Genomic DNA, 56,019 nt, shown 5'->3' on the forward strand with positions numbered 1-56,019 from the left:
CGCGAGTCATAACGAAAGCCGTCCGCCCACCACTCTCGTGGGAATGCTCCCAATCGAACCAGCGATGGCCGCGGGACGGTGGCGTGTGGCCGAATCCGGTAGTCCCGGGGACCGACGGAGGTCGGAATTCGACTGTACCCGCCCGTCCAGACGGAACGATTCCCGATGAGCCAGGGGACGGAGTCGGCGGACGACGAGCGAACCGGCGTCTGGCTCGTCGGCGCTCGAGGGAACGTCGCGACGATGTCCATCGTCGGTGCCCGCGCCATCTCCCAGGGGCTGACCGACACGACCGGGATGGTCACGGAACGCGACCCGGTCTCGAGTCTCGATCTCCCGCCGGTCGAGGGACTCGTCTTCGGCGGTCACGACATCGAATCGGAGTCGCTCGTCGCACGGGCCGAGCGCCAGCGCGATCGGAACGGCGTTCCCGACGCCGACACGCTCGAGTCGGTCCAGGACGATCTGGCCGCCATCGACGAGCGGATCGAAGTCGGGACGGCAGTCAACTGCGGTGCGGCCGTCTCCGAGGAGAGCGAACGGTTAGACGAGAGCCTGTCGATCCGGGACGTCGTCGATCAGATCCGGGACGACTACGAGACCTTCCGCGACACGCACGACCTCGATCGCCTCGTGGTCGTCAACGTCGCCTCGACGGAACCCGAACTGGCGGAGCCGGAGCGCTACGACACTCGCGACGCCCTCGAGCGAGCGATCGACGATGACGACCGCGACCTCCCGGCGAGCGTCCTCTACGCCTACGCCGCGATCGTCGATGACCACCCGTTCGTCAACTTCACGCCGAGTACGGGCAACGCACTCGGCGGCGTCCGCGAACTCGCGGCCGAAAACGGCGTCCCCCACATGGGCCGCGACGCGAAGACCGGCGAGACGCTCGTCAAATCCGCGCTCGCGCCCATGTTCGCCGGGCGCAACCTGCACGTAATGAGCTGGGAGGGCCACAACATCCTCGGCAACGAGGACGGCCTCGTCCTCGAGGACGAGGCGAACGCCGCGGGCAAGCTCGCGAGCAAGGGTGACGTGCTCGATTCGATCCTCCCCGACATCGGCCACAACCGCGTTCGAATCGACTACACCCCGTCGCTGGCCGACTGGAAGACCGCCTGGGACTACATCCACTTCGAGGGCTTTCTCGAGACGGAAATGAAGATGCAGTTCACCTGGGAAGGGTCCGATTCCGCGCTGGCCGCGCCGCTCGTCCTCGATCTGGTGCGGCTGGTCGCCCACGCCGACGAACACGACGACGGCGGGCTCCAGCCCCACCTCGCGTCGTTCTTCAAGGCCCCGATCGGCGTGGACGAACACGACTTCTCTCGGCAGCTGGATCGACTATACGACTACGCCGAGCGGCATCGCTGACGACGACCGTCCGCTCTCCCGTTCCCGCATCGAACCCGAACGCCATGACCGTCACCCCCACCCACATCGCCCATACCGCGAACGATGACTGAATCACCGAGTACAGAGACGACCGACACCGCTGGCCGCGCGATCGTCCTCGACGTCGTCGGCCTCCAACCCCACCATATCGACGCCGAGCGAACGCCGACCCTTGAGTCGCACTTCCCGACCGAATCGGTGACCGACCTCCGGCCGCCGTTCCCCGCCGTCACGGTGCCCGCCCAGACGACGCTCGCGACCGGGCGCGGTCCCGGCGAGCACGGCGACGTCTCGAGTGGCGAGTACGACCGCGAGCGCGACGCCGCCGAGTTCTGGGAGCGCGACCGCAACGGTCGCGACCGGATCTGGGAGACCGCCAGCGACGAGGCGGGGCTGACCACCGGCGTCCTGAACTTCCAGCACCTGATCGGGACGAGTGCCGACGTCGCGGTCACCCCCTCGCCGATCGAGGACGAGAACAACGACATCCTCGAGATGAACTGCTGGACCAATCCGGACGGCTTCTACGACGACCTCCGCGAGGAGCTGGGCCACTTCCCGCTGCACAACTACTGGGGCCCCGGCGCGAACGAGGAGGGGAGCCGTTGGATCCTCGCAGCCGCGCGAGAGGCGATCGATCGCTTCGATCCCGATCTGCTGTGGATCTACGTCCCGCATCTGGACTACGTCGGCCAGAGCGACGGACCCGAAAGCGACGCCTTCCAGGAGGAACTCGCCGTCGTCGACGATCTGCTCGCGGCGTTTCTCGACGACCTCGCCGAGACCGACCGCTGGGAGGAGACCGTCCTCACGCTCGTCAGCGAGTACGGCTTTCACGACGTGGATCGGCCGGTGTTCCCGAACCGCGCGCTTCGCGAGGCCGACCTCCTCGAGACCGACGGGGACGGCGACGTCGACGTCGCCGCCTCGGACGCATTCGCCATGGTCGACCATCAGATCGCCCACGTCTACGCCGACGACGGGTCGACCGACGCCGCTCGCGACACGCTCGCAGGACTCGAGGGGGTCGACGCCGTTCTCGATGAATCGAGCAAGGCCGAGCGCGGGATCGACCACCCGAACGCGGGCGAGTTCGTCCTCGTGGCCGATCCCGACAGCTGGTTCCAGTACTACTGGTGGACGGACCGCGCGAACGCACCGCCGTACGCGACCGAGATGGACATCCACGCCAAACCCGGCTTCGATCCCTGCGAACTGTTCTTCGGCGACGAGGGACTCGTCTCGCTCGACGCCTCGAAGGTCAGCGGCTCTCACGGCCGCGTCGACGAGTCCGCATTCGGGACGTTCGGCCTCGGCGGCCCGGCCGCACCTGCGCTCGAGGGCGACGAGCCCGTCGACGCCACTGACGTGACGCCGACGCTCGTCGATCTGTTAGGGCTCGAGGGGGCGCTCTCGACGGACATCGCCGGCTCGTCGATTCGTCCGGACCGAGAGTAAGGGGCGATCGGTCGCCGTTCTCGAAGGAAACACCGGTTGATGTCGGTGAAATAACGGGTCAACGTGCGTGATATCGTGCCACTGCGGGCCCGGAACGGAACGTTTTTCATTAGGCCTCGGCAACAACCAGTTGCGAAGCACGCCCCGACGGTTCGCTGAACGCGGTGACGCGAGCCCGGTGCGAGCACAGATCGCTCCGTTGGTGTAGTCCGGCCAATCATTTCGGCCTTTCGAGCCGATGACCTGGGTTCAAATCCCAGACGGAGCACTACAGCGAACGAACGTTTGTGAGTGAGCGAAGCGCGCACGGATGGGATTTGAAGTAGAGAAACGCGAGCGATAGAGAGCGTTTCGCGTGGTTCAAATCCCAGACGGAGCATTTCTCAGCAACCCATTTCGTGAGCCGGAAATGCAACCCTGGATTTGAAAGAGATCAGTTGCGTGCAGCGTAGCGAACACGTTTGGGAGTAGTTCAAATTCCAAATCGGATTCACAGTCAGACAATGCTCGAGTCTCTCCCGGCCGGAACACACGGAGTCTCTCGAAGCGAGTGTCGATACTTTCGTCACTCCAGTCTACGGTTTCGATCTGTACGTCGTACCTGGATAGCGATTCGATCGAAACGAATACGAGTCCGAGGAGCAGCAGTCGAGCGTCTCACTCGAGTTTCCGAAAGCAGTTCTGACAGAACGACGCGACCGAGTCGTTGTCAGCGGCACACGCGGAACACTGATCGGCGCGAGTCGCCGGTGTCTGCGAATCGGATGGGGGCCCAAAGAGGCGTTTCTGTGGATCGGCGTACGCGTCGATAACGTCGCCCCACGTGACTGCGGGATCAGTGTGACCCGCGCGATCGCTCGTGCGGGCGATCAGTGAACTCCGCTGCATGCGGACGAGCCCGTACCAGAATCCGAGGAAACAGACCGACGGGAGGAGGCAGAGTGACAGGATCGCCCCCACGAATATCAGGGTCATACCGGCCGTTTCTTCGCCCGATCTATGACTGCGCTCATGGAATTGTCCGCGAGTCATAACCGTCTCCCAGCGGTCACTGATATCGCGCGGTTCTCCGGCGATCGAACTTGAGAGACAGCGCCTCGTTACGACTCCGTCTCCGTGAACCCGGTTGCGACGGGTGTAAAGTGGCGTATGACCCGTTCGCTATGAAATAATGTCAGAAATATAATCTTTTTTGGAGAGGTTTTTTCATGAGTTCGAAGACCGAATTCCCCCATCGTCGCTCTCGTTTCGGAGACTTCGTCGAAGTTCGTCTCCGGCAACCGTCGACGAGCGGGTCAGTGTTCTTTCACCAATTCGCACCTCTGCACGACTTGTGCGCACACATTACAACACCGTCTCAAAAGAAGCGGATAGAACTGGATATTCGTAAACCCCTAGTATGAGGAGTGCTTCATACCGAACAATGACCTACGAACACCTGGATTCAGATCTGGTAAACGAACTGCTCGACGACGGCCGCGCGAGTCTGCGAAGTCTCGCCGAGGAACTCGACGTCTCCGTCACCACCGTGTCGAACCACCTCTCCGATCTCGAGGACGAGGGCGTGATCGAGGGCTACACGCCGAAGATCGACTACGACGCGGTCGGCTACGACGTGACCGCCGTCATGCAACTCAAAGCCGAAGGGAACGCGCTCCCCGAGATCACGGAGACGCTGAAGGATCACCGCCAGATGATCTCCGTCTACGAAGTTACGGGAGATTACGACGTGATCGCCATCGGGAAGTTCAAAGATACGGACGACATGAACGACCAGATCAAGACGCTAATCACCGATCCGGATATCAATCAGTCGAATACGAGCATCGTTCTCAACGCCGTCTCCGAGAACGAACAGTTCGAACTCGACACCGAGTGAGCAACGGGATACCGCCGGTATTCAACTCGACCCGAGATCGCGACGGTACCATTAGCCGGCGCGTCTGGCAATGACCACGGCGATCGAACGTTCCGCAAGCTATTAATAGAGCGATGTGGCGGTAGCTACCAATGGGCCAATCCCTCGCAGTCGACACCGACGAGGTGCACGAGCGGATCGTCACCGGCGTCGCGACGCTCGAGGACGCCGATCCACTGTCGTTACCACCGTTGTTCGAGGCGGTCGATCCCGATGCGCTCGCAGCGATCTTTGCGACGACGGAATCCGGCGAGCGTCGATCCGGTCGAATCGGATTTTCGTACGCCGACCACGAGATAACGGTCGAGTTCGATCAGCGCGGCGATCCCGTCGTGACGATCGACTGAGCGCGGCGCGGGAGTCCCCGCGAGTAGTCACTCTCTGGGATCGATCCGGCCGCTGATCGATAGCCGGCAGTGGGAGACCGCCGAGCCGTGAACGCGCGTTGCAATTCGATCCCGTTCGAAAGAAGACTGATAGGGGACCGGCCGGTACGTGGCGGTAATGGCACGACTCAACCGGCTCAGGGTCTATCCGGTGAAGGGGCTCGACGGCATCGATCTCGAGGCGGCCGACGTCCTCGAGGGCGGAACGCTGGCCCACGACAGGGAGTTCGCGCTGTTCGATCCCGACGGCGATGTTTTCAACGGCAAGCGGACGGATCGAGTGCACGCGCTCGATACCGAGTACGATCCCGTGACGGGCACGCTCGCGGTCGAGACGCCCGACGGCGAGGAACGGCAGTTCGATCTCGAGGCCGACCGTGAGACCGCCGAATCCTGGTTCAGCGAGTTCTTCGACGCGGAGCTCTCGCTCGAGCGGGACACGTCGCTGGGGTTCGTCGATCGGCGTGAGATGGGGCCGTCAGTCGTCAGTACGGCGACGCTCGAGACGGTCGCGTCCTGGTTCGACGAAATGAGCGTCGAGAGCGCTCGGCGGCGAATCCGGGCGAACATCGAGGTGTCAGGCGTCGACCCGTTCTGGGAGGATCGGTTTGTCGGCGCGGACGCGCCGGCGTTCGAGATCGGTGACGTTCGGTTCGAGGGGGTGACGCCCTGTGGACGGTGTGTCGTCCCGCAGCGGGATCCCGATACCGGGGAGCCGATCGCGGAGTTTCAGTCGCAGTTCGTTCGAAAGCGGGAGGAAACGTTCCCCGAGTGGGCGGACGCCGACGCGTTCGACCACTACTACTCGCTGATGATCATCACGCGCGTTCTCGAGGCCGATCGCGGCGAGACGCTCCGCGTCGGCGACCCGGTCGAAATCGAGTCGGCGGCTCAGTGATCGATTCCGGGCCGCTGGAACGTCGTCTCTGCGTCCCCTCGGTGCTCGGTCGAACCGTCCAGCGCGTCCTCGAGTTCCGGCGCGGCCAGCACGCCGTTTCGCTCGGGGCCGTCCGGTCGGCGGAAGTAGTAGGTCTCGGCACAGCCGGCGACCAATTCGGAGAGCGGTCGGTCCTCGTCGTGGACGACCGAGACGAGATCACCCGTCACCGCGACCAGCGCCGCGTCGTCGGGTTTGTAGAGCGCGTCTCGGAGTTCGCTGACAGTGCTATCGGCCGGCAGTTCGAGGGTAACGCCGTCGACGGTCGCCCATCGCGTCTCCATACCCGATCGTTCGGGCGTGACGTTCTATACGATTGTGCCCGCAGACACAGGCCGATCGCGGCGTCCCGGTCGATGACAGCGCTCGCTCGTGCCGATCGGTCGGATCGCCGGCATGCGGTCGGAGCCCCCAGCAGGGCCAGTGCGATAAAGTAGACGCAGTTGGAGAACCGAAACGTGATGGGTGATCGAACGGGGGACGAGATCGAGATGCTCGAGTACGTCACACGCTCACCGACCCGAGTACGGATCCTCGAGACGCTGGCAGCGGAGGGTGACGTTTCGAGAGACGCGTTGCGAACGGTTGTCGACGTCGTGCGAACGACGCTCCAACGGAATTTAGACGGGTTGGCGGAGCGGGGGCTGCTCCGCGAACGGGACCGACGATACGAGCTCACGTCGGCCGGTGCCCTCGTGGCGACGGCAGTGACGACGGCCGTCGACCGGGTCGGAGCGGCGATTCGGTTGCGGCCGGTGCTCGAGCGAATTCCGGCGACCGAACTCGGGTTCGATCTCGAGCGGCTGGTCGACGCGACGGTCGTCGAGTCCACTACGGCGAACCCCTACGCTCCGGTCGAGCGTCACGCGGCGAGCCTGGCCGACGCGGCACACGTCAGAGCGATACTGCCCGCGACGGGGGCGAACCCGCTCGAGACGTCACGGGAGGCCATCGAATCGGGGGCCGTGTTCGAGTTGCTGGTCACGGAGTCGGTTGCCGAGACGCTGCGGACGGACCCAGCGATCGCGGACACCTTCGCGGCGATGGTCGATGCGGAGTCGCTTTCCGTCTCGATCGTCGAGGACGAGATCCCGTTCTATCTGGGGGTCGTCGACGACGCCGTCCAGATCGGTGTCCACGACGAGAGCGGACTGCCGACGGCGCTCTTGGAGTCGACCGACGCGCGAGTCAGAGAGTGGGCGATCGGTCGGTTCGAGACCCTCGCGGAGCGAGCGACCGAGATGGATATCGACGAGTAGCCGCCGGCGGCGAGTATCGGCGACGGATAGCAGTCGGTGGCGGACCGATCGCGGCGCGTGCACGCCGTGCACGCGGTGTACGGAATACACTGATACCGTTTCGTCCCGACGACTACGATGCGGTAGGTGGAGATCCTCGAACGCCGCAGACGGCCACCGGATGGGGGAGGCAGGCCGACGGATACGGCTGGCCGGTGCGACGCCGATCTCCGGTTCCGACCCGCCCCGGAACCGCCTTTCGTTCTCAGCAGTCGTCGGTGAATCGGTCGTTCGTTCCGAGCCGAACCGAGAGCGCATCAGCCGCGAGTCCGCCTCGAGGCGGCGATCGGATCAGGAAACGCTTAGGGCATCGCGTCCGGTATCCCGAGTGTGAGCGAAAATCGCGTCGTTCAGGGGAGAATGGTGACGGCCGAAAAACTCGCGGAGCTCGTCGAGGGCGACTCCGTGATGGAAGTCGATTCGATCGAGGAGGCCGACGAGGAGTGCCCGGAGTGCGGCGGGAACGTACTGAAGGTCGTCTACATGCCGTCGGTCACCGAACTCGTCACCGGCTGGAAGTGCCAAGACTGCGACTGGAGCGAATCTGATCGCGATTGAGCCGACCACGCCGAGTATCGACGGCCGAACGATAGCGACCGCTGTCCTCGCGAGAACACGCCTCGCCCGAACTGACTGCGACGCCGTCCCCTTCCCGATCCGCGACCGACGCCGACATCGACGGTCGCGCGTCGAGCTAAATCTATCCGACGAGTGACCCGTCACCCGAGTTCACCGACGATTCTCATCACGGGGAAGGGCACCGGGATCGTCCGCTCGAGGCGGCGAAGCCGCTCCTATAGCAGCGGCCAGAGAGCCGGGATCGTCAGGGTTTCAACGGGAGTTCGGCTCGCCCGTCGGTGCGCATGACCGCTCTGTTGCGATCGGGCCACGCCAGCAATCGGTTTCGCAGGAGAGCGCCGTCGTCCGTCTCCGGATCGTAGCCGCCGAACGTCGCCGTAAGCGTCAGGACGATCCAGCCGCCGTACCCCAGAAACACGGTTACGGGCACCAACACGACGATCGAGACGACCGCCTTCACCACCCGCTCGACGAACGGATCATCCGCCGTCTCCGATTCGCCAGTGGTTGCCATACGCTTCGTTCGCCGTCCTCGAGTAACAATCCGGGTGCGTCCCGTCGCGGCGCTCCGTTCCGAGGGCTGACCTATCGCGTCCGCAGTCGACTGACCGCGGGCGTCACCAGACCAGCCACTCGAGCGCGAGGACGACGGCGGCGAGAAAGACGTGTTCGCCGTCGACGACGAACCCGTAGTACAGCGGGCCGCGGTCGGTGGTCGCGAAGGGGACGTACGCACAGACGTAGGCGTTCATCGCGAGCACGACGAGGAACTCGCGCGGAACCGCGCCGCCGACGACGAGGGCGACCACCGCCGCTGCGACGGCGACGGTCGCCAGCAGCGACAGGATGCGGGTCCGGTGCGGACCGAACAGGTTGGGGACCGTCGGGATCCCCTCCGCGCGGTCGCCCTCGATGTCCTTCACATCGAAGATCACCGCGGCGATGGTGATCATGGTCGTGATATAGGCGAAGAGAAACAGGATCTCCGGCGAGCGCAACTGACCGTAGTAGTAGCCGACGCCGAGCGGGATCGCGCCCCAGGCGAATCCGACCACGAGGTTTTTCACGAGAAAGATCTGCTTGACCCCGCCGACGGAGTACAGGAACACGACCGCGAGCGGGAGGAGCATGTACACCGCACCGGGGAGCGCGAGCGCGACGGCGATTCCGACCGCGGCGACGTAGAGCGCGATTCCCGCGGACAGCCAGAGCGTCCCGTACCGCTTGGTAAAGGCCGCGCGCTGTGGCACGTTCTGTTCGTCCTCCTCGAGGTCGGTGAACCGGTTGACGGTGTAGACGAACATCGTCGCCGCGAAGACGATGAACAGCGGCAGGGGCTCGAGGGGCAGGTCCGCGAGGAGGACGGTCGTGACGGCGACGCTGACCGTCGCCAGCGAGATGAAGAGGTTACTGTGGACCAGAAACCGAAGGGCGGTCGTTATCGATGACACCCAACCCGACGTTCGATGCGTTGCGGTAGGGTTCCTCACGACGGTGCGCCTCGTCTCGAGGTAGCGGCCGGCAGACGTTTGAATGCTGTGTCGATCCCGTCGATCCGTCGTTCGGTCGACTTCCCGAACCATAAAATACGATGAGATCGTGCGAGCTTCACCCACGACGGACCGATCGATCGGAATTTACTCGGATTCGTACTACTGGAAAAACGACTACTCGTAGTGGGAATTCGGGACCGAGTTCGGACGTGCGGGAAGGTCACACCCACCTTCAGTTGAAAACCCACACAAAGAGGGGCGATGAGAAAACGGTACGGCGGTAACGCACCCGGTGTAGTCGATACACGTCGATCGATCTCCGGTGGCGAGTGGAAACTGGCAGGATTTAAGCAAGGTCGGCACGCCCGTTCGAATGGCATGAAATTACACGAGTATCAGGCGAAGAACGTCTTCGCCGATGCCGGGATTCCGACGCCGGACTCACAGCTCGCGTCCGACGTCGACGGCGTCGTATCCGCGGCTGAGGAGATCGGGTATCCAGTCGCAGTGAAAGCGCAGGTACAGGTCGGCGGCCGAGGCAAGGCCGGCGGAATTAAACTCGTTGAGGACGCAGACGAGGCTCGGGACGCGGCCTCCCAGATCCTCGGCATGGATCTGAAGGGGTATCACGTCGATCGCGTCCTCGTCGAGGAAGCGGTCGACTTCGTGAACGAACTCTACGTTGGGATCACGATGGACCGCGGCGAGGGCAAACCCGTCGCGATGGTCTCGACCAAGGGCGGCGTCAACATCGAGGAGGTCGCCGAGGAAGATCCCGAGGCGATCGCCCGCGAACACATCGATCCCTCCTTCGGGATGCATCCCTACCAGGCCCGCAAGGCCGTCTACGACGCCGGCGTCGATCAGTCGATCGCGCGCGACGTCTCGAGCGTTCTCACGACGCTCTACCAGCTCTGGGACGACAAGGACGGCGCCGACGCCGAGATCAACCCGCTGATGGTCACCAGCAATAACGAGGTCATCGCGGCCGACGCCGTGATGAACATCGACGAGGACGCGCTGTTCCGCCAGCCCGAACTCGCCGAGATGGAGGAGGAAGCGGCCGGCGGCGACGAACTCGAGCAGAAGGCCGACGAGTACGGCTTCGACTACGTCCGCCTCGACGGCAACGTCGGCATCATCGGCAACGGTGCGGGCCTCGTGATGACGACGCTCGACCTGGTCGATCACTACGGCGGCAAACCCGCCAACTTCCTGGACGTCGGTGGCGGCGCGAAGGCCGCCCGCATCGCGAACGCGCTCGACATGGTGTTCTCCGACGACAACGTCGATTCGGTCGTCTTCAACATCTTCGGCGGCATCACGCGCGGCGACGAGGTCGCCCGCGGGATCAACGAGGCGCTCGAGCAGTTCGACGAGATCCCCAAGCCGGTCGTCGTCCGACTGGCCGGGACCAACTGGGAGGAAGGCATGGAAATTCTCAACGAGGACCTCGTGACGGTCGAACAGACCCTCGAGGACGCGGTCCAGCGTGCCGTCGAGTACGCTGGGGAGGTGAACGACCAATGAGCGTACTAGTCGACGACGACACGCGCGTCGTGGTACAGGGCATCACCGGCGGGGAAGGCAAGTTCCACGCCGAACAGATGATGGAGTACGGCACCAACGTCGTCGCCGGTGCGGTCCCCGGCAAGGGCGGCCAGGAGGTCAGCGGCGTGCCGGTCTACGACACGGTCCACGAGGCCGTCGACGAGGAGAACGCGGACACGTCCGTGATCTTCGTCCCGCCGGCGTTCGCCGGCGACGCGGTGTTCGAATCGCTCGACTCGGATCTCGACCTCGCGGTCGCGATCACGGAGGGCATTCCGACCCAGGACATGGCGCGAGTCAACAAGCGCCTCTCCGAGACCGATACCCGACTCATCGGTCCGAACTGTCCCGGTCTCATCACGCCCGGCGAGGCCAAACTGGGCATTCTCCCCGGCAACATCTTCGCCGAGGGGAACGTCGGTCTCGTCTCCCGCTCGGGGACGCTGACGTATCAGGTCGTGGACAGCCTGACCAACCGTGGTATCGGCCAGACGACCGCCATCGGTATCGGCGGCGACCCGATCATCGGCACCGACTTCGTCGACGCCCTCGAGCTGTTCGAGGACGATCCCGACACCGACGCCATCGTCATGTGCGGTGAGATCGGTGGCGAGGACGAGGAGGAAGCGGCCGCGTTCATCGACGACTACGTCGACACGCCGGTCGCCGGCTTCATCGCCGGCCGTACCGCACCGCCGGGCAAGCGGATGGGCCACGCCGGTGCGATCGTCTCCGGCTCCGGAACGGGCACTGCAGAGAGTAAGATCAGCGCCCTCAACGACGCCGGCGTCCCCGTCGGCGACACTCCCGAGGAAGTCGCCGACCAGATCGAAGAGTTCCTCGCGTAACGCTGCCGTCTCGCGCTCGCGTCCGCCGCGCGGTCGCGAGCAGTCGCGCGGTATCTCGTCTTTTTCGACGCGACTCGACTCGAGCCACGTAGTTCCCGAGTCGCCGGTACCGAGACTGCCGAGGGCTCCCCGTCACTCTCTCGCAGTACGATCATAGTCGCCCGGCGCGTCACCGTCGGTATGCCAGTCTGGCTCGAGTGTGATCGCTGTGGCTCCGAGCAGACGATCCCGGAGCGACCGGACGATCCGGAAAGGGGCGGGACGCAGTGTCCCGAGTGCGGTGGGAAGTCGTACACGGTCCGGCGGGCCGGACTCGCGTGGCATCCCGAGGGGTGACGCGCTCGAGAGCGACGAGTCGAGGCGGTCGAGACGCATCGGTACGGACCGCCGCGGACGGAAGCGCCGCGACGTCGGCATCGAAAACAGTCCGTTCGGTGGGAGAGCGACCGAGGGTGAATTCAGAACAACCCGCCGAGCAGCGATCGCAGCCGGCCGAGTAGTCCCGACGGTTCGTCGTCGGCTGCGGTCGCGTCCTCTGTCTCGTCGACCGCAGTCTCGGTTTCACTTTCAGTTTCAGTCTCGGTCTCGGCGTCTGCAGCCTCGGTCTCCTCAGTGACGGTATCGCTCTCCGCGTCGTCACCATCGCAGTCGGTCGGCCCTGGGTCGACTGCTGGCGCGTCCGACTCGGGGTCGAGACTCGAGCCCGCGTCGTCGCTCCGGGCCGCCGTGTCGGCGCTCGGGTTCGACGGCGTCTCAGGAGCGGCGTCGGCATCGACCGCAGTTGCGGTGTCGCTCCCCGAGTCTGTGTCAGTCACAGTAGCGACATCGGACTCGATGGCATCGGCGGACCCGTTTCCAATGGCGGACTCGCTATCAGCGGACCCGTTCTCGACGCCGGACTCGCCGTCGGATGACTCGTCGACGGTTCCGGGAGCAGTCGCTGTCGGTGCGTCCGAGTCGTCGTCACCGTCGACGGACGGCGTTTCCGCGTCGGCTCGCTCGAGTTCTTCGTCCGTCCCGGTGAGATCAGTGGACTCGTTGTCCCGTGGATCGTCGGACTCGTCGGCGTCGACCCAGAGGAACTCCTGATCTTTCGTGCGGTCGGTGAGCAGCAACTCTGTCAACTCTCCGTCATCGACCACGAACTCGTCGTCGACTGACGTCGCCGGGTTGGACTCCGGTTCGTCCGCGCTCGCGATGATGTCGTCCGGACTCTCGTCCGCGAGTACATCGTCGGCACCGCCTTCATCAGCCCCTTCAGTCCGGAGCTGATCGAAGACGGCGGCGGCCGTCCTGTCCTCGATACCACCCGTTTCCGGCCGGTCGGTTTCGTCCTCCACCGCCGACTCCGTCCGGTCCTGGTCACCCATGTCGGTCTCCTCGAACTCTCCGAACAGTTCGTCGGCGCTCGAGCCCACGTCGAACCCGCCGTCGCCCGGACTGTCTGTTGTACTGTCTGTCATGGACCCGTTCTCTCCTAGTAGATTATCACACGACTTTAATTTTCGGAATTTTCTCAGTCAGGATAGATGAGAGAAGTGACGTATTAGTGTACCGGCCGTCAGCGGCTCTCGACGGTAGCGGAAGTTGACAAATAAACAGTATTCGGGATTCAGAGACGACGATTAGAAAAATCACGGTTCGAGACAGGACGCAGCAGCGACGTTCCGATCGACGGCCGTTCGCGGGCCGGCACAAGCACTATTACTGGATACGGTGTACGTGGGATGGTACCATGACTGGGATCGAGTACGACGACTTCCTGGACCTCGGATACGAGCCCGCGGCGACGGAGTTGGTCTGTGAGTTCGCGATCGAGCCGGCCGACGGGATGTCGATGGAGGCGGCGGCCAGCCGCGTCGCCTCGGAGTCCTCGAACGGCACGTGGGCCGCTTTGCACGTCGACGAGGACGAACTGACGGATCTCGGTGCAGTCGCCTGCGGTATCGACGGACGGACGGTCACCGTCGCCTACCCAGTCGAACTGTTTGAGGCCGGCAGCATGCCACAGATCCTCTCGTGTATCGCCGGCAACATCCTGGGGATGAAGGCCGTCGACTCGATCCGACTCGAGGACTGCGACTGGCCGGAATCGATCACGAGCGGGTTTCCGGGACCCCAGTTCGGGACGAGCGTCGCCCGCGAGAAACTCGACGCCGGCGAGCGGCCGGTGTTGGCGACGGTGCCGAAACCAAAGGTGGGTCTCTCGACCGACGCCCACGCCCGAATCGGCGAGGAAGCCTGGCGCGGCGGTATCGACCTGCTGAAAGACGACGAGAACCTCACCGATCAGGACTTCAATCCCTTCCGGGATCGACTCGCCGAGAGCCTCGCCGCCCGCGACCGCGTCCAGGAGGAGACGGGCGAGCGCAAGGACTACCTCGTGAACGTCACCGCAGAGACCACCGAGATGCTCGAGCGCGTCGACCTCGTCGCCGAACACGGCGGCGGCTTCGTCATGGTCGACGTGATCACCTGCGGCTGGGCGGCCGTCCAGAGCGTCCGCGAGCGCTGCGAAGATCACGGGCTGGCGATCCACGCCCATCGAGCGATGCACGCCGCCTTCGACCGGCTCGACCATCACGGCGTCTCGATGCGCGTCATCGCCCAGATCGCCCGCCTCTGTGGCGTCGATCACATCCACACCGGGACCGCGGGACTGGGCAAACTCGCAAACGAGGACACCCCGGGGATCAACGCGTGGCTCACCGGCGACTGTCACGGACTGCAGCCCGTCCTTCCGGTCGCCTCCGGCGGGCTCCATCCCGGCGTGGTCGACCAGTTGCTCGACGCGCTCGGGACGGACATCATCGTCCAGGCCGGTGGCGGGGTCCACGGCCACCCCGACGGCACGCACGCGGGCGCGAAAGCGCTCCGACAGTCCGTCGAGGCCTCGATGGCGGGCGAGGACCTCGAGACCTACGCCGACGACCATCCGGAACTGGCGACGGCCCTCGAGAAGTGGGGTGCCGAAACGCCGCGATAGCGAGTCGGCTCGGTTCGACCGTCTCGCTCGATTCAGGTTCGATCGACGAAGTCGACGATACGTTCGGCGATTTCCTCGCCGGCGTCTTCCTGCAGGAAGTGTGCGGCCTCGTCGATCCAGATGTCGGGTTGCTCGGTCGCGGTCGGAATGTGGTGTCGGAGCGGATCGCGGTCGTGAGACGTGATCGGATCCTCTCTCCCGAACAGCACGAACGCCGGTTTCTCCCACTCGCCGAGGCGCTCCTGCGTTTCGGCCATCAGCTCCGCCCCGGGATCGTCGGGCGACGTGGGAACGAGGCCGGGAAACGTCCGCGCGGCGGCCATATGCCGTTCGTCGGGGAACGGCGCCCGGTAGGCGTCGACTACCTCTTCGGAGAGGTCGCGGTAGCAGCCGTTGCGAACGAGTCTACCGATGTCGAGGTCGTCGGCGGTCGCGACCATTTCGGCGAACTCGTGCCACCTGTCGCTCATCTCCTGTGTGCCGTCCGGCACGCCGGTGTTCATCGGGACGAGGCGCGCGAACCGCTCGGGCTGGTGGGTCGCGAGCGGGAGCCCGAGGACGCCACCCCAGTCCTGGCAGACGAGCGTGATATTCGTCAGATCGAGTTCCTCGACGAACGTCTGTAACGCGTCGTAGTGCATCTCGACGGAGTACGCGTCCCGGTCCTCGTATCGGTCGGACCGCCCGCAGCCGATCAGGTCGGGGACGACGACGCGGCCGCGTTCGGCCAAGGTGGGCATCATCTTCCGATAGAGGAACGACCACGTCGGTTCGCCGTGGAGGCAGAGAAACGTTTCGTCGGACTCCTCGCTCTCTCCATCACCGCCGGTTTCCACGTACGCCATCCGTAGATCGCCGACGTCGACGTACTGCGGTTCGTAGTCGAAATCCGGAACGTCCTCGAATCGATCCTCGGAGATACTGATTGCCATACTTCACGATACCATACAACACTATTCAAACGTTAGGGAACCGACGTGAACGTCCCGATAGTTTGCCGAGGACGGGCTGATTCCGCGACGTCAGTGTCGATCACGCGCTCCGAAGTCGGCCAGCCAGAACGACTCTCGAGGACCGTCCGATCAGAACGACCATCCAAAAACATTATATTTCCGTTAACCGCGTCTAGAGATGTGGTTTACGAGACTGGCAACGAGACGGTCGACGACGCGCTCGAGCGGGTGATGGCCGGCGAGCGACTCGATCGGACCGACGGACTGGCGCTGATGGCCCAACCGGTCGACGCACTCGCGGAGGCCGGCGCGGCCGTGCGCGATCGCTTCGGAGACGGCACGGTCGACGCCTGCTCGATCGTCAACGCGAAGGCGGGCGACTGCGCCGAGGACTGCGGCTTCTGTGCGCAGTCGGTCCACTTCGATACCGGCATCGACACCTACGGCTTCCTCGGCCCCGAGAAGATCCTCGAGGCCGCCAAACGCGCCGAACGCGACGGTGCCCAGCGCTTCGGCATCGTCGTGGCCGAAAAGGGCGTCTCGAAGGAACATCGCCCCGGAGAGTGGGCGGAGGTCCTCGAGTCGATCCGCCGCGTGCGCGATGAGTGCGACCTCGAGGTTGACGCCTCCCTCGGTATCCTGACCGAGGAGGAGGCCGCGATCCTCGCCGAGGAGGGGATCAATCACTACAATCACAACATCGAGACCTCGCCGAACTACTTCCCCGAGATCATCGGGAGCCACAGCTTCGAGGATCGAGTGAAGACGCTCGAGGTCGCCAAGGAGGCCGGTATGGACCTCTGTGCCGGCGTCATCCTCGGCATGGGCGAGACCCCAACCGATCGCGTCGAGGCGGCCATCGCCCTACAGGACATCGGCGTCTCCTCGCTGCCGGTCAACGTCCTCAACCCAGTCGCGGGGACGCCGCTGGCCGAGGAGGGCGTCGATATCACGACCGAGGAGATCGTCAAGACGGTCGCGGTGTACAAACTGCTCCACCCCGACGCACGGGTGCGCCTGACCGGCGGCCGCGAGGTTAATCTCGAACCCGACGAGCAACACCTGCCGCTCGAGGCCGGCGCGGACGGCATCCTCACCGGCGACTACCTCACGACCGAGGGCCAGTCGCCCGGCGACGACTTGGAGATCGTCGAGCGCGCGGGGCTGGAACCCAATATGGACGCGAACGAGTTCGACCCCGAAGCGGTCAAGGACCGTCACAGCGACGCTCCGGAGTCGTCGACCGAGACGGCGAGCGCGGGCGTGGAACCGAGCGACGACTGACGACTCCCGATCACGAATTCACCGACATCGATACACATGGACGAAATCACGTATGCGGTACTCGGAACCGGAGGCATCGGCCGACGAGCACTCGAAGTGAGCCAGCACAAGGACGCGCTGACGCCCGTCGCGGCGTGTGACCGCCACGGCGTCGCCGTCGACTTCGACGGCCTCGACGTCGACGAACTGCTGGCCGCGACGGAAGGGAATATCGACAGCGAAGTGGCGACGGACGGAGGAACGGGGACGGCGTCCACGGAAGGCGGCGTCAAACGACACGGCGAACAGCGGGGCGTCGTCGCCTCGAGCCAGGCCCGCTCCAGCGAGGATCCGATTCAGGATATCATCGACCGCGGCGACCGGATCGACGCGGTCCTGCTCGCTCTCCCGAACTACGAACACGACTTCATTCCGCGGACGGCCGACCGATTCGCCGAGGGCGGCTACTCCGGGGTCATGATCGACGTCCTCAAGCGCTCACGCGTGATCGACATGCTCGACGACCGGAGCGAGGAGTTCGAGGACGCCGGTATCACCTTCATCTGCGGCGCGGGCGCGACGCCCGGCCTGCTGACCGGTGCCGCCGCGCTGGCCGCCCAGTCGTTCGTCGAGGTCACCGACGTCGACATCTGGTGGGGCGTCGGCCTGAAATCGGGCTACGAGGACAACCGCGGCACCGTCCGCGAGGACATCGCGCACCTCCCCGAGTACGACATCGAGACCGCCCGCGACCTCTCCGAATCCGAGATCGAGGAGATCATCGACGACCACGACGGCGTCATCGAGTTCGAGGACATGGAACACGCCGACGACGTCCTGCTCGAGCGCGCCGGCGTCTGCGACGCCGAGGACGTCACCGTCGGCGGGATCCTCGACGTGCGCAACGACGAGAAGCCGACGACGACGACGGTCCGCGTGACCGGACGCACGTTCGACGGCGAGACGGCAACCAACACCTTCCAACTGGGCGACGAGACGAGCATGGAAGCCAACGTCAACGGGCCCGCGCTGGGCTACCTGAAAGCCGGCGTCCGACGGAATCGCGCGGGCGAGTACGGCGTCTTCGGCCCGGCCGACCTGATGCCCGGCTTCTGATCCCGTCCAACTCTCGTTTCGATGCAAGACCATCCACGATACCCGAGCCCGCCGCGTATCGACTGGCTCGAGCCGCAGATACGCCGAATCGGCCGAGCGATCCGAACCGTGAGAGTCAAACCGTGGCGCTGAGACCGTTTAGCCGAATGGCCGACCGCGGGTTCGACCTCGAGGGCCGACTCGAGACCCTCGAGGAAAACGACTTGAAACGCGCCCTCTCGCCCGTCGATCGGGTCGCCGAGCGCGGCTACTTCGCCGAGCCCTCGGGCGGCGAGTTACCCGTCCTCGACGCGGCGGAGGCGCTGGTCTTCGCTTCGAACAACTACCTAGGACTGACCGACGACCAGCGGATACAGGACGCGGCCAGACAAGCCGCCGCGACCGTCGGCACGGGTGCCGGCGCGAGCCGACTCGTCACGGGCGACACGATGGTCCACCGCGATCTCGAGCGCCAACTCGCCGAGGTCAAGGACACCGAGCGCGCGCTGGCATTCTCGTCGGGGTACGCCGCGAACGTCGGCACGATCACGGCGCTCGAGCCGGACGTCGTCTTCTCCGACGAGTTGAACCACGCGAGCATCATCGACGGCTGCCGACTCACGGACGCCGAGACGGTCGTCTACGACCACTGTGATGCGGCGAGCTTGCGATCGAAACTGGAGGACCGAGCCGAGCGGGCGGCTCGAAACGGCCGCGAGCCGGCCGACGAGTCCTGGCTGATCGTCACCGATTCGGTGTTCAGTATGGACGGCACCGTCGCGCCTCTCGAGGCGATCTGTGACGCCGCCGAGGAGCACGGCGCGTGGGTGATGGCCGACGAGGCCCACGCGACGGGCCTCTACGCGGACGGCGGCGGCGTCGTCCAGGCGGAGGGGCTCGAGGACCGGATCCACGTTCAGATGGGGACCCTTTCGAAAGCGTTGGCGAGCCAGGGCGGCTACGTCGCCGGCAGCGCGGACCTGATCGAGTGCATTCTCAACGACGCGCGCTCGTTCGTCTTCTCGACCGGGCTCGCGCCGCCGGCGGCCGCGGCGGCGAGCGAGGCGCTCCACGTCGCCCGCCACGGCGGTGTGCGAGAGGAGCTCTGGGAGAACGTCGCCCACCTCCGCGACGGGCTCGAGTCGATGGGGTTCGAGGTATGGGGCGACTCACAGATCCTCCCCGTGATCGCGGGCGATCGGCGGGACGCGATCGCTCTCGCCGACGGGGTCCGCGAACGCGACGTCGTCGCGCCCGCGATTCGACCGCCAACGGTTCCGGAGGGAAGTAGCCGCCTCCGCGTAGTCCCGATGGCCACCCACGACCGGAGCGACATCATCACCTGCCTCGAGGCGTTTCGCGCCGCGGGCGAGGAGGTGGGTCTGCTGTGAGCGCCGAGCGGCCGATCGCCGTCGTCGGCACCGGAACGGGCGTCGGAAAGACGGTCATCACGGCCGGAATCACCCGTCTCCTCCGAGAGGAAGGCTACGACGCGCGGGCGATCAAACCGGCCCAGACCGGGCACCCGCCCGACGATGACGCGGGATTCGTCGCCGCGGCCTGTGACGATCCCGCGGCCGCGACCTGTCCTCGCTATCTCGAGCCGGCGCTCGCGCCGCGCGTCGCGGCCGAGGTCGCCGAGGAAGACCTCGAGTACGAGGCGATTCGTGCGGCCTGCGAGCGCGAGATCGAGTCGACCTCGGTCCCGATCGTCGAGGGGATCGGCGGCCTGCGGGTCCCGCTGGCCGGCGATCGGGAGGTGATCGACCTCGTCGCCGACCTCGAGGCCGCGGCGGTCGTCGTCACGCGGTCGGGGCTGGGCACGCTCAACCACACCGCGCTCTCGGTTGACGCGCTTGAGGACCGCGGAATCGACGTCTGCGGGATCGTCGTCAACGAGTACGCCGGCGAAACCATCGCGGAACGCACCAACCCCGACGAACTCGAGCGGATGACCGGCTCACCCGTCGAGACGGTCCCGCCGCTGGACGGGACTGAAATCGGTGGAGATACCGAACCGCGTGCCCTCGCTGCGGGCGTCAGCGATGCGCTGTCGTCGTCGTTTCTCGATCGACTCCCGGTAGAAGATCGCTGATCCGTTTTCGCACTCGATCAGGCGGACGGTGCCTGTGGCTCTTCGTCGACGGTCGTCGACTCGTGATCGGACGAGATATCGGTCACCGCCGCGTCGAGTTCGACCAGATAGGAGACGACTTCCGATTTCCGGTGTTTCACCTCGAGGTGGACGCGAAGGTCGTTGCGGTCGTCGTACGTCTCCGAACAGAGCGGGCAGCTATGTGGGTCAGTCATTCGGCGGGTCACCAAGAGTCACTCTCACCGTTCATCGACGTAATAGTGTCGATCATTCAATATATAGACATATTTTGGGGATAGAAACCGAACGCAGGTCTCTCGATCCCCTGAGCCGCCGAGCCCTCGAGTCGGCGCTCCGACGCTCGGCGGGGCGTCACATGAAGTCGCTCAGGCCGGACTGATCGTCGTCGGGTTCGTCGGTCGATGCCGTCCCGTCCGCCGCGGCTTCGGCGTCGTCGCCGTCGTCCGACGTCGTCGCCGTGAGCGCCTGCTGCTCGCTCGAGTCGTCGGCGTCGTCGCCGCTCTCGTCGGTCGCAGCGGTGACTGTCTCACCGTCGCCGCTCGACCGATCGGCCTCGAAGAAGGCGTCGCCGGAGTGCTCGACCGCTTTCTCGGCTTTCAGTTCGTCGGCGTCTTCGACGATCGACTGGACCTTGTTGGTATCTTTCCCGCTACCGGTGACGAACGAGACCTCCGATTCGTCGAGGTCGTAGGCCGCGGCCATACGGACGGTCAGATCGCGGTTCTTGCAGTGGTGTGTCATCGCCGAGAGGAACGGCAAGATCTCTCGGCGGGCCGTGGCGACGCTCGCACCCTCTCGCTCGGCGATGCGTTCGGCGATCGAATCGCGGGTATTCCGCGTCCCCTTGGTGCGACCGAGTTTCGACCAGTAGCTCGGCGGGCCGTACCGGGTCCAGCCGCCCTTGTCGCCCCGGCGCGAGGCGGCGACGCCGGCGGTCATGTTGTCCGTCGCGTACCGCCAGTAGGAGTAGTTCTGTGTGGCCCGAACGCGACCGAGCCAGCGGTCGGCGTTCGAGAGGAACTCGTAGGCGTCGGCCAGTTCCGCGCCCTCGTAGTCCTTCGGGACGTTGTCCTCGATCCAGTTGAGCAGATCGTCGGGCGTCTCGTCGACGTCGTAGGAGGCCCGCAGTGCGCCCTCGGCGTCCTTCTCCTTGATAAGTTCGTCGAGGAAGTCGAAGATCCCCTCGGTGGTGTCGCGCTCGCTGGTCACTACGTCGTCGACGGTCAGTCGCTCGGCCTCCTCGGCGACCGCCTGCAAGTCGTTGACCGCCGACCGCAGGTCGCCGCTGGTCGACTCGGCGATCTTCTCTAAGGCTTCCTCCTCGAAGTCGATCCCCTCGCGGCGACAGATGTCCCGCAGGACGGGGACGATCGAGCGCTTCGACACGTCGCGGAACTCGATCGTCTCACAGGAGTTCCGCAGCGACTGACTCATGTCGTAGAACTCGTTCGCGACGAGAACGATCGGCTGATTCGCGTCCTTGACGACGCGGGTAACCTCCCGCGAGCCACCGTAGTCGGCGTTGCCGTGGAAGTTGTCCGCCTCATCGAGGATGACCAGCCGACGGCCCGCTTCGCCGGCGGTGAGCGTCCCACTCTTCGCGGCCTCGCCGGCGACCTTCTCGATGACATCTGCCCCCCGGCTGTCGCTGGCGTTGAGCTCCATCACTGGCCACCCCATGTCGGCGGCCAGCGCGTGGGCAGCCGACGTCTTCCCGACGCCGGGGCTGCCGTAGACGATCACCGACTTCCGGTGGTCGTCCCAGCTCTCGGCCCACTCCTCGAGCTCGTCGCGGGCCTTGTTGTTGCCGCGTACCTCCGACAGCGTCGTCGGGCGGTACTTCTCGGTCCAATCCATATATTTCTACTCGGTGCGTGCCGCGTTTAGTGGTTGCGGAGCCAAAAACGCTCCCGACGGAAGTCAGAGTGAAGGCGTATGTTATTAGTTGGACTATGGACTAGCAGAAAAAGCTAGTTCGGCACCCTTTCCGCATCAACGAAAATAGTTCCATCGGCGCGGATCACGAGATGGGAGTTATAATAGTCGAATTCAACAGCACCTTCGCTCAATTGAGAAGAGAGTGTGTTGAGGGCTTCTGGGTTGACTCCTTCGTTGTACAGCGAAGGAAGAGCCATAATGGATTCATCATGGAGAGCGGCAACGATCCGAAGAACGGCCATCGTTGTGGTCTCCGATTCATCAACCGTATACACGTACTTGTTGACTTCGTCCATCGTGAACCAACTAATCTAGTAGGACGGGTAACGAACAAGATTCCATGTGGAATGGGACTATAAGTGCTCACGCTGGCAATCAAACGAAGCCTCTCTTATTTCTCAGGTGGAAGTAATGATTCCCTGATAAGGTTTCGGGTTCCGCGTCGGAGACGCGCAGAGACTGCACGATGTGAGATATCGAACTCCTCACCGAGTTCTTCCTGTGTGGTTTGCCTCGGTTTCTCGTAGTAACCTTCTTGGTAGGCTGCTATCAACGTTTCTCGCTGTTCCGATGTTAATGACTGCAAATTACTTTCCACTAGTTCTGTAAGATCATAGATTCGCTTCAACTCAATGGGAATTCCTTGCTCTTCGAAAATTTCCTGAAAATCATTAAACGTATCCTGTTCTTGCGTTCGAACTTCGAAACGCCAGTGTTCAGACGTGCCGGTGGCTTCGATGATGGTCGCATCCAGACGTTTGATTCCTCTGATTAGTTTTGCATTCGGAGCCCATTGAGCCTGAAACAGGGCTCCGTTTTCAACGCGGGCTAGTAATTGGACATGCGAGATATCTTGTTCTGTTTCAGCATCCTCTATAAATACCTCTGGATCACACCCCAAAATCCAAAAGAACGGTAACGCTGACTCCTGCGTCGGGACGATTCGCTCAACTTCAATTTCCGCGTCTGGTGTTGCTACGAGTGTATCTCCGAATGGCAATGCCTCCGCCGGAATTGTGAACTCAGCGACGACACTCATGGTTCGGTCTTCAACGCGTTCTTATAAGGCATCTGGGGGGTGAGCGTTGGCTTGGTCATCCTTCCTATTGACATCTGTCTGGATATCAGGAGTTACAAAGTTGCTATCAGACCAGAGCGTTCGTACTCATATAGACCCCTTCCACATGGAATTTCCAACGTCATCCGTCTGAAGAACCCATCATACTGTTGACGGTGCATTTACCACTACAGAACGAAATCCGGCATAATCCATCTACTGAACTATCATCAATGGTGTCTCTCCTATGAGCGGCCAAAGCCGCAATGAACCCTTTGACATCCTGCTCGTCGAGGACAATCCTGGAGACGTTCGTCTCACACAGGAGGCGTTCAAGGAAGCAGAACCCACTATCTCGCTTCACGTGACCATGGATGGTAACGAAGCACTTGAATTCCTGTTTCAGCGAGGGAAATATGAGGGAGTCACCTATCCGGATCTCGTGCTGTTAGATTTGAACCTACCGAAGAAAGACGGCCATGAAGTTCTCAAGGAGATCAGAGATGAGGAAGAATTAACGCCAGTTCCTATACTCGTATTAACTAGTTCTGAGACTGAAGAAGACGTACGAGAAAGTTACGAGTTAACCGCAAACGCGTATCTTACTAAATCGGCCGATCCTGACGAGTTCGCCTCGTTGATGCAGTCAGTTGCGGACTTTTGGCTCAGATCTGCCCAGCTTCCACCAGTTCCAGCGTAATTTGAAACGGTTTGATTATAGCTCCGAGCAGATTCGGCGGTACATCAATTTGGGGTCACAATTCAGAGACTTCTCTGTCCAGTCGGTCATTGGGAACTGATTGGTGCGAGTCGCGTTTAGTGGTTGCGGACTCGTCGGCTATCGCGACGTTTCCCCTCTCCCGGCAGCACCGACGTTCGTCGGCGGGTCGTGTGACCTCGAACGACAGGACCGACCCTACCTCTAAGCGACTGGACCGCCTTATTCCGATGATGGCGGCGTTCATCGACCTCGTCGCGCGGTCGCTCAGCGACGAGGCACGCAGCGAGTTCGATCGTCGCGTCGACGAGCAGGCTGCCCGTCTCACCGATGCCCTCCGAGCGGGCCGACTCGACAGCCCCGGCTTCGGTCTCGGAATCGAACTCGAGGCCTACGCGATCGACGAGGACGGCCGACTGGCTCGAGTGCCCGACGCCGTCTTCGAGAGCCGTTGCGAGAAGGAACTCGGCGTGCACAACGTCGAGCTGCACACTGATCCGAGCCCGTTCGACGGCGAGGGAATCGCGGCGCAGGCGGCGGCGCTCCGCCGCGATTACCGGACCGTGCAACGGGCCGCCGAGCGAGCGGGACTCGAGATCGTTCTGGACGCGATGTGGACGACACCGCCGCCGGAGGGCAGTGACGACTACCTCACGGACGGCGACGAGAGCGAGGGAATGACGGTCGCGGAGAACATGACGCCCTCACCGCGATACTGTGCGATCGACAACGACGTTCTGCAGCGAACCGGAGGATCGATCACCCTCTCAGTGCCGGGCCTCGAGCGGGCGTTTCCGTCGATCCTGTTCGAGTCGCTGGCGAGTTCGATCCAGCCACACGTTCAGGTTCCCGATGTCGACGCGTTTCCTCGCTACTACAATACCGCCCTGCGGACGCTCGGTCCGGTACTCGCGTTAGCGACGAACTCGCCCCTGCTACCGCCGGACCTGTACGATATCGACGATCCGCATCGCTTGCTCGAGGACACGTATCACGAACTCCGAGTTCCCGTATTCGAGCAGTCGATCAACCGGGCGTGGGAGAAGGTTCGCTTCCCGGACGGGATCGAGAGCGCGACAGATACCGTCGACAGGCTCGTCGACGATCCGACGTGTGCGCCGTTTCTCCGCGAGTGGCTCGCGGACGGCGATCGCGAGACGTTCGAGGACCGGTTCTGGGAACTCGACCACAAGCGCGGGACGTACTGGCGGTGGCTCCGCGCCGTCATCGGCGGCCAGCCGGTCGATCGGGGCGACCGCTGGTCGATTCGTCTCGAGTACCGTCCGTTACCCACCCAGCCGACGATCGCCGAGAACGTGGGGTTCCAGCTGTTGGTCGCGGGGCTCGTCCGCGGTCTGTGTGTAGCCAATCATCCGCTCCCGGCCCTCGAGCAAGATGCAGCGGAACGGAGTTTCTACGGTGCGGTCGAGGACGGGATCGACGCCGACCTCGCGTGGGTCACCGCCGACGGTGATCGAACGACCGACTCGGCCGAGATCTACGAGGAACTCTTCGAGTTCGCCCGTCGGGGCCTCCGCGAGCAGGGCGTTTCGTCGGACGCCATCGAGGGATATCTCACACCGCTCGAGGCGCGCTGGAGCGAACGGACGACACCGAGTCGGTGGAAACTCGACCGCGTGGCCGACCACCTCGAGGCGGGCGAGCGATTCGACGACGCGGTCTCCGAGATGCAAACCGAGTACATCCGTCGGGCCGGGACCGACGACCCGATCGTCGAGTGGTCCTGAATCGGTAAAGATCGGCCACCGACCGATCGGTCGCGCGTTTCAGGCTGTAATCGGCGAGCGGCGCGGTTCGGGCTGTAAATCGGAGATCGGCGCGGTTCGGTGGTCTCAGTTCGTTCCGTAGACGAGCACGGATCGTTCGGCCGCGTCGTCGTCCGACTCGATGCGGACGGGAAACTCCTGATCGGTATTGACGGGCGGCGTTTCGTATCCCGTCGTGAGCGTCGTCCGCTCGCCGGCCTCGAGGCTCACTGCCTGCCGTTCGACCCGTTCCGAACTGTGACCGACGATCAGCACGAGGTCCTGTGTGCCGTCGGCCCCGCCGGTGTTCTCGATCGTCGCGCTCACCTCGAGGAATTCGCCGGCGTCGATCGGCGTGTTCGTCTCGAGACTCGATATCTCGAACGTCGCGCTCGCTTCGTCGGCAGTGTCGTCGCCACCGTCGTCGGGTTCGATCTCGCGCAGGCACTCGCGACCGTTCGGGTTCCCGTGCGTGGAACCGCCCGTGAGATAATCCTCTCGCTCGGTCGTGAGCGACGAAATGACGGTCCCGTCGCTGCCGTACTCGGGAATCTCGACGGTTATCTCGTCGGCCCCTTCCTGAACGGCCGAGGTATCACTGATCTCGAACACGACCGTCCCCGAAAACGGTGCGGCCACGTCTTCGCCGAACACGACCCCGTCCTCTATCATGGTGTTTCCGTACAGCCCGTCCTCGTAGAAGTCCGTGCTCGCGAAGGCGACGTCGTCCGCTTCGAACGTCCCCGTAACCTCTGCTCGAGTACAGGAGGGGAACGTCACGGTTCGCTCCGAACCAGTGCTCTCGTCGACGGATTCGTCGCCGGTCTCCTCGGAATCCGTCTCAGTCTCGGAATCCGTCGACGAATCGGTCTCGTTGCCCGTCTTCTCGGCGGATTCATCTGTCTCGTTCTCGGTAGCTAAGTCGGTTTCGCTGCGTGACTCGTTCGTATCGTCTGATTCAGTAGAATTCATGTTGAGACATCCCGCGAGACCGAGTCCGATACCGGAGACACCGATGAATGCCCGACGTTCCATACCCGGTCGAAGTATATCTCACGACATAAAGATGTCGAATATATGTTATGTCTGATTACAGTCATCGATTCGTGAGTGAACGTCTGCAACATCGAACCGTCGTCTCGAGACCCGAGACTCCGCGTGGTACCGGCCGACTGGGTCCCTACTGATCGCGGCATCTCTACGGATGAGACTCGAAAATGTCTCCGGGACGAAATGAGGGAAAATTCGATTCGGGCGATCCGGCAGCCGAGGCCTCAGCGAAAAGAGGAGCGGTGAATGGGCTCGGCGACGGTCAATCGGACGACCCTTCGGCCTCCGGAACGGCCTCGCTGACGGTCACCCGCGAGATGCGAGTTCCCTCCACGTCCTCGACGGTCAACTCGTAGCCGCCGGCTTCGATCGAGTCGCCGACTTCGGGCGCGCGACCGAGACGGCTCAACACCAGACCGCCGATAGTGTCGAACGCATCGCCTTCGAATTCGGTTCCGAGCGTCTCGTTGACGTCTTCGAGCGGGACGCCGCCGTCCATGGCGTAGCGGCCGTCCGGGAGTTCGTCGACCGAGGGTTCCATCGACGCGACGTCGAACTCGTCCTGGATCTCGCCGACGACCTCCTCGATGACGTCCTCGATGGTCAGGATGCCCTCGAAGGCACCCCACTCGTCGATGACGACGGCCATCTGGACGTTCTGTTTGCGGAACTCCGCGAGGATACTGTCGATTCGACGGGTCTCAGGGACGATGAGGACCTCTCGAGCGAGGTCGCGAGCGGTCGGTTCACCGGCCGGTTCGTCGCCCGCGTCGTCCCCGTCTGCGGCCTCGATGGCCTGAAGGACGTCCTTCGCGTGGACGAACCCGATGACCGGTTCGTCGGCATCCTCGTCGACGACGGGGAACCGCGTGTAGTTCCCGCTGGCGGCGACGCCGCGGAGTTCCGAGAGGGGCATGCCGGCGCGGACGGTGACGACGTCCGGACGCGGCACCATGATCTCGCGGGCGACCGTCTCGCCGAGGTCGAAGACGGATTCGACCATCTCGACTTCGTCCATGTCGACGGCTCCCTGTTCGCCGGACTGGGCGACGATCCGGAGGATCTCCTCCTCGCTGTGGCTCTCGTCGCGTTCGGAAGCCGGCGCGACGCCGATGAGCCGCGTGAAGAAGTTCGCCGTCCCGTTGAACACGATGATCCCGGGGATGAAGATGTAATAGAAGAACTTCATCGGCGCGGCGACCAATAGCGCGATCCGTTCGGCGTCCGCGATAGCGAGGGTCTTCGGCGCGAGCTCCCCGAAGACGACGTGCAGGAACGTGATGATGCTGAACCCGATCACGATAGAGACCAGGTGAAGCGTCCCAGCGGGAAGCACCGGTCCCAGTACGGGCTCGAGAAGCGAGGCGATGGCCGGTTCGCCGACCCACCCCAGCCCCAGCGAGGCGATCGTGATACCCAACTGGGTCGTCGCGAGGTAGTCGTCCAAGTTCTCCTCGGCCTCCTGGACGAGCTTCGCCGACGACCGCCCCTCCGCGACGAGCTCTTCGATCTGCGTCGGTCGGATACGGACGTACGCGAACTCCGCGGCGACGAAAAAGCCGTTCAGGAAGACCAGGAAGAGGGCGAAGAGGAGTCGCCCGAACGAGAAGGCGAGGTCGACAGCTACCATCGACCCCACCCCGGTCGCCGCGAGGGATCTCGCGTCATCGGTATCGCGTCCGATCCGTCTCGCGTTCGATCACCGATTCGCTCTCCCACCGCGGCAGCGCCAGTGGGTCGACGGATATCGCTTGGCGACGGGGACACAGCGGGCCGCTCGTCGCCGGTGAAGACTTCCATACGGCCACTTGGCACAGGACTTACAAAATCGTGGCGCTGGCGACCGACGACGGGCGGCGGTTCGGACGGCCTCGAGCGCGTTTCGAGTCGGATTTGCGGTTCCCGGTGACCACTCACGCGGTACCGTTCCCTCTCGACTGACGACCGGAACCCGAGCCGATAACTGGCCGGGCGTCGAACCCCGGCTATGAACGTCGCGATCGTCACCGTCGGCGACGAAATTCTCGCGGGATCGACGACCAACACCAACGCGTCGTGGCTGGCCGAGCGGATCACCGACCGAGGCAGCACCGTCCGGCGAATCCTGACGATTCCCGACGACCGCGACCTCATCGCGGACTACGTCGACCGCTGGAGCGACGCGTTCGACGCCGTGATCGTCACTGGCGGCATCGGCGGCACCCCCGACGACGTGACCGTCGAAGCCGTCGCCGACGGCTTAGAGCGCGAGTTCGTCGTTCACGGAGAAATCCGAGAGCGACTGGTCGAGAAGGCGGCCGCGTTCCGGGACGAGAACCCGGACATGGTCGAGGAGTACGACCTGCAACTCGACATCGATGCGGCGGCCTCGATCCCCGAGGGCGCGACGCCGATCGTCACCGACGAGGGGTGGGCCCCGGGCTGTATCGTCGAGAACGTCTACGTCTTCGCCGGCATTCCCGACGAGATGAAAGCGATGTTCGACGCGGTCGCCGACGAATTTCAGGGAGCGTCGACCGCGGAAACGCTGTACACGCCGGCACCCGAGGGATCGCTCCACGAGGCGCTCGAGGGCGTCACCGAGCGCTTCGACGTTTCGGTCGGCAGCTATCCCCGGAGCGAGAACCGCCCCGGTCGGATCCGCGTCTCGAGTACCGATCCGGAAACGGTCGAGGCGGCGATCGCGTGGCTCCGCGAGCGGGTCGAGACGACTGCACCGCCGGCCGCGAGCGAGTAGCCGTCCGTCCCGCTGGCCCCCACAGCGACACGGCCGAACCGCCGACCGCGGCCGATTCGCCGATCGCATTGGCCCGCTACTCTCAGTCGGTTCGCCGGTCTTCGACGATTCGAACGAGCACCGTTCCGAACCCGGCGACGACGAGCACGAACCGTTCACCGGTCGCCGCGATGGGGAAGATCCGCTCGACGGCGGTCGCCGGCTCGTCCCGCGCGGGATCGAACCCGGTTCTGTAGTGGGTGTTCTCGGTGGTTCCGCGGACCGTCGACTCGGCCAGGGTTCCGGCGTCGAGTTCGACGAACGTCTGGACGAGGCCGCGCTGATCGGTCACGAGCAGCGATCCCGACAGGTCGTAGAACCGGTCGTGGAGCGGCCAGAAGAGGTTGACGCCGTTGAAGAAGGCGTCGAACAGAACGTGTGCGAAGAGCACCCCGGCCAGACTGGCCCACGCGACGCGGTGACCGTAGGTCCCCCACCGCGCTCGGAGGACCGATTCCTCGCGGATCGCACCGTCCCACAGCAACGCGGCGGCGGGGACGACGACGATCCAGACGTTGTGTAACGCCGCGCGATGCGTGCCGGGGACGACGATGCCGATCAGCGTATCGAGATCCATGAGGGCGGCACAGCCCATCACGAGCAGGATCGCGCGGGTATCGAACTCGTCGCCGAGCAGCGCGACCCCGAGCAAGCCCGCGAACGCGACGTGGACGACGGTCGATGGCACATTCCGCGGACTCGAACCGGGAGGGCTTGATTGTTTGGACCGTCGAACCGCGAGCGCTCGCCGCTCGAGTCAGGATCGATTACCGCCTCGCCTGACCGGGCGGTCGGTCTCCGGTAGCTACTTGGCCCGACCGGGCGACCGTCGGGTATGAGCGGACGCGGACCGAAACGGGAACTCGCGGAGAAGATCGCCGGGGAGATCACGCTGAGCGAAGACCCCGGTGCCACGCTGCGCAAGTGGCGAACCGACTTCGACGTGTCACAGACGGATCTCGCGGCCGAACTCGAGGTCTCGTCGTCGGTCATCTCCGACTACGAGAGCGGTCGCCGCGAGAGCCCCGGCATCGGCGTCGTCGGACGACTCGTCGACGGGCTGCTCGCGATCGACGAGCGCCGCGGCGGCGAGCGCATCCGGCAGTACGGCCGGGTCCTCTCGGCGGGCTTTGAGAGCGACGTCGTCTACGACCTCCGAGAGTACGCCACGTCGCTCCCGCTGCGCCGGCTGTACGACGACCTCGAGGCGACCGAAGTGGCCTCGAGCGGCACCGAGCAGGTCAGCGGCCACACGGTCATCGACAGCATCGAGGCGATCACGCGCCTCTCGAGCGAGGAGTTCTTTCGCCTCTACGGCCAGAGCACGAACCGCGTCCTCGTGTTCACGAACGTCACGCAGGGCGAGGGCGTCGGCATCGCGCTGCGAGTGATCAATCCGACGCCGAACGCCGTGATCCTCCACGGGCTCGAGGAGGAGGACCTCTGGGATCACGCGAAGGAACTCGCGCGCATCGACGGCTACTCGCTGGCCGTCACCTCGGCCCCGCTCGACGACGTGCTCGAGCATCTTATGACGCTTGAGTAGGATCCCCCGGTTCTTTGCTGCGGTGTTCGGGTCGCCTCCTGTCGAGAATATTTCCGTCTCACGCGTCTCGCGTGTCTCGCTCGCGTTCGGCCCCCTCTCGAGCGGGCGAGCGCCTCGGGAGCGGGGAAGGCGAGAGAGTGAGAGTCGGCGGGGAGCGAACGACGGAACGGCGCGATCGCTACGGAACTGAGAGGGAATCAGAATCGAAGACGGAACCGCAGGTCAGGCGATCTGGTCTTCGTACTCGTCAGCGGTCAGCAGGTCCTCGAGTTCGTCGAGGTCGTCGGCCTCGATCTCGAGCATCCAGCCCTCGCCGAAGGGGTCCTCGTTGACGAGTTCGGGGGCGTCGAAGAGGGCCTCGTTGATGGCCGTGACCTCGCCGCCGACGGGCGCGTAGAGATCGGAGACGGCCTTGATCGATTCCACGACGCCGAACTCCGCTTCTTGGTCGAGTTCGTCGCCCTCGTCGGGGAGTTCGACGAAGACCACGTCGCCGAGTTCGTCCTGTGCGAAGTCGGAGATGCCCACGCGGACGAGGCCGTCGGTCTCGAGTGCCCACTCGTGCGATTCCAGGTACCGTCTATCGTCGGGAACGTCGAAGCTCATTATACTGTGTCGATGAAAGGTGTGGTTTCGACTCTCGCTTTCTTCGATTGACCGCGGACGACGACCTGCAGGGTGGTCCCCGGCTCCGCGTACTCGACCGGCACGTACCCGAGGCCGATCGGCTGCTCGAGGGTCGGGCTCATCGTCCCGCTGGTGACGGTGCCGATCACCCGGCTCTCGGTCGTCGTGATGTCGTAGCCGTGTCTAGGGACGCCGCGGTCGATCAACTGGAAGCCGACGAGTCGCTCGTCGACGCCGGCCTCCTCGATCGCCGCCAGTGCGTCCCGGCCCACGAACTCGGTCTCGAGCGCGACGGTAAAGCCGATGCCGGCCTCGTATGGCGTCCGCGGGTTCGAGTCGGGGTGGAAGTCCTGTCCGGCGAGCAGCAACCCGGCCTCGATGCGGAGCGTATCGCGTGCACCCAACCCGCAGGGTTGACAGTCGAACGCCGTCCAGATGTCCGTCGCCGCCGCCCAGGGAACGATCAGTTCGAAGCCGTCCTCGCCCGTGTAGCCCGTCCGGGCCGTCCAGCAATCGACGCCATCGATCGCCGCGTACCGGGCCTCGAACCGGTCGAGGTCGGCGACGGATTCCGCAGTGACGCCCTCGACGATGCCGACCGCGTTCGGCCCCTGCACGGCGAACATGGCGTACTCGTCGGTCCGGTTGTCGACGGTCGCCTCGAGACCCCACTCGTTGCGGTAACTGATCCACCGTTCGTGGGTCGCCTCGTCGGTGCCGGCGTTGGGGACGAACAGGTACGTCGCGGTGGCGTCGCCGTCGCCGCGGGATTCCGGCGTCTCGCCCTCGTCGGGCAACCGATAGACGACGGTGTCGTCGATGATGATCCCGTCCTCGTCGGTGATCGCCGCGTACTGCGAGTCGCCGACTGCGAGCCGGGAGACGTCGTTCGAGGTGAGCCGCTGCATCAACTCGGTCGCGTCGGGGCCGGTGACGTGAATCTGGCCCATATGCGAGACGTCGAAGATCCCGACGTCCTCCCGCACGGCCGCGTGCTCCGTCTGAATCGAATCGAACTCCACCGGCATGTCCCAGCCGCCAAACTCCGTAAACTTCGCTCCGCGCTCGTCGTGAATCCCACGTAACGGCGGCGTCTGAAGCGGCATAGTCGGCATATCTCCCGCGGTGTAGTAATGTCTTTTCGTCGGCTGACCGCAACGATGCGCCCCCTCACGGGTCGACGGTTCCACGGCGAACCGATCCCCACAGCCGCTCTGATAACCGATTTCGGTTACAACGGCGGTTCCTATCGTCTCCGGTTGCCGAAAACATAAGCCCGAAAATAACGTATCGAGCGTCGTATGAGTACGCCAGCACTCGAGCCACAGGCCGACTGGAGCGAGCTATACATCGACGGCGAATGGCGCGACGCCGCGAGCGGTGAGACGATTCCCGTCGAGAACCCCGCGAAACAGGAAGCGTTTACGGCGGTGCCGGCGGCGACGGTCGATGACGTCGACGCCGCCTACGAGGCGGCCGAGGCGGCCCAGCCCGAGTGGGCGGCGACGCCGCGCGAGGAGCGCGACGAGATCGTCGAGAACCTGTTGGACGAACTGAACGCCCGCTTCGAGGAGATCGCCGGGCTGCTCGCGACGGAGGCCGGCACGCCGGGCTACCGCGCCATGGGCGAGTTCGCCACCGCGACCGGCGACGTGGAGATGGCCCTGGACCTCAAGCCCCCCGAGGAGGAGGTCCGCCCGTCCCCGTCGGTCGACGACAAGGACAACCACATCGTTCACGAACCGGTCGGCGTCGTCGGCATCATCTCGCCGTGGAACTTCCCGCTGCACCTCTCCCTGCGGGCGCTCGCGCCCGCGATCGCGCTGGGGAACACCGTCGTCCTGAAGCCGGCGACGAACACCCCGATCACGGGCGGGCTGCTCATCGCGAAGCTCTGTGAGGCGGCCGGCGTCCCGGACGGCGTCGTCAACGTCGTCACCGGTCGGGGCTCGGACATCGGCGACCGGATGACGAGCCATCCGATCCCGCGGGTGATCTCCTTTACCGGGTCGACGGCCGTCGGTAAGGGCGTCGCGGAGAACGCCGGCCAGAGCCTCGCCCTGCCCGCCCTCGAGCTCGGGGGCAACGCGCCCTTCATCGTCACCGACGAGGTCGACCTCGAGCGGGCCGCTCGCGCCGGTGCCTTCGGCTCGTTCTTCCATCAGGGGCAGGTCTGCATCTCGATCAACCGCCATCTCGTCCACGAGGAGCTGTACGACGAGTACGTCGATCTGCTGGTTGACCACGCCGAGTCGCTCGTGATCGGCGATCCCTCCGAGAACGAGGACGTCACGTTCGGTCCCGTCCAGAACGAGACCCAGCGCGACGACATCGTCGGATTCGTCGAGGACTCGCTCGAGGCGGGTGCCACCCTCGAGACGGGCGGCGAGGCCGACGGCCTGTTCGTCGAGCCGACGGTCCTCTCGGACTGTACTAACGACATGCCGACGGCCTGCAACGAACACTTCGGCCCGGTCGCACCCGTAATCCCCTTCTCGGACGACGAGGAGGCCATCGAACTGGCAAACGACACCGAGTACGGCCTCTCGGCGTCCGTCTTCTGCGAGGACGAGGAGCGGGCCCGCGCGCTCGCCGACCGGGTCGAGGCCGGGATGGTCCACATCAACGACCAGCCGATCAACGAGGACCACAACGCGCCCTTCGGCGGCGTCAAGCAGTCCGGTCTCGGCCGCTACCACGGCGAGTGGATCGTCCGCGAACTCACCGAGCCTAAGTGGATCTCGGTACAGGGCGAGGAGCGCGATTACTTCGTCTTCAAATAACGCACCGCGGCCGACTGCAGGACTCAGCGCCGCGACCGGTCCGCGGTTCGAGTCCGATTTCGCGGAGTCGGCCCGCCGGCGGGATCCGGCTTCGCTTCGCTATCGCCCGCGTTCCTCGAGCCGCAGCGTGTACTCGCCGCTCCCGCTGTTAGCGTGGACCTGGAACCGGAACGACTCGTCGCCGTCGAGCGAGAGCGTGACCGACGCCGTCGTTCCCGATCCGGACGCCGCCTCGTCGTGGCTCCATCTGGTGGGTTTGCTGCCGTCGGTGGTCAGGTAGAGATCGAAGTCACCGCTGTGCGGCCCCTCGAGCGAGACCGTAATCGAACAGGGGTCGTCGGTGTGCAGCGAGTAACTGTACCGATCGCTGTCGCCCCACCAGCCGCTGCCGTCGAGTTCGTCGCTCGCGCTCGCGGTGATCGTCTCGTCGCCGCACTCGCCGGTCGACTCCTCTTCCTCTTCGCCCGCGCCGCCGCTGCCGTCGGAGAACGGATCGGTCTCGATCGCTGCACCCGCGTCGACGCGTCCGTACCCCTGCTCGTCGTCGGTGAGGCCGACATCGACGGCGGTCGATCGGAGGTGCTCGCGGAGTTCCGTCCGCGAGAGGTCGGGGTAGGCCGAGAGCGCGAGGCCGGCCACGCCGGAGACCACCGGCGCTGCCATCGACGTGCCCGACATTCGCGAGTAGTCGTCACCGGTCGCGCTCGAGACGAGTCGGCTCCCCGGTGCGGCGAGTTCGATCGCCGGACCGGTGTTCGAGAAGGAGGCGATCGAATCGTCGCTCTCGACGGCCGAGACGGCGACGACGGTGTCCTCGGCGGCCGGCGAGTAGACGCGGTCGTTCCCGTCGTTGCCGGCCGCCCCGACCAGCAAGACGCCGCGATCGGCCGCGTACTCACAGGCCGACGTCATCGTGTCGTAGGAGCCGTCGACGCCCAGCGAGAGGTTGATTATATCGGCCCCCGCGTCGGCGGACCACTGAATGGCGTCGGCGATATCGGAGAGCGATCCCACGCCGTTCTCGTCGAGCGCGCGGACCGAGAGGAGCGAGCAGTCGCTGACGCCGGCGTGGCCGGTCCCGTCGTCCGTCCCGCCGGCAGCGATCCCGCCGACGTGAGTGCCGTGGTCCGCGCCGCGGGCGGGATACGGATCGCCGTCATTGTCGATGAAGTCCTCGCCGATCCGGTCGTCTATCGAGCCCTCGAGCGCGGGGTGGTCGTACTGAATCCCCTGGTCGACGACGGAGATGACGACGTCTTCGCTGCCCTGAGTCGTCTCCCAGGCCGTCTCACAGCCGATCTGCTGGGGGGCGTGCTGAGAGTCGTAGTAGGGATCGTCCGGCTCGAGCAGCGACTCGATCGTCGCGTTGGATTCCGCGTACTCGACGGCGGGCGAGCTAGTGATGGCGTCGATGAATTCGTCTCGGGCGCGATCGGGCGCGTCCGAGGGGAAGGAAACGACGGCGTAGCGGATCGATTCGTTCGTGTGAACCACGTCGGCATCGCCGGGGACGGCGGCGCGCGCCTCAGCGGCCACGTCCGCGGCCGACGATGAGATACCGACTAGGATCTCGTCTTTCTTTGGCCCCGGTTCGCGGCTCGGGGTCGCGGTCGCGACGCCGCTCGAGCCGATCAGCCCGCCGACGGCGATCGAACTGGCACCGGTCAGGATCGATCGACGGTCGTACGTATGATCGGCGGCGTCGTCCGGAGGGCCGTTCTGTGTCATGGGACGACAGTCACGAATACCTGAAATTAGTAAACTCTTATCGAACTCGAGATTGTTTATATCCGAAAATATCGACAGCTACTGGTAGGAACTGAACAGTAGAGGCACTTATACCGAGAATATGTGCAGGCCGGTGCTGAAAGAGCGGTATCGACCCCGAGAAACGGGTCTCCCGTTTCCGGGACAGAGACCGGAATCAGTGCGTTCGGGTCACCGCGGGACGGCACCGTCGCGTTTCGTCACATCTATCTCGCGGCCCCGGGAATCCCGGAGTATGTTCGACCGCGTTCGCGCCCGTCTCGCCCAGTTCGGCGACGCCGAGTCCGATGCAGAGCCGGCGGTGGGCCTGTTCGTCGACGGGCCGAACGTCTTCCGCGACGAGTTCGACGTCGACCTCGACGATCTCCGCGATACGGCTCGCAGGCTCGGTCGCGTCGGCGTCATCCGACTTTACCTCGACGAACACGCCACGCCCGGCCTCATCCAGGCCGCCGAAGCGCGCGGCTTCGAGGTAATCATCACCAGCGGCGACGTCGACGTGAAACTCGCCGTCGACGCGACCGCGCTCGCAGGCGACGGTACCATCGACCAACTCGCAATCGTCTCCAGGGACACCGATTTCAAACCCGTCCTCGAGTACGCGGGCACCGTCGGGGTGGAAACGATCGCGATCGCACCGGGCTCGCACGGCCGCTCGGACGCCCTCCAGAACGCGGCCGACGACGCGGTCACGCTCGACCGCTGAGCGCCGCCCAAACCGACGTATCGGCGCGTCGGCTGTTCGCCGAAGGGTTCAAGCTGTCTCCTCTTTTGCGGGGGTGTGTGCCGTTAGCCACGACGGGCGATCCGGGCCGAGCGGACAGACCGCCGACGGAGTGAGGGACTCGAATCGGAGAGCGGACTCGAGGCGCTACGCTCGAGCGTGGAGGTTCGTAGCCCCGTCAGGGGGCGACGTTTTCAGTGGCGCTGTCGTCGCGTCGCGCCGACTGAGTCCCGCGAAAAACGAGCGTCGGTTCCGATCCGGAGCGGAGCGCTATTCGGCGTAGGAACTCTCGCCGACGACCGCGACCAACTCGCCGCGACCGCTCGCGGTGGTCTCGTCGAACTCGGTCACGCGAACCCGGACCTGCTTTTCGACGGTCTCCGGCCCGGCGCCCTCGACGACCAGTTCGGTGTCACCGATGTACGCGCGACCCGACGTGCCGTTCGATTCCGCGACGAAGACGTCGATCTCGCGTCCCACCTCGAGCGCCGGGCGAGACGTCCGGAACCGCCAGCCGGTGAGGTACTTGTCGAAGAGGCTCATACGCGAGCCACCTCCTCGGTCTCGCGGTCGGTAACGTACTCGCGACCGAAGCCGGTCAGCGCGGCGACGACGAAGACGGCGACCAACAGCCAGCCCTGGAAGACGAACGGAACGACGTCGATCGGCGTGACGACCATCGACTGCTCGAACCAGTCGTAGTCGCCGGGCAGTTGCTGCATCGCCCCGTAGGCGGCGAGGACGCCGCCGGACCACGGGAAGATGTAGCCCATGGCGGCGGTCTGGCCGTCCAAGATATTCGCCCGACGGTAGCCGTTCAGGTTGAACCGCTCGCCGATCTTCGAGATGTAGGGCCCGATCGCGACCTCGGCGGCGGTGTTGATCGTGATGATCGCGTTAATCAGCGCCGCGGTCCCGACCATCGTGAGTTCGGCGTTGCGGACGTTCGTCGCGAGGTTTTCGATGGACCACTCGAGCAGCACCTCGAAGGCGCCGCCGCGGATCATGATCTGGGCCGCGCCGATGATTAGGAGGACGAGGATCGAGAGTTCGAGGAACCCCGATACGCCGCTCATCAGGCTCCCGGTGACGCCGACTGCGTCGGGGTCCTCGACGACCGTGAGGATCGGCAGGGGCTCGAGCGGCGGGGCCAGCGGCGCGTCCTCGGGCGCGTTGAACATGACGATATCGCCGAGGCCAGCCAGACCGAAGACGAGGTTGAAGGCAATCGCGATGACGATCCCCCACGAGATCGCCTCGACGATGTGGCGGCCAGCGACGGCCGCGCCGATTACGGCCAGCATCGAGATCACGTGGACGAGACCGAGGGCCTCGCTGCTCTCGAGGAAGATCTCCTGGGCTTCCGCGCCGATCTCGAGGCCGTCCATCGCGCCGCCGGCGACGACGTAGCCGACGAAGGCGATGACGGCGGCGATGATGACGTACTTGAACCGCGAGGCGACGACGCCGCCGATGTCGGCGTCCTGCGTGACGGCGCTGACGATCGTCGTGTCGCTGACGGGTGCGAGGTTGTCGCCGAAGATCGCACCGGAGAGGATCGCGCCGAACAGCAAGACGGGGTTCGCACCGAGTAACACGCCCGCTGGGAAGAACAGGCCGACGAAGGCGACGCTCGCGCCGTAGCCCGTTCCGATCCCCGTCGTGAAGACGGCGGCGAGGACGAACGTGATCGCCGGGAACAGCGCCGCACCGACGCCGGCGGCGTCGGCCAGCCAGACGAGACCGCCGACGAAGCCGCCGTCCTGTAACAGCTGGGCGAACATCCCGGCCCAGATCCACGCCACGATGGCGGTCACCGCGACGGGCTGGGTCATCCCCTCGAAGATCGTGTTGGCGTAGGACTGCCAGTTCCCCCGGACGAAGAACATCCCGAGGATCAGCCCGACCAGGATGCCGACGATGAGGCCGCCCGTATCGCCGATCCGCCAGAGGGCGGTCTGGACGATAGCCCACACGATGAAAAACGCGATCGGGAACGCGCTCATCCCGCGGCCGCCGTAGAACTCGACGCGGGGGCCGTCCTCGGTCTCCCCGCCGATGAACTGGTCGGACGGGTCCTCGCCGGCCGGCGCTCCTCCGTTCTCGCTCATGGTCGATCACTCATACTGAAACACACTCGTGCTAATCGGATGAATCATAATAACTATTGTTGACAGAACTGGTTCAGTGAGGAAATAATTCGATATCGATCCCTTCGCCAGTAGGGCTGACGACCGTCATTTACCTATCGAATCGATCCCTCGGTATCGGTCGGACGGTCGGGGTCGTCGCTCGCCGGGATCGGAGAACTTTCCAGCGACACCCGCCCACTGTCGAGTATGATCGACGATCGGCCGGTGCTGGACGACCACCTCCATCTCGACCCGGACAGTCATCGGGGCATCGACGCCGTCAGAGATTTCGCCCGCGTCGGCGGCACCCACCTGCTCGTGGTGAACAAACCCTCCTGGCACCTCGGCGTCGAGGCCGAGACCGGCGAGGACTTCCGCGAGGTGTTCGAGCGGACCATCGAGATCGTCGACGAGGCCTCGAGCGAACTCGAGGGCCGCGCGTGGCCCGTCCTCGGCGTTCACCCGGGACTGATCTCGCGGCTGGTCGACGAGCGGGGCTTTTCGCCCGACGAGGCCCGCGATCTCATGCAGGCGGGAATCGACATCGCCGCGGAGTACGTCGAGTCGGGCGAGGCGCTGGCACTGAAATCGGGCCGACCTCACTACGACGTCGACGACGACGTCTGGACGGCCTCGAACGCGGTCATGTGCCGCGCGTTCGAGCGCGGGGCCGACCTCGAGTGTGCCGTCCAACTGCACGCCGAAGCCAGCGAGGACATGACCGAGGTGGCCGACTGGGCCGAGGACGCGGGGCTGCCGTCCCACCGAGTCGTCAAACACTACGCTGGCGGCCGTCTCGAGGGGCCCACGCCGAGCGTCATGAGCGACAAGGATCGCCTCGAGACGGCCGCCGAGCGCGGCGAGCCGTTCCTGATGGAGACCGACTACATCGACGACCCCGATCGACCGGGGGCCGTGCTCGGCCCCAAGACGGTCCCGCGGCGGGTCCGGTGGCTCCTCGAGAACGAGTACGACGAGGCGGTTCGGATCGCCCACGTCGAGACGCCGATGCGAGTCTACGGCATCGACACCGAGGCGACCCTCGGGCGGGACGGGTAATCCCTGATTACGATCGCTCGAGCGACGGCGATATCGACGGAGATGCGCCGATCCGGGCCGCGAGCGGAGTCGTACGCGGATCGTAGAGATTCGTTCGCCGCGGCTAAACTTTCGTTCGAGGCGGCTAGTGTAGAGAAAGGCATTTCAAGCGGCCGGTGTAGGTGTCTGTATGAGCAATCCCCCGACCGAGTTCTACTCGGAGGAACGCTGGCAGAACTGGATCGATCGCATCAAAGACGAAGACATCGATCCGGAAGACGAAGACTCGGCCCGACTACTGTTGAACCTCCAGGACGACACGGCGATCGCGATCGCCAAGATCGTCGCCGCCTACGACGACGGGGATCTCGAGCAAGAGGAGGCCCTCGAGGAGATCAACGACGTCCGCGAGATCGTCCTCGACGAAGTCGACATCGAGGACGAGGAGAAGCTGATCCTCGTCGACGGCGTCCAGACCAGTCTCGTCTGCGTCTTCTTCGCGGCCGAGGAGTACGTCGCGAACGGGCCGGCCGACGAGGGCACCGTCGGCGACTACCTCAGCGCCGCGGCCGACGCCGAGGCCGAGGAGGATCTCGACGCCGCACTCGGCTACGCGGCACAGGCGGGGACGCTGATCATCGACGAGCAGGAACTCGATATGAGCGTCGCCGAGGACCTCGAGTACGGACTCGTTACGGAGTGGATCAACGGACTCGACAGCCTCCAGAGCGCGATGAGCGATCCGGAAGTCGTCGAAGAAGACGAGTAGGTCGGTCGGCGGATCGGACACGTTTTCGGCGCTCGGTAGCCACCAGACGTTTACTCTCGGGTGACTATCCTCGCGTATGATACGGTGGCCGGACGAGCGTGCAGTGACCGTCCAGATCGGGGCGGTCCTCCTGCTCGCGATCGTCTTCGCCGCGCTCGCGCTCTATCAGGTCAACGCCGTTCCCGCGGAGAATCAGGCCATCGAAAGCGAGCACAACCAGCAGGTTCAGGGTGAACTGCAGGACCTGCGGAACGCGGGGACGGACGGCGGATCGGAATCGGTCTCGGTCACGCTGGGCACCCGATACCCCACTCGAACGTTTCTGACGAATCCGCCGAATCCGACGGGCTCCCTCGAGACGGGAGAGACCGGAACCGTCCGTATCGACAACGCCGATGTCACCGGAACATACACAGGCGATCCGGGAACGGTTCTGGAGACGGACCACGAGACGCGGACGCTCCGCTACGAGCCGTCGTACAACGAGTACCGCGACGCACCGACGACCCGGATCGAACACGGGTTCGCGTTCAACGCGTTCGACGACGCGTCGATCGCGCTCACCGACCAGCCGCTGATCGACGGCGAGCGGATCACCGTCGTCCTCGTCGAGGGCGACCTGTCGACGACCGTCGATACCGGGACGGTGAGCGGCCCGACGGATCCGATCGCCCTCGAATCCACCGGTGACAACATCGAAATCGAGGTCCCGACGGCGTCGCCGACAGCGTGGAACGAGGCGATTGGAACCGATTTCGGGACCGATCAGGAGAAAGCGAGAGTGACTGACTACGCGGCCGGGCAGTTAACGACCGAACTCGAAGACGATCCGAACGCGAAGTACGAACTCCAGATGACGCGGATCAGCGTCGGTGACGGGAGCGTCTCCGCGGATGGACAGTTCGACGTTCGAGAGGGAACCGACGACTCGATTCGGAGTCCGGCCTACCACGTCGACTGGGAGGACCCCTCTTCGGAGCCGGGGGCCGACGGTGATAACTGCGATTCGGAGTCCTGTGTCGTCACGGACGATATCACGTTGACGATGGGGACGACGGGAGTCGCTGCTGGGGCCCGCGTCGATTACGCGGTGAGCGATCCGACCGTCGGCGCGCTCACGGACGGTACCGGAACGACCGCGGACGACGGGACGGACACGACGACGTTCGAGATCGCAGACGGTGACGACGGCGAGACGGTCACCGTGTACACCTCGAGCGGAAGCGATAGCGACGAAATCGAACTCGAAATATCCCGCGACGAAGCCGTCGACACGTACGCACTTCGCTCGGTGTCGCTCTCTTCGGGAGGTGGCAACGATATCGATGTCGCGATCGATGTAGACGCGACGGATTCAGGAGGAGAGATGGTCATCATCAGTCGGAATGGCAATGGCGTCCGTGACCGGACGACCGTCGGTGCAGTCAGTGGAACGCATCCCGTCGGTGGCGGTAATCAGGCCACCGAAGTCGAAGTCCGACTTCGCGATTCCAGCGGAACGGTTCGAGACTCGCGCACGGTACCGTGGGACGGCTGACGCCCCCAATTATATCGACGACTGTCGAAAGAACGAACGACAATACCTTGTATCATCGCCTGTATTGACGATGTATGACTGCAGTCGGTATCGACGCCGTCGAAATTTGGACCGGGAACCTCAAGCTCGACCTTCCCGGCACGTTCGCCCCGGAGAAGGGCGAAGACCCGGAAAAGTATACGAAAGGGCTCGGCCTCAACGCTAGTTCCTTCCCCGACAGCTACGAGGACATCGTCACGATGGGGGCCAACGCCGCCCACCGGCTGATGGAGCGCAAAGGCCTCGAGCCCGAGGATATCGGCCGTATCGACGTCGCGACCGAGAGCGCGTTCGATAACTCCAAGCCGGTTTCGACGTACGTCGCCGGCTGCCTCGAGCAGGTCTACGAGGGCGATTTCCACCACGCGAACAAGGGCGAGCGGAAGTTCGCCTGTATTGCGGGGACCCAGAGCCTCGACGACGCGTACAACTGGATCCGCGCGGGCCGCAACCGCGGCCGCTCGGCGCTGGTCATCGCGACCGACACGGCGCTGTACGCCCGCGGTGACGACGGCGAGGCGACGCAGGGCGCCGGTGCCGTCGCGATGCTCATCAGCGAGGACCCGAACCTGGTCGAACTCTCCGCCGAGCAGGGCTACGGCTCGGCCGACGAAACCGACTTCCTCAAGCCCAACCAGCAGTTCCCCTCGGTCGACGGCAAGCGCTCCGTGCAGGTCTACCTCGCGCGGATGCGCGAAGCCCTCGAGGACTTCGAGAGCGTCGCGGGCGAGGTCCACGAGGAGGACTTCGTCTACGCACCCTTCCACACGCCGTTCCCGGGAATGGTCCGGAAGGCCGCCCTGCTCGCGTTCCGCCACGTCACGCGGAACACGGAGGTCGAGGACGAACTGGCCGACGAGATCGGCCGCCAGCCCCGCCCCGAGGCGTTCGACTCCGACGACGAGTACCGCGACGCCCTCCGGGAGTACATGGACCTCCTCAAGGATACCGACCGCTACGCCGAGTGGTACGACACGACGATCGATCCGACGCTGACGATCGCTCGCGAGGTCGGCAACTGGTACACCGGCTCCGTCCACGTCGCCCGCGCGAGCGCGCTCAAACACGCCCTCGAGAACGACCGCGAGATGACCGGGAAGAAACTGCTCATCGGCTCCTACGGCAGCGGGGCACAGGCGGAGATCCACTCCGAGACGGTTCAGGAGGGGTGGAAAGACGAGGTCGGGGCCCTGAATATCGACGAGCAACTCGCCGACCGCTACGAGATGGAGTGGGCCGACTACGAGGAGATCCACGACTCCCACAACCACGAGATGGACGTCGATATCGAGGAGTTCACGACGCCCGAATCGGAGTTCGTCTTCGACGGCTGGGGACGCATGGGCGAGCGGAAGTACCGCTACGTCGAGTAGCGATACCGACCGGTCCGAGCCCCGCGGCGGTCCCTCGAGCAGCCCGGAATTTTCACTGTCGGAGTTCGGGTCAGTGGACTAAACTATCGGGACGTTGCAGCCGGGAGTATGGCAGATCGTCCCGAGCCGCCGGCATGGGTCGTCGAACAGCCCGTCCTGACCGCGCTCGCGCTGGTCGGGGTCGTCCTCGGGCTCCGAATCATCCTGCCGTACCTGCAGTACGTCCTCTTCGGGATCGTTCTCGCGTACATCCTGTTGCCGCTCCAGCAGCGCCTCGAGGCCTACGTCCGGCCGATGATCGCGGCCTCGATCACGATCGTCGTCGCGGTACTGGTCATCCTGATCCCGATCGTCTACATCCTCAGCGTCGCGCTCCGGCAGACGAGCCAGCTCGTGACCGCGGTCCGGAACGGGGAGGTCGACCTCGAGACGATCGAGTCGACGCTCGCCGAGACCGGGTACAGCGTCGATCTCACGACCCTCTACGAGTCGTATCAGGACGCGATCACCGGTGGGGTACAGGGACTGGCGACCGGCGCGCTGGAGATCGTCGGCGGGCTGCCGGGGATCGCGATCGGGTTGACGATCACGCTGTTCGTCTGTTTCGCGCTGTTGCGCGACGGGAATCGGCTGATCGAGTGGCTCTACCGGGTCGTCCCGATCGAGGATCGGATCCAGCGGGAACTGTTCGAGGAACTGGACCAGCTCATGCAGGCGTCGGTCATCAGCAACGTCCTCGTCGCCGTGATCCAGGCCGTGATGCTGGGCGTCGGGCTCGCGATACTAGGAATCCCCGCGGTCGTGTTACTCACCGTCCTCACGTTCCTGCTCACGCTGTTGCCGCTCGTCGGCGCGTTCGGCGTCTGGCTCCCCGTCTCGATCTATCTCCTCGCGATGGGGCGCACCCTTGCGGCCGGCGCGCTCGCGGTCTACGGCCTCTTTGTCACCCTCTCGGACACCTATCTTCGGCCCGCGCTCATCGGTCGGTCGGGTGCAATCAACTCCGCGATCATCGTCGTTGGCATCTTCGGCGGGCTCATCACGTTCGGCGCGGTCGGCCTGTTCATCGGCCCCGTCGTCCTCGGCGGTGCGAAGGTCGCCCTCGACATCTTCGCTCGAGAGCGGATCGGCGGTCCGGCGGTCGAGACGGGGTCGGAGCCCCCCACCGAGGCGTCCGAGGACGCAGCCGGGTCCAGAGCGACGGCCGACGCCGACGGGGACGGCTGATCGCCCGTTCGCCGATCGATCACTCGTTTTTCCAGTCACCCGGCTCGACCCCGTGGATTTCTCCTTTCGCTTCCCGTCCGCCCGGCCACAGTCCGATCGCGATCACACCGGCGAAGAAGAGTCCGAGGAGCACCGCCACGAGCGCGCCGTGGAGTCCCGGCAGTTCGGCGGCTTCGGTCCACCGCTGTTCCGGGGTAAACATCGTGACCTTGAACGTCCAGCCGATTCCGGCCACCGCAAAGAGGAGCCCGTAAACCCGACGGATTCGCCGTGAGAGCGCTTCTCGAACCGAGACTTTGAACGTCGGATGTCGGAGGTCGTCGCTCAGTTCCTCGCGCCAGGCGGGGTGTTCGACGCCGGTCGGTTCGAGCGCGTTCGCGAACACGTTCTCCTGTACGAAGCGGACGCGGGCGCGCCAGTGGTCGTAGAACCGGTAGCGGCGCACCTCGTAAAACAGGAAGATCGACAGGACGAACATCCCGATCAGGAGCAGGAAGGCGGGCATGCTCCGGCTCGAGAAGACGAGCGATAGCAGCGCTGCGAGCAGCGTGATCGACCAGTCGGTCGTCCGGTCGATCCGATCCTGCGCGCTGTTGGCCTGGCTGACCTCGCCGCGGTAGAAGTGCGGGAGCACGCCGAGCAGGGAGTCCGTGTCGTTAGCGACCGTCGCACCGATCTCCTGATCCTCGCGGTCGAGCGGTCCGTCCCTGTGCTCCCGTTCGCCCCGACCGCCCTCCTCGAGCGGCCGGTCGCTGCCAGTGCCGTCGATCGGCCGGTTCTCGCCGGGTTCGTCGCTGTCGTCCATGCCGCCCCCCGACACCGCGGCCGCGTATAGTGGCCCGTGTGGCGATTGCAGGGCCTGTGGCGGTCGGGTCCACCGGTATATCACCTGTCGTCCAGTCCGAAACGAGTGCGTTCATTACCCCGTACCCGCTAGAGGCCAGTATCGTGTCTCGGATCGAACGCCGTCACCGGCGCCGGTGGGGAGCGGACCGATCGCTCGATCGAGACCACTGCTAAGCATGCACGGATCACACGCAACGGGGAGTCCGTACGCTCCCCACACAGAGGAGGACCGCACGGCAATGCTCGAGGCGGTCGGTACGGAGTCCGTCGAGGAACTCTTCGACATTCCGGCCGACGTCCGGTTCGACGGGGACTTCGACATCGACGCGCGAACGGAACGGGAGACCAGACGGCTGGTTCGCTCGATGCTGGGCCGTAACGACGACCTGACCGAACTACTGGGTCGGGGTCACTACGGCTACTACGTGCCGTCGCTGGTCGACCACCTCGCGGACCGCTCGGAGTTTCTCACGTCCTACACGCAGTACCAACCCGAGATCTCCCAGGGATTTCTGCAGGCCCTCTTCGAGTACCAGTCGCTCCTGGTCGAGCTGACCGGCCTCGAGGTCGCGAACTGTTCGATGTACGACGCTGCGACGGCGCTCGGCGAGGCCGCAACGCTGGCGGACCGGGTTCGCGACACCACGGGCCACCGCGTGCTCGTCCCCAACCGCCTGCGCGAGGAACGGCGGAGTACCCTCGAGAACTACGTCGCTGGCACCGACTTGGACGTCGAGACCTACCCCGGTGACGACGGCAACGTCGACCTCGCGGGACTCGAGGACACCGTCGACGAGGAGGTCGTCATGATCTACGCCGAGAACCCGACGGTTCGCGGAACGATCGAGGAGCGCCTCGACGCGATCGGCGACCTCGCCGAGGACAACGACGCGCTCTTTGCGCTCGGTTCCGACCCGATCGCGCTGTCCCTGCTCGAGCGACCCGTCGACGTCGGTGCCGACGTGGTCGTGGGCGACGCGAGCGTGCTGGGCCTCCCGACGAGCTACGGGATGGGGCTGGGCCTCTTCGCGACGCGGGAGGACTACCTCCGGCAGGTCCCCGGCCGGCTGGTCGGGGCCAGCGAGGACGCGACCGACCGCCGGGCGTTCACGCTCACCCTGCAGACTCGCGAACAGCACATCCGCCGGGAACGCGCGACGAGTAACATCTGTACGAACCAGGCCTGGGTCGCGCTCCGGACCGCGATGCACGCGGCCGTCCTCGGACCGAGCGGTATGGTCGACCTCGCGGAGCGGGACGTCCGGCGAGCGCGAGACCTCGCGGACCGACTCGACGATATCGTCGGCGTGAGAGCGCCGGTCCACGACCGCCACCACCTCCGGGAGTTCGTCGCCCGCACTGACCAGCCCGCGCGGGCCGTCGTCGACGACCTCGAGAAGCGAGGATTCGCGGTCCACGTCGTCGGCGACCACGAGATCCAGATCTGTATCGCCGGCGTCTCCGACGATCGGATCGATCGCTTCGCCGCGGCGGTCGAGGAGGTGACGCGATGAGCGACGAGCGGTCCGACGGCCTCGGAGATGCGGACGCCGCGCAGTCGCGCTACGATCAGGCCCGGTACGTCGAGAACGGCGAGTACGAGCCCCTGCTCTCGGAGAAGGATCGGACGCGCGTCGAGATCGGCGGCAGTGGGGACGACGGCAACGGTGCCGATAGCGAGGACGGCGGCTCACCGCTCCCCGACGACCTGACGCGGGACTCCCTCGAGCTCCCCGAACTCTCCGAACCCGAACTGGCTCGCCACTACACGCGGCTCTCCCAGATGATCTACGGGATCGACAGCGGTCCCTACCCGCTCGGGTCGTGTACGATGAAGTACAACCCCAAGTTCACGGAAGACGTTGCCGCGCTGCCGTCCGCCGCGGTCCACCCCGATCGGTCCGAGGGGTCCGTCCAGGGGACCCTCGAGCTCCTGTATCGGCTTCAGGACTACCTCGGCCGAATCGGCGGGATGGACGCGGTGACGCTCCAGCCGCCCGCGGGCGCGGCCGGCGAGTTCGTCGGCATCCGTGTCGCCGCGGCCTACCACGAGCACAACGGCGAGGGCCACCGCGACGAGGTCATCGTCCCCGAGAGCGCCCACGGAACCAACTTCGCGAGCGCTGCCCTCGGGGGCTACGACGTCGTGTCCCTGCCCAGCGACGACGAGGGCCGGGTCGACCTCGAGGCGCTCGAGGCCGCCCTGAGCGAGAATACGGCGGCGCTGATGCTTACGAACCCGAATACGCTCGGACTCTTCGAGCGCGACATCACCGAGATCGCCGAGATGGTCCACGACGTCGGCGGCTTGCTGTACTACGACGGGGCGAATCTGAACGCCCTGCTCGGCCGCGCGCGGCCGGGCGACATGGGCTTCGACGTGATGCACTACAACGTCCACAAGACGTTCGCGACGCCCCACGGCGGCGGCGGGCCGGGCGCGGGTCCGGTCGGCGTCGTCGACGAACTCGCGCCGTTCCTGCCCGCGCCTCGAGTCAGGGAGCGCGGCGAGGAGTCGAAATCCGGTGATTCGATCTACGAACGCTTCGAGCCCGAGCACACCATCGGCAAGGTCCACGGGTTCGACGGCAACTGGCTGGTGCTCGTCAAGGCCTTCGCCTATATCGCGCGTCTCGGCGACGAGGGCCTCGCGGACGCGAGCGCGTCGGCAGTGCTCAATGCGAACTACCTTGCCGAGCGGATCGACTACGACGTCCCCTACGGGCCGTTCCACCACGAGTTCGTCGCCAGCGCCGGCGAGCAGGACGCGGCCGACGTGGCCAAACGGATGCTCGATTACGGCGTCCACCCGCCGACGACCAAGTGGCCCGAGATCGTCCCCGAGGCCCTGATGACCGAGCCGACCGAGGTCGAGAGCAAGGACACCTTGGATCGGCTCGCCGCCGCATTCAACGCCGTCGCCGGCGAGGACGACGCGACGCTCGAGGCCGCGCCGGAACGGACCACCGCGCGCCGGATCGACCAGACGAGCGCGGCGCGGAGCCCGCGGCTCTCGTGGCAGGCGCTGGATACCGAGGACGAATCCTAACAGCCACACAGCGGGCCGCGGACGGTTCCATTTCTCTCCCTCGTGAGATAGAGAACGACTATACTATCGTTGCTCGAGGCACTCGCTGGCGACTTCGAACGCTCGAGCGACACCCGTTCGACGGTGGCGATCGGGAAGTCGACGCAGCTACCGAACCGATGCTCCGTGAGAAGATGAGACCGAGACGACGCGACGATCTTATGCGCTGCTCGAGTCGACGGCGGTCCCGTTATCGCCGATGCGGACGAAACCGTAGTCGCAGTCGGGACAGTGCCATTTGACCTTCTCGCCGAGGTGGAGCGTCGTGCTGGCGGCGCGGTAGAACGTCTTTTCGCCCCCGCAGTTGGGACACTCGTGGTCGAGTTCCAGAGCCATACGCGTGGGTAGTGAGCGGAGCGAGTTTAACGTACTGGATTCCCTCGGGAACCGGGATCGCCGCCGTCTGGTGGAGTGCGACCCGAAACGAGTCGAGCGACAGGAAAGTTAAGTGGAATCCCGCCGTCGGTCCAGCCATGTCGATTTACACCGGCCGCGGCGACGACGGGGAGACGGATCTCCGGGACATGACCCGCGTTTCGAAGTCGAGCGCCCGCATCGAGGCCTACGGGACCGTCGACGAACTCAACGCCCTGATCGGCACGGTTCGACCGACCGAGCACGACGACGTCAACGACCGCTTGTCCGAGATCCAGAACCACCTCCACGTGGTACAGGCGGACTTCGCAAATCCCGACCCCGACGAGGACGACCCCGAGATCCGTCCCGACCACGTCGAGACCGTCGAGGACTGGATCGACGAGTACGACGAGGAACTCGAGCCGCTGACCTCGTTTATCCTGCCGACCGGCAGCGAACACGGCGCTGCGTTACACCACGCCCGGACGGTCTGTCGGCGCGCCGAACGGCGGGCGGTGGCGCTGGCGTCCGAAGAGCAGATCAACGAAGACGCGGTCCAGTATCTCAATCGGCTCTCGGACGGGCTGTTCACGTTCGCCCGCGTCGTCAACGCTCGCGACGGCGAACCGGAGGAAGCGCCCGACTACTAAATCGAACGAGCACGATCCCGTTTCGACTTCGACGTTCGTCTCGCAGTACCGGCGGTCTCGGCCCTCGAGTGAGAGACGGGGGAGCTACGCGTCCCCGACCGACGGCGGGAGTTCGATAGCGACGAGGTCGTGACCCGTTTCCCGACGGTGGTCGCTCCCGATTCGCGTCGCTTCCTCGCGGCCGTCGGCCGGTCGTTCGTACGAACAGCCGTCGCAGGCAACGAGGAACTGCTTCGTCTCTCCGCGAGCGGGGGCCGTCTCGTTCGGTGTCATGCTCGACTAATCGGCGAGCGACCGCTTGAACTGTCCTCCAAAAGAAATTGGACTGCCAAGAATTCGCCGGGTAAGACGGCGACGTGACAGCAAACGAACTAGATCGTACTACCGATTATCGTTAGAGGCCGATATTCAGCGCGTATCCCCAGGTCTCACCGGCGAGGACTAACACGAGCAGGGTGACGCCCAGCAGTTGCACGTTCTTCATGAAGTGGGTCCGCTCGTTTTGCTGCTGGTCCTCGGGCACTGCCCAGAAGTCGTGCATGAACGGCGTGACGAGGAGGAAGAATACCGCGATTATCCCCGCGGCGATGACTGGATAGATGCCGAGCGCGATGCCGAGCCCTCCGAGGACGAGCATCACGCCCGACGTGACGACGCCGAACTTGGCTGCGGGAACGCCCTTCGATTCCGCATAGCCAGCCATCGAGTCCGTCGCGATGAAGTGGCTGATTCCCTGATAGACGAGGAGGCCACCGAAGAGCAGTCGGCCCGCGAGCAGCAGTATCGCACCGATGCCGCTCTCGAACGCCATCAGTCGCTCACCCCCGGTCGCGAGGCCGTTGCCTGTCGTGCGGTAGTCCGCTGAAACCGATCCTGATCCGCGAGTCGCGCTTGTGGTTGCATTACGTTATCCGGTATGTGTCTGAATCAGTTATACTCTCGCTAACGGGAGTGTTACCGGGTGAAATGCCGGTTATCGGCCGAATTGGGATGTCGAACGAGAGCACTCAACACGATGCTGTTCGGGTAATTGCTTCCATCACATCGGCCGGAACGATCCGGGTTACTGTCGCAAAACGTGATAATCCACGAGTTCGAAACGGAATCGGAGTTACGCTCGAGCCGAGTCGATCGGCCGAACACGCCCGCGTCTCTCGGCGAGGTGACCGCTCTCGCGGAGGCCCGTCTCGAGAGCTGCGAACGCGCGGGGGCTCGCGATGGTTCGAGCGGGAATCCGGTTTATATTCGACCACCAGATGGACAGTCGCCCCGATCGAGGGCGATCGGTCATCGCTCGTTCAGCGTGGTACTTCTTGGACATCCCCTCATCGGGCGCGGAAGCAGTTGCGAAGCGATCTCTGGACCGTCACATCTATTTGCCACGGTATTCTGTTGCTTGCGGAAGAACTATATCTACGCCCGACCTCTCTCTGTGTGAGAATCACATGAACAAACACTTCCGTGACAGCCGATACTACCTCGCTCGCGCCGCCGAACACGCCCGTCTGGGCGTTACCGAATCCCTCGAGACACCCCTGGCCCGGGCTCGAGCGCTCCTCGGACGAGAACCCGACCCGGAGCCCGAACCCAGCCGTCTCGAGGAGGCAGTGGCGGACGCGACCGCACTCGAGCACCGAGCGGCGACGCGAGTTCGGGGCGGGATCGGCTCGGTGCGAGCCCGGGTGACGGTGGGGCGCTCGAGCGAGGCCGACGACGATCGGTGAAAGGAAGTCTTAAGTCGAACGCACGGGAATCACCTCGTGCGGGTTGGTGATCTAGTCCGGTTATGATACCTCCTTCACACGGAGGAAGTCGGCAGTTCAAATCTGCCCCAACCCATATTCGCGGAGCTATGGTTCAGAAGGAGTGATTCGCAAGACGCCTCGGCGTCTCTTGCTCACTGACCTTTGATTTCCACATCTATCGCCCGTTTTTGTCGAAATCGCAGGACAGCAGACTCTTCCGAATAAGGAATGTCTCGCAACTAAGATTTTTATCATTCCGGAACGTATTCGTGCATAATGACCACTGAACCGGAATCAGAGAATTTCCATTTTTTAGAGGATCACCCTGATGAAGATGGCGATAAGTTCCTGAAGAGGCGATTATCATATATGTTAGACCAATTTTCATACCAACGTCTATCTGGATGTTCAGTCGAGGAATTGAACAACCAAATCGAATACTATAACCTTGTTTTGAAAGACACGTACAAGAACTTTACAAACTCAGATTTTGACTTTGCGGAAGATCCAGAAATGTATGAATTTATTGCCGGTGAAGAATTGGACCTCCATGAACCGCTAACATCGGCGCAGAGGATGCAAATTGCAAGTGTGGCTAGCAAGATTAATGCGAATTTCGACAAAGCCCGGGAAGACGCACGAGATAAGAAATATGAACGCCTGAGCCTGATTATGGATTCGATTCCCGTACTGAATCGGCTAAAACGCCAATCTTGATGTGGTGTACTGAGAGGTTTTCATATCCATATCTCAGCTAATAATTTTCATCACCCATATTAAACATCTCTCGTCGAAGTGTCCGTTTTTCTGACTTAGTCCGACCGTCATAATGTTTATTTAGAGTTTTCGGACTCACATTCATACGATCACCGATTAGTTCTTTCTGATGCCCATCATTGAGCCATTTTGTAATCGCTGAACGGCGTATCGCGTGGGGTGAAACAGACGATGGACATCGTTGAGAGTACTGATACTCTGTTGCTTCGCAATCGCTGATCTCCCGTCCATGAGGGCAATCACCAGTGTATTCGCATGGCCGCGTCAATGAGTTGATCTGCATACGAAGCGTCGTCTTGGCAGCTCGTCCGTGTTTCGTTGTCAACAACGGTGCCCGCCCATTGACATCGGTCACTTCTTCACGATGAACCTTGATGTAGTCACTCAACAGTTCACAAACCCATTGATGGAGATTGATTTCGCGCTCTGCTTCATCTCCGTTTTTTAGTGGTGTTCCAGTCTCCGGCCGATGAGCGACCTCAATGTAGTGTTCATCCGGGTGGTAGTCACCAAGATCAAGCGCACGGACTGTACCGATTCGAAAGCCAGTATCCCAGAGAAGGACAAAGAGTGCATGGCGAGCTGTCGCGTATTCGAATTTCTCGAGATAGTCCAGAATCCGGTTCGCTATTTCCTCTGAGATCATCTCATCTCGAGCATCGTCATCCGGGTTTGGGAGAACGATACCCTCAGCAAGACCAGATTCGGCTAACCCCATTGATTCCAGCCAGCGAATGAATACACGCAGTGTACTCAGATTGTTGTAAAGCGTGACCTCGTTTATACCTTGATCTCGGCGATAGAGCTTGAAATCGTGGACGTGGAATCCATCGATCTGGGAAATATCGTCTATATCCTCCTCAATGCACCAAGACACGAACTGGTCAAGTGCAGATTTGTGATTATAGTACGTCGATTCAGCAACCTCGGGGCGGCGTTCTTTCAAATACCGTTCTACAGCGCGTTCGGGTTTCATTCGGCGTGTCATAGCTATCTGACGGGAACACCGAATGCGGGCACACAGATCTACTCTAAGCGGTGGGTGATATTCACCGGATACACGCTCTTGCGGTTAGCCGCGAACGGCCAAAAACGGCGGCTTTGGCCCCTGTGAGCGGCGAATCGGCAGTTCAAATCTGCCCCAACCCATGAATCTTATTATAATTCTCGAAGGAGGGCATAGCGTAGCCGCCTTGTGGTTTTCTGCTAAGAGCAGCTGATTTCATGTGGCCGGCACCTCTTTTCGTCCGAATCAGGTGACGGGATACGGTTCGCTCGAAGGGCACGCTCGAGATCATAGAATCCCCGCCTCTGTCTCAACTATCGTCTTCAGAGAAGCGGATTCAATACGAAGGCAAACGATTTCAGAAACCCATCAACTGTTTTCTCATATATGTGCTAAAGAAGACCGAAACTAGTGAGGTCTCTCTTCTTACCAATTTGAATATATTTCTCACTACCCCAATTTTCGCCCCTTCCGAATATGAAATCGAGGTAGTATCGTTGGCGGTATAGTTCAGAGATTTATCTCGATCGGTGAGAACCACGGTATCCTCGACGTCGTGTTTATCGATCAGTCCCGGAAGAACGAATCCGTAATAACGCTGGTTATGGTCTCCTCAAGCGTTGTATGTGGAACGATCCTCGTCTCGGGATCGTCAACGGCAGACAGCCGATAGCGTTCGTATCGAGTTAGCTCACGGTCTCGTTGGTCGTGACGTGATCCAGTCTGTAGCCAGTATCTGGCTGGAGAGCAGATTTGTGAACCAGTTTTGAACTGTTTATCGCGCTTGTTCGATACCGAATCACTCGATAATTCGAATAGTATTTAAAATCGAGTTATGACAAAGTATATTTGACTACCGAGATATACAAACTATCGTTACATTTCTTATCACTCTACAGAACTCGAGCCAATTTAGCCGGTAATGGGGATGAGGAGCGTTCTTTCGGGCAGAAAACACTCAGAAAACGCCACGTCACACTCCTTCAACCGAATCTGAACACTGTCATGTCCGGATTAAGCGCTCTCCATCTCGAAGGCTCTGACACGGAGTCCTCGCTTCTCACCTTTCCGTGTGCTCATCTCCCGTTTTATCGAACATCCCAGAGGCGACTGCCGTGGGATTTCATTGTGCCCGCTGCATTATGGATACCCACTCTGCTCGTGAGTGGCCTTCGTCCACCGCACGTCATCACACGTGGATGAGGTAACTACTCGAGGACGTTCGTATTGAAGATCGCCTCGTATAAAATGTGGTATGCTAACACTGAAATCCACAGTACATGTAGGACTGTCCATGACTAATAACGGTCACGGCGACGAGGTTTCAGCGCACGAAATCACCCCGCCGCTACACGATGGGTTGCCGGTTATCGGAAATACGCACCAACTCGTCCGGGAGCAAGACGGGCTGTACGAGGCGGCCGCCCAGCAGGGCGATGTCGTTCACCTCCGACTCTTGGGAATCGGTGATTTCTATCAGGTCAACCATCCCGCGCTCGCCGAGCATATACTCGTCGACGATCGTGATCAGTTCGAAAAAGCGAGTCTGAGCCAAGAGGATCTCGGTGATCTCCTCGGTCAGGGACTGGTCCTCAGTGAGGGAGAGCTGTGGGAACGTCAGCGCGATCGGATCCGACCGGCCTTCTACATGGATCGAATCGCCGACTACGCCGATACGATGACGGCCGAAGTTCGGACGGCGGTAGCCGACTGGACTGGAACGCCGATCGTGAATATCGAAGACGAAATGAAAGGACTGACGCTCAGGATTCTTGTGAAGTCGATGTTCGGTTCGGACATCGAGTACGAAGATCGGGGGATCCGCGATACCGTACGCGCCCTCCAGGAACCGGGACAACCGGCTAAACAGCCCGTCGCACGAATGGTTCCCAAGTGGGTGCCGATCCCGATGTGGCGACGATACAAGCGAGGGATCGGTGAAATGGAGTCACTGATAGGAGAGGTCGTCGAGACTCGCCGGAACGGGAGTACCGAGAACGGGGACGACCTCCTGTCGATGCTGTTGACTGGCACTGACGAAGACGGCGAGACGATGTCGGAGAAACTCCTCCGCGACGAGATGATGACGTTCCTGTTCGCTGGTCACGAAACCACGGCGACTGCCCTCACGTTCACCTGGTTCCTGCTCGCTCACCATCCCGAGATCGAACGTCGACTCGTCGCCGAAGTCGAGGACGCGTTGGAGACCGATTACGCGACGTTTGACGACCTTCCCGAACTGGAATACACGGAACGGGTGCTGCGAGAAGCCATGCGGCTCTATCCACCGGTACCCTCGATTCCGCGGGAGACGACTGAGGCCCTCGAGCTCGGTGGGTACGCGCTTCCCGAAAGTGCGACGGTAGCGCCAATGCAGTGGACGATCCACCGTGACGATCGG

The 56,019-nt window shown here is 63.8% G+C and carries 55 protein-coding genes and 2 tRNA genes (1 of these 57 only partly in view); 34 read left to right on the top strand and 23 right to left on the bottom strand.

Annotated features, from left to right (window positions below):
* Positions 1-165: 165 nt before the first annotated feature.
* The 3 genes from LDH66_RS01460 to LDH66_RS01470 all read left to right on the top strand — a co-directional run bounded on the left by LDH66_RS01460 (position 166) and on the right by LDH66_RS01470 (position 3,127).
* Complete coding sequence (locus LDH66_RS01460; protein ID WP_226479309.1) at positions 166-1,380, top strand: inositol-3-phosphate synthase; 1,215 nt, start codon at positions 166-168, stop codon at positions 1,378-1,380.
* Positions 1,381-1,464: 84 nt separating this feature from the next.
* A complete protein-coding gene (locus LDH66_RS01465; RefSeq protein WP_226479310.1) occupies positions 1,465-2,859 on the top strand; it encodes an alkaline phosphatase family protein in 1,395 nt (464 codons plus the stop codon).
* Positions 2,860-3,052: 193 nt separating this feature from the next.
* Positions 3,053-3,127: transfer RNA gene (locus tag LDH66_RS01470), tRNA-Glu, on the top strand.
* A 389-nt stretch (positions 3,128-3,516) separates the two neighbouring features.
* On the opposite strand, the gene LDH66_RS01475 is transcribed toward LDH66_RS01470, so the two are convergent.
* Positions 3,517-3,834, bottom strand: coding sequence for a zinc ribbon domain-containing protein (locus LDH66_RS01475; protein ID WP_226479311.1), 318 nt, complete (start codon positions 3,832-3,834; stop codon positions 3,517-3,519).
* Between the two features lie 448 nt (positions 3,835-4,282).
* Here LDH66_RS01475 and lrp point away from each other — a divergent pair, with 448 nt between their 5' ends.
* The 3 genes from lrp (at position 4,283) to LDH66_RS01490 (ending at position 6,061) form a co-directional block, all read left to right on the top strand.
* Complete coding sequence (gene lrp, locus LDH66_RS01480) at positions 4,283-4,738, top strand: HTH-type transcriptional regulator Lrp (protein ID WP_226479312.1); 456 nt, start codon at positions 4,283-4,285, stop codon at positions 4,736-4,738.
* Between the two features lie 131 nt (positions 4,739-4,869).
* A complete protein-coding gene (locus LDH66_RS01485) occupies positions 4,870-5,124 on the top strand; it encodes a HalOD1 output domain-containing protein (RefSeq protein WP_226479313.1) in 255 nt (84 codons plus the stop codon).
* A gap of 157 nt (positions 5,125-5,281) precedes the next feature.
* Positions 5,282-6,061 carry an MOSC domain-containing protein gene (locus LDH66_RS01490; RefSeq protein WP_226479314.1) on the top strand — a complete coding sequence of 260 codons (780 nt, stop codon included), beginning with the start codon at positions 5,282-5,284 and terminating at the stop codon, positions 6,059-6,061.
* Here LDH66_RS01490 and LDH66_RS01495 read toward each other — a convergent pair.
* Entirely contained in the window at positions 6,055-6,384 is a 330-nt protein-coding gene (locus LDH66_RS01495; RefSeq protein ID WP_226479315.1) for a hypothetical protein, read from the bottom strand. The genes LDH66_RS01490 and LDH66_RS01495 overlap by 7 nt on opposite strands.
* A 177-nt stretch (positions 6,385-6,561) precedes the next feature.
* Between LDH66_RS01495 and LDH66_RS01500 the strand changes: the two genes are divergently transcribed.
* Together LDH66_RS01500 and LDH66_RS01505 are read left to right on the top strand one after the other, a co-directional pair.
* The gene (locus tag LDH66_RS01500; protein ID WP_226479316.1) at positions 6,562-7,359 is read left to right on the top strand and encodes a helix-turn-helix transcriptional regulator; all 798 of its coding nucleotides are present in this window, start codon (positions 6,562-6,564) and stop codon (positions 7,357-7,359) included.
* Between the two features lie 369 nt (positions 7,360-7,728).
* Positions 7,729-7,956 carry a DUF5795 family protein gene (locus LDH66_RS01505; protein WP_226479317.1) on the top strand — a complete coding sequence of 76 codons (228 nt, stop codon included), beginning with the start codon at positions 7,729-7,731 and terminating at the stop codon, positions 7,954-7,956.
* A gap of 265 nt (positions 7,957-8,221) precedes the next feature.
* On the opposite strand, the gene LDH66_RS01510 is transcribed toward LDH66_RS01505, so the two are convergent.
* Positions 8,222-8,491: a hypothetical protein gene (locus LDH66_RS01510; protein ID WP_226479318.1), complete on the bottom strand. Its 270-nt coding sequence runs from the start codon at positions 8,489-8,491 to the stop codon at positions 8,222-8,224.
* Between the two features lie 103 nt (positions 8,492-8,594).
* On the bottom strand, positions 8,595-9,428 hold the full coding sequence (locus LDH66_RS01515) for a UbiA family prenyltransferase (protein ID WP_226479319.1): 834 nt from the start codon (positions 9,426-9,428) through the stop codon (positions 8,595-8,597).
* A 420-nt stretch (positions 9,429-9,848) separates the two neighbouring features.
* Here LDH66_RS01515 and sucC point away from each other — a divergent pair, with 420 nt between their 5' ends.
* The 3 genes from sucC to LDH66_RS01530 all read left to right on the top strand — a co-directional run bounded on the left by sucC (position 9,849) and on the right by LDH66_RS01530 (position 12,205).
* On the top strand, positions 9,849-11,000 hold the full coding sequence (gene sucC, locus LDH66_RS01520; RefSeq protein WP_226479320.1) for an ADP-forming succinate--CoA ligase subunit beta: 1,152 nt from the start codon (positions 9,849-9,851) through the stop codon (positions 10,998-11,000).
* Positions 10,997-11,869, top strand: a complete 873-nt coding sequence (sucD, locus tag LDH66_RS01525; protein ID WP_226479321.1) for a succinate--CoA ligase subunit alpha — start codon at positions 10,997-10,999, stop codon at positions 11,867-11,869. Before sucC ends, sucD begins: the two co-directional genes overlap by 4 nt.
* A gap of 180 nt (positions 11,870-12,049) precedes the next feature.
* Positions 12,050-12,205, top strand: a complete 156-nt coding sequence (locus tag LDH66_RS01530; RefSeq protein ID WP_226479322.1) for a hypothetical protein — start codon at positions 12,050-12,052, stop codon at positions 12,203-12,205.
* Between the two features lie 122 nt (positions 12,206-12,327).
* On the opposite strand, the gene LDH66_RS01535 is transcribed toward LDH66_RS01530, so the two are convergent.
* The gene (locus tag LDH66_RS01535; protein ID WP_226479323.1) at positions 12,328-13,332 is read right to left on the bottom strand and encodes an MSCRAMM family adhesin SdrC; all 1,005 of its coding nucleotides are present in this window, start codon (positions 13,330-13,332) and stop codon (positions 12,328-12,330) included.
* Between the two features lie 272 nt (positions 13,333-13,604).
* On the opposite strand from LDH66_RS01535, the gene rbcL reads away from it, so the two are divergent.
* Entirely contained in the window at positions 13,605-14,855 is a 1,251-nt protein-coding gene (gene rbcL / locus LDH66_RS01540; protein ID WP_226479324.1) for a type III ribulose-bisphosphate carboxylase, read from the top strand.
* A 32-nt stretch (positions 14,856-14,887) separates the two neighbouring features.
* On the opposite strand, the gene LDH66_RS01545 is transcribed toward rbcL, so the two are convergent.
* Positions 14,888-15,787, bottom strand: a complete 900-nt coding sequence (locus tag LDH66_RS01545; RefSeq protein ID WP_226479325.1) for a haloalkane dehalogenase — start codon at positions 15,785-15,787, stop codon at positions 14,888-14,890.
* A gap of 201 nt (positions 15,788-15,988) precedes the next feature.
* Here LDH66_RS01545 and bioB point away from each other — a divergent pair, with 201 nt between their 5' ends.
* From bioB to bioD, 4 genes are all read left to right on the top strand, one after another.
* A complete protein-coding gene (bioB, locus tag LDH66_RS01550) occupies positions 15,989-17,092 on the top strand; it encodes a biotin synthase BioB (protein WP_226479326.1) in 1,104 nt (367 codons plus the stop codon).
* 36 nt (positions 17,093-17,128) lie between these two features.
* Positions 17,129-18,187, top strand: coding sequence for a (S)-8-amino-7-oxononanoate synthase BioU (bioU, locus tag LDH66_RS01555; protein ID WP_226479327.1), 1,059 nt, complete (start codon positions 17,129-17,131; stop codon positions 18,185-18,187).
* Positions 18,188-18,333: 146 nt separating this feature from the next.
* Complete coding sequence (locus LDH66_RS01560; protein WP_226479328.1) at positions 18,334-19,557, top strand: aminotransferase class I/II-fold pyridoxal phosphate-dependent enzyme; 1,224 nt, start codon at positions 18,334-18,336, stop codon at positions 19,555-19,557.
* A complete protein-coding gene (gene bioD, locus LDH66_RS01565) occupies positions 19,554-20,261 on the top strand; it encodes a dethiobiotin synthase (RefSeq protein WP_226479329.1) in 708 nt (235 codons plus the stop codon). The genes LDH66_RS01560 and bioD overlap by 4 nt, the downstream gene beginning before the upstream one ends.
* 17 nt (positions 20,262-20,278) lie before the next feature.
* On the opposite strand, the gene LDH66_RS01570 is transcribed toward bioD, so the two are convergent.
* From LDH66_RS01570 to LDH66_RS01585, 4 genes are all read right to left on the bottom strand, one after another.
* Positions 20,279-20,476 carry a hypothetical protein gene (locus LDH66_RS01570; protein WP_226479330.1) on the bottom strand — a complete coding sequence of 66 codons (198 nt, stop codon included), beginning with the start codon at positions 20,474-20,476 and terminating at the stop codon, positions 20,279-20,281.
* Positions 20,477-20,633: 157 nt separating this feature from the next.
* Positions 20,634-22,139, bottom strand: a complete 1,506-nt coding sequence (locus LDH66_RS01575) for a replication factor C large subunit (RefSeq protein WP_226479331.1) — start codon at positions 22,137-22,139, stop codon at positions 20,634-20,636.
* A gap of 113 nt (positions 22,140-22,252) precedes the next feature.
* Positions 22,253-22,516, bottom strand: a complete 264-nt coding sequence (locus LDH66_RS01580; RefSeq protein ID WP_226479332.1) for a HalOD1 output domain-containing protein — start codon at positions 22,514-22,516, stop codon at positions 22,253-22,255.
* A gap of 95 nt (positions 22,517-22,611) precedes the next feature.
* Positions 22,612-23,259: a helix-turn-helix domain-containing protein gene (locus LDH66_RS01585; protein ID WP_226479333.1), complete on the bottom strand. Its 648-nt coding sequence runs from the start codon at positions 23,257-23,259 to the stop codon at positions 22,612-22,614.
* Between the two features lie 265 nt (positions 23,260-23,524).
* Here LDH66_RS01585 and LDH66_RS01590 point away from each other — a divergent pair, with 265 nt between their 5' ends.
* The gene (locus LDH66_RS01590) at positions 23,525-23,977 is read left to right on the top strand and encodes a response regulator (RefSeq protein ID WP_226479334.1); all 453 of its coding nucleotides are present in this window, start codon (positions 23,525-23,527) and stop codon (positions 23,975-23,977) included.
* Between the two features lie 251 nt (positions 23,978-24,228).
* Positions 24,229-25,743, top strand: coding sequence for a glutamate-cysteine ligase family protein (locus tag LDH66_RS01595; RefSeq protein WP_226479335.1), 1,515 nt, complete (start codon positions 24,229-24,231; stop codon positions 25,741-25,743).
* A gap of 105 nt (positions 25,744-25,848) precedes the next feature.
* On the opposite strand, the gene LDH66_RS01600 is transcribed toward LDH66_RS01595, so the two are convergent.
* The gene (locus LDH66_RS01600; RefSeq protein WP_226479336.1) at positions 25,849-26,796 is read right to left on the bottom strand and encodes a hypothetical protein; all 948 of its coding nucleotides are present in this window, start codon (positions 26,794-26,796) and stop codon (positions 25,849-25,851) included.
* Between the two features lie 277 nt (positions 26,797-27,073).
* Positions 27,074-28,441 carry a hemolysin family protein gene (locus LDH66_RS01605; RefSeq protein ID WP_226479337.1) on the bottom strand — a complete coding sequence of 456 codons (1,368 nt, stop codon included), beginning with the start codon at positions 28,439-28,441 and terminating at the stop codon, positions 27,074-27,076.
* 357 nt (positions 28,442-28,798) lie between these two features.
* On the opposite strand from LDH66_RS01605, the gene LDH66_RS01610 reads away from it, so the two are divergent.
* Positions 28,799-29,548 carry a competence/damage-inducible protein A gene (locus LDH66_RS01610; protein ID WP_226479338.1) on the top strand — a complete coding sequence of 250 codons (750 nt, stop codon included), beginning with the start codon at positions 28,799-28,801 and terminating at the stop codon, positions 29,546-29,548.
* Positions 29,549-29,630: 82 nt separating this feature from the next.
* Here LDH66_RS01610 and LDH66_RS01615 read toward each other — a convergent pair whose 3' ends face one another.
* Positions 29,631-30,275 carry a metal-dependent hydrolase gene (locus tag LDH66_RS01615; protein ID WP_226479339.1) on the bottom strand — a complete coding sequence of 215 codons (645 nt, stop codon included), beginning with the start codon at positions 30,273-30,275 and terminating at the stop codon, positions 29,631-29,633.
* A 147-nt stretch (positions 30,276-30,422) separates the two neighbouring features.
* On the opposite strand from LDH66_RS01615, the gene LDH66_RS01620 reads away from it, so the two are divergent.
* Positions 30,423-31,133, top strand: a complete 711-nt coding sequence (locus LDH66_RS01620) for a helix-turn-helix domain-containing protein (protein ID WP_226479340.1) — start codon at positions 30,423-30,425, stop codon at positions 31,131-31,133.
* Positions 31,134-31,355: 222 nt separating this feature from the next.
* Here the strand turns inward: LDH66_RS01620 and gcvH are convergent, their stop codons facing one another.
* Positions 31,356-31,739 carry a glycine cleavage system protein GcvH gene (gene gcvH, locus LDH66_RS01625; protein ID WP_226479341.1) on the bottom strand — a complete coding sequence of 128 codons (384 nt, stop codon included), beginning with the start codon at positions 31,737-31,739 and terminating at the stop codon, positions 31,356-31,358.
* Complete coding sequence (gcvT, locus tag LDH66_RS01630) at positions 31,739-32,866, bottom strand: glycine cleavage system aminomethyltransferase GcvT (protein ID WP_226479342.1); 1,128 nt, start codon at positions 32,864-32,866, stop codon at positions 31,739-31,741. The genes gcvH and gcvT overlap by 1 nt, the downstream gene beginning before the upstream one ends.
* Before the next feature lie 195 nt (positions 32,867-33,061).
* Here gcvT and LDH66_RS01635 point away from each other — a divergent pair, with 195 nt between their 5' ends.
* The gene (locus tag LDH66_RS01635) at positions 33,062-34,543 is read left to right on the top strand and encodes an aldehyde dehydrogenase family protein (protein WP_226479343.1); all 1,482 of its coding nucleotides are present in this window, start codon (positions 33,062-33,064) and stop codon (positions 34,541-34,543) included.
* 99 nt (positions 34,544-34,642) lie between these two features.
* Here the strand turns inward: LDH66_RS01635 and LDH66_RS01640 are convergent, their stop codons facing one another.
* Positions 34,643-36,271, bottom strand: a complete 1,629-nt coding sequence (locus LDH66_RS01640) for a S8 family serine peptidase (RefSeq protein ID WP_226479344.1) — start codon at positions 36,269-36,271, stop codon at positions 34,643-34,645.
* 274 nt (positions 36,272-36,545) lie between these two features.
* On the opposite strand from LDH66_RS01640, the gene LDH66_RS01645 reads away from it, so the two are divergent.
* On the top strand, positions 36,546-37,016 hold the full coding sequence (locus LDH66_RS01645) for an NYN domain-containing protein (RefSeq protein ID WP_226479345.1): 471 nt from the start codon (positions 36,546-36,548) through the stop codon (positions 37,014-37,016).
* 288 nt (positions 37,017-37,304) lie between these two features.
* On the opposite strand, the gene LDH66_RS01650 is transcribed toward LDH66_RS01645, so the two are convergent.
* Both LDH66_RS01650 and LDH66_RS01655 read right to left on the bottom strand, forming a co-directional pair.
* A complete protein-coding gene (locus tag LDH66_RS01650) occupies positions 37,305-37,577 on the bottom strand; it encodes a DUF7513 family protein (RefSeq protein ID WP_226479346.1) in 273 nt (90 codons plus the stop codon).
* A complete protein-coding gene (locus LDH66_RS01655; protein ID WP_226479347.1) occupies positions 37,574-39,145 on the bottom strand; it encodes a Na+/H+ antiporter NhaC family protein in 1,572 nt (523 codons plus the stop codon). Before LDH66_RS01655 ends, LDH66_RS01650 begins: the two co-directional genes overlap by 4 nt.
* Before the next feature lie 228 nt (positions 39,146-39,373).
* On the opposite strand from LDH66_RS01655, the gene LDH66_RS01660 reads away from it, so the two are divergent.
* From LDH66_RS01660 to LDH66_RS01680, 5 genes are all read left to right on the top strand, one after another.
* Positions 39,374-40,225 (top strand): TatD family hydrolase, encoded by an 852-nt coding sequence (locus LDH66_RS01660; RefSeq protein ID WP_226479348.1) that lies wholly within the window; start codon positions 39,374-39,376, stop codon positions 40,223-40,225.
* Between the two features lie 169 nt (positions 40,226-40,394).
* Positions 40,395-40,973 (top strand): DUF2150 family protein, encoded by a 579-nt coding sequence (locus tag LDH66_RS01665; protein WP_226479349.1) that lies wholly within the window; start codon positions 40,395-40,397, stop codon positions 40,971-40,973.
* Positions 40,974-41,049: 76 nt separating this feature from the next.
* On the top strand, positions 41,050-42,510 hold the full coding sequence (locus LDH66_RS01670) for a hypothetical protein (RefSeq protein ID WP_226479350.1): 1,461 nt from the start codon (positions 41,050-41,052) through the stop codon (positions 42,508-42,510).
* Between the two features lie 74 nt (positions 42,511-42,584).
* Entirely contained in the window at positions 42,585-43,922 is a 1,338-nt protein-coding gene (gene hmgB / locus LDH66_RS01675; protein WP_226479351.1) for a hydroxymethylglutaryl-CoA synthase, read from the top strand.
* Positions 43,923-44,030: 108 nt separating this feature from the next.
* The gene (locus LDH66_RS01680) at positions 44,031-45,149 is read left to right on the top strand and encodes an AI-2E family transporter (RefSeq protein WP_226479352.1); all 1,119 of its coding nucleotides are present in this window, start codon (positions 44,031-44,033) and stop codon (positions 45,147-45,149) included.
* Between the two features lie 19 nt (positions 45,150-45,168).
* Here LDH66_RS01680 and LDH66_RS01685 read toward each other — a convergent pair whose 3' ends face one another.
* Complete coding sequence (locus LDH66_RS01685) at positions 45,169-45,954, bottom strand: DUF2270 domain-containing protein (RefSeq protein WP_226479353.1); 786 nt, start codon at positions 45,952-45,954, stop codon at positions 45,169-45,171.
* A 217-nt stretch (positions 45,955-46,171) separates the two neighbouring features.
* Between LDH66_RS01685 and gcvPA the strand changes: the two genes are divergently transcribed.
* Together gcvPA and gcvPB are read left to right on the top strand one after the other, a co-directional pair.
* Positions 46,172-47,509: an aminomethyl-transferring glycine dehydrogenase subunit GcvPA gene (gcvPA, locus tag LDH66_RS01690; protein WP_226479354.1), complete on the top strand. Its 1,338-nt coding sequence runs from the start codon at positions 46,172-46,174 to the stop codon at positions 47,507-47,509.
* A complete protein-coding gene (gene gcvPB / locus LDH66_RS01695) occupies positions 47,506-49,044 on the top strand; it encodes an aminomethyl-transferring glycine dehydrogenase subunit GcvPB (RefSeq protein ID WP_226479355.1) in 1,539 nt (512 codons plus the stop codon). Before gcvPA ends, gcvPB begins: the two co-directional genes overlap by 4 nt.
* A gap of 198 nt (positions 49,045-49,242) precedes the next feature.
* On the opposite strand, the gene LDH66_RS01700 is transcribed toward gcvPB, so the two are convergent.
* A complete protein-coding gene (locus LDH66_RS01700) occupies positions 49,243-49,419 on the bottom strand; it encodes a DUF7838 family putative zinc beta-ribbon protein (RefSeq protein WP_226479356.1) in 177 nt (58 codons plus the stop codon).
* Between the two features lie 137 nt (positions 49,420-49,556).
* Here LDH66_RS01700 and LDH66_RS01705 point away from each other — a divergent pair, with 137 nt between their 5' ends.
* Entirely contained in the window at positions 49,557-50,090 is a 534-nt protein-coding gene (locus LDH66_RS01705) for a cob(I)yrinic acid a,c-diamide adenosyltransferase (protein ID WP_226479357.1), read from the top strand.
* Positions 50,091-50,174: 84 nt separating this feature from the next.
* On the opposite strand, the gene LDH66_RS01710 is transcribed toward LDH66_RS01705, so the two are convergent.
* Positions 50,175-50,363 carry a hypothetical protein gene (locus LDH66_RS01710; protein ID WP_226479358.1) on the bottom strand — a complete coding sequence of 63 codons (189 nt, stop codon included), beginning with the start codon at positions 50,361-50,363 and terminating at the stop codon, positions 50,175-50,177.
* Between the two features lie 121 nt (positions 50,364-50,484).
* On the bottom strand, positions 50,485-50,901 hold the full coding sequence (locus LDH66_RS01715; protein WP_226479359.1) for a DoxX family protein: 417 nt from the start codon (positions 50,899-50,901) through the stop codon (positions 50,485-50,487).
* Between the two features lie 634 nt (positions 50,902-51,535).
* On the opposite strand from LDH66_RS01715, the gene LDH66_RS01720 reads away from it, so the two are divergent.
* The 3 genes from LDH66_RS01720 to LDH66_RS01730 all read left to right on the top strand — a co-directional run bounded on the left by LDH66_RS01720 (position 51,536) and on the right by LDH66_RS01730 (position 52,552).
* Entirely contained in the window at positions 51,536-51,814 is a 279-nt protein-coding gene (locus tag LDH66_RS01720; protein ID WP_226479360.1) for a DUF7553 family protein, read from the top strand.
* A 40-nt stretch (positions 51,815-51,854) separates the two neighbouring features.
* Positions 51,855-51,929: transfer RNA gene (locus LDH66_RS01725), tRNA-Val, on the top strand.
* Between the two features lie 182 nt (positions 51,930-52,111).
* On the top strand, positions 52,112-52,552 hold the full coding sequence (locus tag LDH66_RS01730; protein ID WP_226479361.1) for a hypothetical protein: 441 nt from the start codon (positions 52,112-52,114) through the stop codon (positions 52,550-52,552).
* 37 nt (positions 52,553-52,589) lie between these two features.
* On the opposite strand, the gene LDH66_RS01735 is transcribed toward LDH66_RS01730, so the two are convergent.
* Positions 52,590-53,588, bottom strand: coding sequence for a tyrosine-type recombinase/integrase (locus LDH66_RS01735; RefSeq protein ID WP_226479362.1), 999 nt, complete (start codon positions 53,586-53,588; stop codon positions 52,590-52,592).
* 1,324 nt (positions 53,589-54,912) lie between these two features.
* Between LDH66_RS01735 and LDH66_RS01740 the strand changes: the two genes are divergently transcribed.
* Positions 54,913-56,019 carry the 5' portion of a cytochrome P450 gene (locus tag LDH66_RS01740; protein ID WP_226479363.1) on the top strand. 270 nt of this gene lie beyond the right edge of the window, so 1,107 of the gene's 1,377 nt are visible here — the first part of the coding sequence; its start codon is at positions 54,913-54,915; the stop codon falls past the right edge of the window.

Source organism: Natrinema amylolyticum, assembly GCF_020515625.1.
Lineage (GTDB): Archaea > Halobacteriota > Halobacteria > Halobacteriales > Natrialbaceae > Natrinema > Natrinema amylolyticum.

Bases quoted from the DNA above. Each gene is read 5' to 3' on its own strand.
- LDH66_RS01735 (WP_226479362.1), bottom strand. From the start codon at position 53,588: ATGAAACCCGAACGCGCTGTAGAACGGTATTTGAAAGAACGCCGCCCC.
- LDH66_RS01685 (WP_226479353.1), bottom strand. From the start codon at position 45,954: ATGGACGACAGCGACGAACCCGGCGAGAACCGGCCGATCGACGGCACT.
- LDH66_RS01665 (WP_226479349.1), top strand. From the start codon at position 40,395: ATGAGCAATCCCCCGACCGAGTTCTACTCGGAGGAACGCTGGCAGAAC.
- LDH66_RS01585 (WP_226479333.1), bottom strand. From the start codon at position 23,259: ATGAGTGTCGTCGCTGAGTTCACAATTCCGGCGGAGGCATTGCCATTC.
- LDH66_RS01670 (WP_226479350.1), top strand. From the start codon at position 41,050: ATGATACGGTGGCCGGACGAGCGTGCAGTGACCGTCCAGATCGGGGCG.
- gcvPB (WP_226479355.1), top strand. From the start codon at position 47,506: ATGAGCGACGAGCGGTCCGACGGCCTCGGAGATGCGGACGCCGCGCAG.
- LDH66_RS01610 (WP_226479338.1), top strand. From the start codon at position 28,799: ATGAACGTCGCGATCGTCACCGTCGGCGACGAAATTCTCGCGGGATCG.
- LDH66_RS01465 (WP_226479310.1), top strand. From the start codon at position 1,465: ATGACTGAATCACCGAGTACAGAGACGACCGACACCGCTGGCCGCGCG.
- LDH66_RS01620 (WP_226479340.1), top strand. From the start codon at position 30,423: ATGAGCGGACGCGGACCGAAACGGGAACTCGCGGAGAAGATCGCCGGG.
- gcvH (WP_226479341.1), bottom strand. From the start codon at position 31,739: ATGAGCTTCGACGTTCCCGACGATAGACGGTACCTGGAATCGCACGAG.
- LDH66_RS01570 (WP_226479330.1), bottom strand. From the start codon at position 20,476: ATGACTGACCCACATAGCTGCCCGCTCTGTTCGGAGACGTACGACGAC.
- LDH66_RS01595 (WP_226479335.1), top strand. From the start codon at position 24,229: ATGGCGGCGTTCATCGACCTCGTCGCGCGGTCGCTCAGCGACGAGGCA.
- LDH66_RS01535 (WP_226479323.1), bottom strand. From the start codon at position 13,332: ATGACAGACAGTACAACAGACAGTCCGGGCGACGGCGGGTTCGACGTG.
- gcvT (WP_226479342.1), bottom strand. From the start codon at position 32,866: ATGCCGCTTCAGACGCCGCCGTTACGTGGGATTCACGACGAGCGCGGA.
- LDH66_RS01700 (WP_226479356.1), bottom strand. From the start codon at position 49,419: ATGGCTCTGGAACTCGACCACGAGTGTCCCAACTGCGGGGGCGAAAAG.
- LDH66_RS01485 (WP_226479313.1), top strand. From the start codon at position 4,870: ATGGGCCAATCCCTCGCAGTCGACACCGACGAGGTGCACGAGCGGATC.
- LDH66_RS01500 (WP_226479316.1), top strand. From the start codon at position 6,562: ATGGGTGATCGAACGGGGGACGAGATCGAGATGCTCGAGTACGTCACA.
- hmgB (WP_226479351.1), top strand. From the start codon at position 42,585: ATGACTGCAGTCGGTATCGACGCCGTCGAAATTTGGACCGGGAACCTC.
- LDH66_RS01580 (WP_226479332.1), bottom strand. From the start codon at position 22,516: ATGGACGAAGTCAACAAGTACGTGTATACGGTTGATGAATCGGAGACC.
- LDH66_RS01680 (WP_226479352.1), top strand. From the start codon at position 44,031: ATGGCAGATCGTCCCGAGCCGCCGGCATGGGTCGTCGAACAGCCCGTC.
- LDH66_RS01605 (WP_226479337.1), bottom strand. From the start codon at position 28,441: ATGGTAGCTGTCGACCTCGCCTTCTCGTTCGGGCGACTCCTCTTCGCC.
- LDH66_RS01575 (WP_226479331.1), bottom strand. From the start codon at position 22,139: ATGGATTGGACCGAGAAGTACCGCCCGACGACGCTGTCGGAGGTACGC.
- LDH66_RS01590 (WP_226479334.1), top strand. From the start codon at position 23,525: ATGAGCGGCCAAAGCCGCAATGAACCCTTTGACATCCTGCTCGTCGAG.
- LDH66_RS01730 (WP_226479361.1), top strand. From the start codon at position 52,112: ATGACCACTGAACCGGAATCAGAGAATTTCCATTTTTTAGAGGATCAC.
- LDH66_RS01545 (WP_226479325.1), bottom strand. From the start codon at position 15,787: ATGGCAATCAGTATCTCCGAGGATCGATTCGAGGACGTTCCGGATTTC.
- bioU (WP_226479327.1), top strand. From the start codon at position 17,129: ATGGACGAAATCACGTATGCGGTACTCGGAACCGGAGGCATCGGCCGA.
- LDH66_RS01720 (WP_226479360.1), top strand. From the start codon at position 51,536: ATGAACAAACACTTCCGTGACAGCCGATACTACCTCGCTCGCGCCGCC.
- LDH66_RS01635 (WP_226479343.1), top strand. From the start codon at position 33,062: ATGAGTACGCCAGCACTCGAGCCACAGGCCGACTGGAGCGAGCTATAC.
- LDH66_RS01490 (WP_226479314.1), top strand. From the start codon at position 5,282: ATGGCACGACTCAACCGGCTCAGGGTCTATCCGGTGAAGGGGCTCGAC.
- LDH66_RS01495 (WP_226479315.1), bottom strand. From the start codon at position 6,384: ATGGAGACGCGATGGGCGACCGTCGACGGCGTTACCCTCGAACTGCCG.
- LDH66_RS01600 (WP_226479336.1), bottom strand. From the start codon at position 26,796: ATGGAACGTCGGGCATTCATCGGTGTCTCCGGTATCGGACTCGGTCTC.
- LDH66_RS01660 (WP_226479348.1), top strand. From the start codon at position 39,374: ATGATCGACGATCGGCCGGTGCTGGACGACCACCTCCATCTCGACCCG.
- lrp (WP_226479312.1), top strand. From the start codon at position 4,283: ATGACCTACGAACACCTGGATTCAGATCTGGTAAACGAACTGCTCGAC.
- LDH66_RS01510 (WP_226479318.1), bottom strand. From the start codon at position 8,491: ATGGCAACCACTGGCGAATCGGAGACGGCGGATGATCCGTTCGTCGAG.
- sucD (WP_226479321.1), top strand. From the start codon at position 10,997: ATGAGCGTACTAGTCGACGACGACACGCGCGTCGTGGTACAGGGCATC.
- LDH66_RS01650 (WP_226479346.1), bottom strand. From the start codon at position 37,577: ATGAGCCTCTTCGACAAGTACCTCACCGGCTGGCGGTTCCGGACGTCT.
- LDH66_RS01640 (WP_226479344.1), bottom strand. From the start codon at position 36,271: ATGACACAGAACGGCCCTCCGGACGACGCCGCCGATCATACGTACGAC.
- LDH66_RS01645 (WP_226479345.1), top strand. From the start codon at position 36,546: ATGTTCGACCGCGTTCGCGCCCGTCTCGCCCAGTTCGGCGACGCCGAG.
- LDH66_RS01560 (WP_226479328.1), top strand. From the start codon at position 18,334: ATGGCCGACCGCGGGTTCGACCTCGAGGGCCGACTCGAGACCCTCGAG.
- LDH66_RS01705 (WP_226479357.1), top strand. From the start codon at position 49,557: ATGTCGATTTACACCGGCCGCGGCGACGACGGGGAGACGGATCTCCGG.
- rbcL (WP_226479324.1), top strand. From the start codon at position 13,605: ATGACTGGGATCGAGTACGACGACTTCCTGGACCTCGGATACGAGCCC.
- LDH66_RS01475 (WP_226479311.1), bottom strand. From the start codon at position 3,834: ATGACCCTGATATTCGTGGGGGCGATCCTGTCACTCTGCCTCCTCCCG.
- LDH66_RS01655 (WP_226479347.1), bottom strand. From the start codon at position 39,145: ATGAGCGAGAACGGAGGAGCGCCGGCCGGCGAGGACCCGTCCGACCAG.
- LDH66_RS01715 (WP_226479359.1), bottom strand. From the start codon at position 50,901: ATGGCGTTCGAGAGCGGCATCGGTGCGATACTGCTGCTCGCGGGCCGA.
- LDH66_RS01460 (WP_226479309.1), top strand. From the start codon at position 166: ATGAGCCAGGGGACGGAGTCGGCGGACGACGAGCGAACCGGCGTCTGG.
- LDH66_RS01710 (WP_226479358.1), bottom strand. From the start codon at position 50,363: ATGACACCGAACGAGACGGCCCCCGCTCGCGGAGAGACGAAGCAGTTC.
- gcvPA (WP_226479354.1), top strand. From the start codon at position 46,172: ATGCACGGATCACACGCAACGGGGAGTCCGTACGCTCCCCACACAGAG.
- LDH66_RS01530 (WP_226479322.1), top strand. From the start codon at position 12,050: ATGCCAGTCTGGCTCGAGTGTGATCGCTGTGGCTCCGAGCAGACGATC.
- sucC (WP_226479320.1), top strand. From the start codon at position 9,849: ATGAAATTACACGAGTATCAGGCGAAGAACGTCTTCGCCGATGCCGGG.